Source organism: Vibrio sp. 99-70-13A1, assembly GCF_013114625.1.
Lineage (GTDB): Bacteria > Pseudomonadota > Gammaproteobacteria > Enterobacterales > Vibrionaceae > Vibrio.
Window position 1 is genome coordinate 57,672 of the sequence record NZ_VTXD01000001.1, and the last position, 57,671, is coordinate 115,342.

The 57,671-nt window shown below is 41.5% G+C and carries 53 protein-coding genes and 1 tRNA gene (2 of these 54 cut by a window edge); 13 read left to right on the forward strand and 41 right to left on the reverse strand.

Going from position 1 to position 57,671, the window contains the following annotated elements; translation table 11 throughout:
* On the forward strand, positions 1-1,263 hold the 3' portion of the coding sequence (locus tag F0226_RS00260) for a YgiQ family radical SAM protein (protein WP_171733746.1). 1,155 nt of this gene lie to the left of the window's left edge; the window shows 1,263 of its 2,418 coding nt (coding positions 1,156-2,418); its start codon lies beyond the left edge, outside the window; the stop codon is at positions 1,261-1,263.
* A 112-nt stretch (positions 1,264-1,375) separates the two neighbouring features.
* On the opposite strand, the gene F0226_RS00265 is transcribed toward F0226_RS00260, so the two are convergent.
* From F0226_RS00265 to F0226_RS00325, 13 genes are all read right to left on the reverse strand, one after another.
* Positions 1,376-3,013: a bifunctional diguanylate cyclase/phosphodiesterase gene (locus F0226_RS00265; protein WP_171733747.1), complete on the reverse strand. Its 1,638-nt coding sequence runs from the start codon at positions 3,011-3,013 to the stop codon at positions 1,376-1,378.
* Positions 3,000-4,082, reverse strand: a complete 1,083-nt coding sequence (locus F0226_RS00270; RefSeq protein ID WP_171733748.1) for a chemotaxis response regulator protein-glutamate methylesterase — start codon at positions 4,080-4,082, stop codon at positions 3,000-3,002. Before F0226_RS00270 ends, F0226_RS00265 begins: the two co-directional genes overlap by 14 nt.
* A complete protein-coding gene (locus F0226_RS00275; protein WP_171733749.1) occupies positions 4,079-4,894 on the reverse strand; it encodes a protein-glutamate O-methyltransferase CheR in 816 nt (271 codons plus the stop codon). The genes F0226_RS00270 and F0226_RS00275 overlap by 4 nt, the downstream gene beginning before the upstream one ends.
* Before the next feature lie 290 nt (positions 4,895-5,184).
* Entirely contained in the window at positions 5,185-5,745 is a 561-nt protein-coding gene (locus F0226_RS00280; protein ID WP_345776497.1) for a chemotaxis protein CheW, read from the reverse strand.
* 20 nt (positions 5,746-5,765) lie between these two features.
* The gene (locus F0226_RS00285) at positions 5,766-6,305 is read right to left on the reverse strand and encodes a chemotaxis protein CheW (protein ID WP_171733750.1); all 540 of its coding nucleotides are present in this window, start codon (positions 6,303-6,305) and stop codon (positions 5,766-5,768) included.
* Positions 6,306-6,337: 32 nt separating this feature from the next.
* Positions 6,338-8,362 (reverse strand): methyl-accepting chemotaxis protein, encoded by a 2,025-nt coding sequence (locus F0226_RS00290; RefSeq protein WP_253820707.1) that lies wholly within the window; start codon positions 8,360-8,362, stop codon positions 6,338-6,340.
* 2 nt (positions 8,363-8,364) lie between these two features.
* The gene (locus F0226_RS00295) at positions 8,365-10,659 is read right to left on the reverse strand and encodes a chemotaxis protein CheA (protein WP_171733751.1); all 2,295 of its coding nucleotides are present in this window, start codon (positions 10,657-10,659) and stop codon (positions 8,365-8,367) included.
* Positions 10,652-10,930, reverse strand: coding sequence for an STAS domain-containing protein (locus F0226_RS00300; protein ID WP_171733752.1), 279 nt, complete (start codon positions 10,928-10,930; stop codon positions 10,652-10,654). The genes F0226_RS00295 and F0226_RS00300 overlap by 8 nt, the downstream gene beginning before the upstream one ends.
* 9 nt (positions 10,931-10,939) lie before the next feature.
* Positions 10,940-11,308, reverse strand: a complete 369-nt coding sequence (locus F0226_RS00305) for a response regulator (protein WP_171733753.1) — start codon at positions 11,306-11,308, stop codon at positions 10,940-10,942.
* Between the two features lie 44 nt (positions 11,309-11,352).
* Positions 11,353-11,988, reverse strand: a complete 636-nt coding sequence (locus tag F0226_RS00310) for a hypothetical protein (protein ID WP_171733754.1) — start codon at positions 11,986-11,988, stop codon at positions 11,353-11,355.
* Between the two features lie 127 nt (positions 11,989-12,115).
* Positions 12,116-12,511 (reverse strand): GtrA family protein, encoded by a 396-nt coding sequence (locus tag F0226_RS00315; RefSeq protein ID WP_171733755.1) that lies wholly within the window; start codon positions 12,509-12,511, stop codon positions 12,116-12,118.
* Complete coding sequence (locus F0226_RS00320; RefSeq protein ID WP_171733756.1) at positions 12,501-13,982, reverse strand: glycosyltransferase family 39 protein; 1,482 nt, start codon at positions 13,980-13,982, stop codon at positions 12,501-12,503. The genes F0226_RS00315 and F0226_RS00320 overlap by 11 nt, the downstream gene beginning before the upstream one ends.
* The gene (locus F0226_RS00325; protein ID WP_171733757.1) at positions 13,979-14,998 is read right to left on the reverse strand and encodes a glycosyltransferase family 2 protein; all 1,020 of its coding nucleotides are present in this window, start codon (positions 14,996-14,998) and stop codon (positions 13,979-13,981) included. Before F0226_RS00325 ends, F0226_RS00320 begins: the two co-directional genes overlap by 4 nt.
* A gap of 129 nt (positions 14,999-15,127) precedes the next feature.
* On the opposite strand from F0226_RS00325, the gene F0226_RS00330 reads away from it, so the two are divergent.
* From F0226_RS00330 to F0226_RS00340, 3 genes are all read left to right on the forward strand, one after another.
* Complete coding sequence (locus F0226_RS00330; RefSeq protein WP_171733758.1) at positions 15,128-15,805, forward strand: response regulator transcription factor; 678 nt, start codon at positions 15,128-15,130, stop codon at positions 15,803-15,805.
* Complete coding sequence (locus F0226_RS00335) at positions 15,802-17,067, forward strand: HAMP domain-containing sensor histidine kinase (protein ID WP_171733759.1); 1,266 nt, start codon at positions 15,802-15,804, stop codon at positions 17,065-17,067. The genes F0226_RS00330 and F0226_RS00335 overlap by 4 nt, the downstream gene beginning before the upstream one ends.
* Positions 17,068-17,217: 150 nt before the next feature.
* A complete protein-coding gene (locus F0226_RS00340) occupies positions 17,218-18,138 on the forward strand; it encodes a pyridoxal-phosphate dependent enzyme (RefSeq protein WP_171733760.1) in 921 nt (306 codons plus the stop codon).
* A gap of 119 nt (positions 18,139-18,257) precedes the next feature.
* Here F0226_RS00340 and F0226_RS00345 read toward each other — a convergent pair whose 3' ends face one another.
* From F0226_RS00345 to F0226_RS00375, 7 genes are all read right to left on the reverse strand, one after another.
* Entirely contained in the window at positions 18,258-18,911 is a 654-nt protein-coding gene (locus tag F0226_RS00345; RefSeq protein WP_171733761.1) for a sugar O-acetyltransferase, read from the reverse strand.
* 112 nt (positions 18,912-19,023) lie between these two features.
* Positions 19,024-19,815 (reverse strand): PhzF family phenazine biosynthesis protein, encoded by a 792-nt coding sequence (locus F0226_RS00350; protein ID WP_171733762.1) that lies wholly within the window; start codon positions 19,813-19,815, stop codon positions 19,024-19,026.
* Between the two features lie 93 nt (positions 19,816-19,908).
* Positions 19,909-20,661 (reverse strand): hypothetical protein, encoded by a 753-nt coding sequence (locus tag F0226_RS00355; protein ID WP_171733763.1) that lies wholly within the window; start codon positions 20,659-20,661, stop codon positions 19,909-19,911.
* Between the two features lie 330 nt (positions 20,662-20,991).
* A complete protein-coding gene (locus tag F0226_RS00360) occupies positions 20,992-21,351 on the reverse strand; it encodes a VOC family protein (protein ID WP_171734015.1) in 360 nt (119 codons plus the stop codon).
* A gap of 63 nt (positions 21,352-21,414) precedes the next feature.
* The gene (locus F0226_RS00365) at positions 21,415-22,116 is read right to left on the reverse strand and encodes a YafY family protein (protein WP_171733764.1); all 702 of its coding nucleotides are present in this window, start codon (positions 22,114-22,116) and stop codon (positions 21,415-21,417) included.
* 171 nt (positions 22,117-22,287) lie between these two features.
* The gene (locus F0226_RS00370; RefSeq protein ID WP_171733765.1) at positions 22,288-22,713 is read right to left on the reverse strand and encodes a hypothetical protein; all 426 of its coding nucleotides are present in this window, start codon (positions 22,711-22,713) and stop codon (positions 22,288-22,290) included.
* A gap of 554 nt (positions 22,714-23,267) precedes the next feature.
* Complete coding sequence (locus tag F0226_RS00375) at positions 23,268-24,689, reverse strand: hypothetical protein (protein ID WP_171733766.1); 1,422 nt, start codon at positions 24,687-24,689, stop codon at positions 23,268-23,270.
* Between the two features lie 243 nt (positions 24,690-24,932).
* Here F0226_RS00375 and F0226_RS00380 point away from each other — a divergent pair, with 243 nt between their 5' ends.
* Positions 24,933-25,826, forward strand: a complete 894-nt coding sequence (locus F0226_RS00380) for a DMT family transporter (protein WP_171733767.1) — start codon at positions 24,933-24,935, stop codon at positions 25,824-25,826.
* A 131-nt stretch (positions 25,827-25,957) separates the two neighbouring features.
* Positions 25,958-26,410 (forward strand): DUF302 domain-containing protein, encoded by a 453-nt coding sequence (locus F0226_RS00385; protein ID WP_171733768.1) that lies wholly within the window; start codon positions 25,958-25,960, stop codon positions 26,408-26,410.
* A gap of 267 nt (positions 26,411-26,677) precedes the next feature.
* Here the strand turns inward: F0226_RS00385 and F0226_RS00390 are convergent.
* The 3 genes from F0226_RS00390 to F0226_RS00400 all read right to left on the reverse strand — a co-directional run bounded on the left by F0226_RS00390 (position 26,678) and on the right by F0226_RS00400 (position 30,015).
* Positions 26,678-26,765, reverse strand: a tRNA-Ser gene (locus F0226_RS00390).
* Positions 26,766-26,931: 166 nt separating this feature from the next.
* A complete protein-coding gene (locus tag F0226_RS00395; RefSeq protein ID WP_171733769.1) occupies positions 26,932-27,381 on the reverse strand; it encodes an L-alanine exporter AlaE in 450 nt (149 codons plus the stop codon).
* 246 nt (positions 27,382-27,627) lie between these two features.
* Positions 27,628-30,015 (reverse strand): hybrid sensor histidine kinase/response regulator, encoded by a 2,388-nt coding sequence (locus F0226_RS00400; protein WP_171733770.1) that lies wholly within the window; start codon positions 30,013-30,015, stop codon positions 27,628-27,630.
* A gap of 156 nt (positions 30,016-30,171) precedes the next feature.
* Between F0226_RS00400 and F0226_RS00405 the strand changes: the two genes are divergently transcribed.
* The gene (locus tag F0226_RS00405) at positions 30,172-30,741 is read left to right on the forward strand and encodes a UPF0149 family protein (RefSeq protein WP_171733771.1); all 570 of its coding nucleotides are present in this window, start codon (positions 30,172-30,174) and stop codon (positions 30,739-30,741) included.
* A gap of 132 nt (positions 30,742-30,873) precedes the next feature.
* Here F0226_RS00405 and F0226_RS00410 read toward each other — a convergent pair whose 3' ends face one another.
* The 17 genes from F0226_RS00410 to aspS all read right to left on the reverse strand — a co-directional run bounded on the left by F0226_RS00410 (position 30,874) and on the right by aspS (position 46,828).
* A complete protein-coding gene (locus tag F0226_RS00410; protein WP_171733772.1) occupies positions 30,874-31,917 on the reverse strand; it encodes a potassium channel family protein in 1,044 nt (347 codons plus the stop codon).
* A gap of 180 nt (positions 31,918-32,097) precedes the next feature.
* Positions 32,098-33,159: a quinolinate synthase NadA gene (gene nadA, locus F0226_RS00415; RefSeq protein WP_171733773.1), complete on the reverse strand. Its 1,062-nt coding sequence runs from the start codon at positions 33,157-33,159 to the stop codon at positions 32,098-32,100.
* 127 nt (positions 33,160-33,286) lie between these two features.
* Complete coding sequence (ybgF, locus tag F0226_RS00420; RefSeq protein ID WP_171733774.1) at positions 33,287-34,069, reverse strand: tol-pal system protein YbgF; 783 nt, start codon at positions 34,067-34,069, stop codon at positions 33,287-33,289.
* 33 nt (positions 34,070-34,102) lie between these two features.
* Positions 34,103-34,648 carry a peptidoglycan-associated lipoprotein Pal gene (pal, locus tag F0226_RS00425; protein ID WP_137372503.1) on the reverse strand — a complete coding sequence of 182 codons (546 nt, stop codon included), beginning with the start codon at positions 34,646-34,648 and terminating at the stop codon, positions 34,103-34,105.
* Positions 34,649-34,693: 45 nt separating this feature from the next.
* Positions 34,694-36,046 (reverse strand): Tol-Pal system beta propeller repeat protein TolB, encoded by a 1,353-nt coding sequence (gene tolB / locus F0226_RS00430; protein WP_171733775.1) that lies wholly within the window; start codon positions 36,044-36,046, stop codon positions 34,694-34,696.
* Positions 36,047-36,058: 12 nt separating this feature from the next.
* Complete coding sequence (tolA, locus tag F0226_RS00435) at positions 36,059-37,129, reverse strand: cell envelope integrity protein TolA (protein ID WP_171733776.1); 1,071 nt, start codon at positions 37,127-37,129, stop codon at positions 36,059-36,061.
* 13 nt (positions 37,130-37,142) lie between these two features.
* Positions 37,143-37,586, reverse strand: coding sequence for an ExbD/TolR family protein (locus F0226_RS00440; RefSeq protein WP_171733777.1), 444 nt, complete (start codon positions 37,584-37,586; stop codon positions 37,143-37,145).
* Positions 37,587-37,589: 3 nt separating this feature from the next.
* Entirely contained in the window at positions 37,590-38,273 is a 684-nt protein-coding gene (tolQ, locus tag F0226_RS00445; protein WP_171733778.1) for a protein TolQ, read from the reverse strand.
* Complete coding sequence (gene ybgC, locus F0226_RS00450; RefSeq protein WP_345776499.1) at positions 38,263-38,688, reverse strand: tol-pal system-associated acyl-CoA thioesterase; 426 nt, start codon at positions 38,686-38,688, stop codon at positions 38,263-38,265. The genes tolQ and ybgC overlap by 11 nt, the downstream gene beginning before the upstream one ends.
* Before the next feature lie 149 nt (positions 38,689-38,837).
* Complete coding sequence (ybgE, locus tag F0226_RS00455; protein WP_171734016.1) at positions 38,838-39,140, reverse strand: cyd operon protein YbgE; 303 nt, start codon at positions 39,138-39,140, stop codon at positions 38,838-38,840.
* 13 nt (positions 39,141-39,153) lie between these two features.
* Entirely contained in the window at positions 39,154-39,261 is a 108-nt protein-coding gene (gene cydX, locus F0226_RS00460) for a cytochrome bd-I oxidase subunit CydX (protein ID WP_000270284.1), read from the reverse strand.
* A gap of 32 nt (positions 39,262-39,293) precedes the next feature.
* Entirely contained in the window at positions 39,294-40,430 is a 1,137-nt protein-coding gene (gene cydB, locus F0226_RS00465; RefSeq protein ID WP_171733780.1) for a cytochrome d ubiquinol oxidase subunit II, read from the reverse strand.
* 15 nt (positions 40,431-40,445) lie between these two features.
* The gene (cydA, locus tag F0226_RS00470; protein WP_171733781.1) at positions 40,446-42,032 is read right to left on the reverse strand and encodes a cytochrome ubiquinol oxidase subunit I; all 1,587 of its coding nucleotides are present in this window, start codon (positions 42,030-42,032) and stop codon (positions 40,446-40,448) included.
* Between the two features lie 559 nt (positions 42,033-42,591).
* On the reverse strand, positions 42,592-43,599 hold the full coding sequence (gene ruvB, locus F0226_RS00475; protein ID WP_171733782.1) for a Holliday junction branch migration DNA helicase RuvB: 1,008 nt from the start codon (positions 43,597-43,599) through the stop codon (positions 42,592-42,594).
* 51 nt (positions 43,600-43,650) lie between these two features.
* Positions 43,651-44,265: a Holliday junction branch migration protein RuvA gene (gene ruvA / locus F0226_RS00480; protein ID WP_171733783.1), complete on the reverse strand. Its 615-nt coding sequence runs from the start codon at positions 44,263-44,265 to the stop codon at positions 43,651-43,653.
* A 109-nt stretch (positions 44,266-44,374) separates the two neighbouring features.
* On the reverse strand, positions 44,375-44,896 hold the full coding sequence (ruvC, locus tag F0226_RS00485) for a crossover junction endodeoxyribonuclease RuvC (RefSeq protein ID WP_171733784.1): 522 nt from the start codon (positions 44,894-44,896) through the stop codon (positions 44,375-44,377).
* Between the two features lie 159 nt (positions 44,897-45,055).
* Positions 45,056-46,828, reverse strand: a complete 1,773-nt coding sequence (gene aspS, locus F0226_RS00490; protein ID WP_171733785.1) for an aspartate--tRNA ligase — start codon at positions 46,826-46,828, stop codon at positions 45,056-45,058.
* Between the two features lie 316 nt (positions 46,829-47,144).
* Between aspS and F0226_RS00495 the strand changes: the two genes are divergently transcribed.
* The 6 genes from F0226_RS00495 (at position 47,145) to F0226_RS00520 (ending at position 53,387) form a co-directional block, all read left to right on the forward strand.
* Positions 47,145-48,029 carry a DUF72 domain-containing protein gene (locus F0226_RS00495; protein ID WP_171734017.1) on the forward strand — a complete coding sequence of 295 codons (885 nt, stop codon included), beginning with the start codon at positions 47,145-47,147 and terminating at the stop codon, positions 48,027-48,029.
* Between the two features lie 139 nt (positions 48,030-48,168).
* Positions 48,169-48,897, forward strand: coding sequence for a carboxy-S-adenosyl-L-methionine synthase CmoA (cmoA, locus tag F0226_RS00500; protein WP_017105755.1), 729 nt, complete (start codon positions 48,169-48,171; stop codon positions 48,895-48,897).
* A 113-nt stretch (positions 48,898-49,010) separates the two neighbouring features.
* Entirely contained in the window at positions 49,011-49,982 is a 972-nt protein-coding gene (gene cmoB, locus F0226_RS00505; RefSeq protein WP_171733786.1) for a tRNA 5-methoxyuridine(34)/uridine 5-oxyacetic acid(34) synthase CmoB, read from the forward strand.
* 173 nt (positions 49,983-50,155) lie between these two features.
* Positions 50,156-50,899, forward strand: coding sequence for an ATP-dependent zinc protease (locus F0226_RS00510; RefSeq protein ID WP_171733787.1), 744 nt, complete (start codon positions 50,156-50,158; stop codon positions 50,897-50,899).
* 16 nt (positions 50,900-50,915) lie between these two features.
* A complete protein-coding gene (locus F0226_RS00515; protein ID WP_171733788.1) occupies positions 50,916-52,421 on the forward strand; it encodes an inactive transglutaminase family protein in 1,506 nt (501 codons plus the stop codon).
* A 3-nt stretch (positions 52,422-52,424) separates the two neighbouring features.
* On the forward strand, positions 52,425-53,387 hold the full coding sequence (locus F0226_RS00520) for an alpha-L-glutamate ligase-like protein (RefSeq protein ID WP_171733789.1): 963 nt from the start codon (positions 52,425-52,427) through the stop codon (positions 53,385-53,387).
* Between the two features lie 232 nt (positions 53,388-53,619).
* Here F0226_RS00520 and fdhF read toward each other — a convergent pair whose 3' ends face one another.
* Positions 53,620-57,671 carry the 3' portion of a formate dehydrogenase subunit alpha gene (fdhF, locus tag F0226_RS00525; RefSeq protein ID WP_171733790.1) on the reverse strand. It continues 205 nt past the right edge of the window, so only the last 4,052 of its 4,257 coding nucleotides appear in the window; its start codon lies beyond the right edge, outside the window — the gene reads right to left on this strand; it ends in the stop codon at positions 53,620-53,622.

Here is a 57,671-nt window from a genome sequence, read left to right on the forward strand (position 1 = left end):
TGTTCAATTACCGAGCACGAAGGTCGTATCATTCAGAACCGTTCTAAAGAATCGATCATTGAAGAGTTAGAAGAAATTCGCGACAAAGTTCCTGGATTTACCGGCACAATCTCTGATTTAGGCGGTCCTACTGCGAATATGTATCGCTTAGGATGTTCGGATCCAAAAGCAGAAATTAACTGTCGCCGCCCTTCTTGTGTTTTCCCGAAAATTTGTGAAAAGCTAAACACAGACCACCAGCACACCATCGATTTATATCGTGAAGCTCGTAAAGTGAAAGGCATTAAAAAAGTAATGATCGCTTCTGGTGTTCGTTACGACTTAGCGATTCAATCACCAGAATACGTTCGTGAGCTTGTGACTCACCACGTGGGTGGTTACTTGAAGATTGCACCTGAGCATACTGAAAAAGGTCCTCTCGACCTGATGATGAAACCGGGCATGGGTACTTACGACCGTTTCAAAGAAATGTTTGAAAAGTACAGCGCGGAAGCGGGTAAGAAGCAATACTTGATCCCTTACTTCATCTCAGCTCACCCGGGCACTGAAGATGAAGATATGCTGAACCTTGCGATGTGGTTGAAGAAACATAACTACGAATGTGACCAAGTTCAGAACTTCTACCCATCACCAATGTGTAACGCGACTTCGATGTATTACTCAGAGACAAACCCTCTGAAGCGTGTGAAATATAAGAAGCGTGAAGATGTACCAGTTCCAAAAGGTGATCGTCAGCGTCGTTTACATAAAGCATTATTGCGTTACCACGATCCAGATAACTGGAAGATTATCCGTGAAGCATTAATCAGCATGGGTAAGAAGCATCTCATTGGTGATAAGCCAAACTGCTTAGTTCCGGAAGAAGATTTTGATGCACAAACACCGGCACAGCGTCGTAAGTCTGGTCGTCACGGCTCACAACGTTTTGCGACTAAGCACAGTAAATCTCAGCCAGGTCTAGGTGGCGAGAGCCCACGCAACCATAAGCCAGGTGGTAATAAGCCAAAACCGGGCGGCAAAAAACCAGCGGGTAACCAAGGCAATGCTAACCATGGCGGTGGTAATCAAGGTAACGGCAACCAAAACGCTGGTGGTAGCAATAGTGGTAACAGTCGTAAGCCTGCAAGTGGTTTTATTAAGAAAGGACCTGGTGGTAATCAATCGCAAGGCAATAGTAAGCAAAACCACAACAAAGCGGGGACTGGTCAAGGTGGCAAACCTGCTAGTAACGGAAAGAACCGCCAGCGTGCAGCACAACGCTAAAATAGCGAACCAATTTACTTCGCTATCGTAAAAACACAAAGCGCAGCTATTTAGCTGCGCTTTTTTGTCGCCTATTTTGCATTATTCATGCTCTCGCTTGATGAACTGATCTCTAAATCTGATTACTCATCAAATGCGAAATATAATCATCTTTTTGTAGAGGCTTACTGAAGTAATACCCTTGAATATACTCAATCCCTTTCGCTTGGGCATAAATAAGCTGCTCTAAGGTTTCAACCCCTTCTGCCACAACCGGTTTATTCAAGTTGGTTGCCAAAGACGCAATCGAGTTAAATACAGTCTGTAGCTTATTGTCAGTAACGACATTCGTTACAAACTCACGGTCGATCTTAATTTCATCAAACCTCAATCGGCATAAATAACTTAAACTCGAAAAGCCAGTTCCAAAGTCATCAATTGAGACTCTAAAACCGAGATCCTGCATTTGTTGCAGCACTAGATTAACGTAATTAAAATTATCGATTAAAGCAGATTCAGTCAGCTCAAGTTTTATTTGCTCTGAAGCCAATCCATTTAATTTGATGCACTCTGTAAGCTTATCCACAAAATCTACATCAAGAATCTCAACCACGCTGATGTTAAGCGCGAATAAATACTTCAAAGTATCTATCCCTTTGCTTTCTAAATTTCTGACCATTTCGCCTAATTGGCGAATGTTGAACTGGGTCAGTAAACCTATGTCACCAGTCTTTTCAGCGATAGGAATAAATTCTACAGGTGAAACCATGTTGCCATTCAATACCCAACGAATTAGGCACTCTCCACCTACAACAGAGCTGGTTTTTGAGCAGTGAATAGGTTGAAAAGTCGTATGGAAATGCTTATCTAGATCATCATTAATTGCTGACCTAAATTCCATTTCAAGGTTATTTTGGTGTTCAATTTGTTTAGCTAAATCTTCTTGAAATTCAGCCAACCTAATTCGCTCTGCAGACACATCCAGAATCGCCATTTCAGCTTTATTTAAACTTTGCTCATGTTCATCTGAAGACTTTTCCTGATAGTAGCCAAGTGCGACATTGCTGAAAAAGTGTCGCCCATTAAAATGGAAAGGCTCATTTAATAAAGAGTAGAAATGTTCTATATCTAAGGAGTCTTCATTGGGCACAAACACAATGAAACTGTCTGTTGAATGTTTACTGCAAATTGCATTATTCGTTTCGGTATAAGCGCGCGCTAAAATTTCCATAAACACTAAGTTCGCAACTGCCGCCCCCCAGATTTCATTGATTCTTTGATAATTGCAGATTCGAACGCAACACACGGTACCGTGTCGGTTTTCTTCCTGAATCTTAGTTAAGAAAGCTTCTCGATAAAGTAAACCTGTATGGGGATCTTGTATTGATAGCTGACGATTTAAACGCCTTGCTGCTACTAATTCACCAATATCACTACAATGTAAAACCAGAGAAGATTCACGAGCAACAAGGTGTATTTTAAGCCAAACGACATTACGGTCTGGGTAACTTAACCCACATTCAAATTCATAAGGAGTGAGTGCGCGCTCACTACTCATAGTCTCTATTTTATGATTGATATTATCTAGGAATGCGTAAGGTTGGTAATGTTCATCGAGAAAGTCGATCGGGCAAGCTGACAACATATTGTCGCCGACTTTCATACGAAATAGCTCAGCAGCCTGTTCCGACAAATCACTGATACAACCTTGCTTATCTATAATGATATTGATAAGCCCTAGTGACTCTATTGCTTGGTTAGAATATGTCATGCATTACCCACCATTGTTTTTTAATGTGGTAAGGCAAGTTCTGTAGTGAGCAGATTTTATCAACGCCTCCTTTGGCTATGGCTTCTTTTGGCATTCCAAATACCAAACAGCTATCTTCACTTTGAGCCAACGTATAAGCCCCTACTTTTTTTAACTCAACCATTCCTTGAGCTCCATCGTCCCCCATCCCTGTCATAATTACTCCAATACAATTTTCACCAACATGCTGTGCAGCTGACCGAAATAGAACATCAACTGAAGGTTTATGACGGCTTACAAGAGGACCATCTTTAAGTTCAATAAAGTAGGTTTTTTCTACTCTACTAATCATAGTATGTACGCCACCAGGTGCAATATAGACTGAGCCAGCCACCAGCTTTTGACGATTTTCCGCTTCTACTACTCGGTGACGCAATACGGTATTTAGTCTCTGAGCAAAAGCGTGGGTAAACTTTCCGGGCATGTGCTGCACTATCACGATAGGAGGGCTTCCGATCGGCATACCTGATAAGAATTGTTCAATCGCATCTGTGCCACCAGTTGAAGCACCAACAACAATCACTTCATCTGTTTTGACCGACTGATGGTGCCGTTCCTTTTCAATGATCACATCGGCTGAATAACGCTTCCTAAAGCTCGCTTCCCCTAAGTAACTAACAGGACGAACTTTCATTTTTGCCGCCCGTTTTATTCCGCTTAACAACCCTTTAATTTCTGAAGATTGCAAGTAATGACTCAGGTTACTCGTTGGTTTATTCACGACTTCAACAGCCCCTGATGACAAAGCTTCTAAACACAAATCAGGGTTTGATTCGGTAAGAGCAGAGAGAATAACAACGGGAATTGGATGCTCAGTCATAACTTTTTTGAGAAAGGTAATTCCATCCATTTTGGGCATTTCGATATCAAGTAAGATGACATCTGGCATGTGTTTATTCATTTTACGAATGGCAAGGACAGGATCAGGGGCGACGCCAAGTAAAGTGAGATCAGGGTCGGCATTCACTACTTCCCCTAGCACCTGTCTTATGACCGCCGAATCATCAACAATAAAAACATTAATCGTCATAGCGACACCTTCTTATAAATGCAGTGTTCTACCTGCTCAAGGTCGCAATGGTCTCGAACAATATTCTCACTGTGTCCTAAAAATAGTAGCCCTCCGAAACTGAGCTTATCTATCACTTTATCTACGATTTCTTTTTGTTTGATTGGTGTGAAATAGATGAGCACATTACGAAGAAAAATAACGTCAAACTTGATTGATGTTTCTTGATCGAACTGGAGTAAGTTATGTGAAGTGAACAGACAACGCTGCTTGATATCATCGCAAAGGGTAAACTTGCCTTCGAATTCACCGACTCCCTTCAAGCAGTAGGCATTTCGGTAATGTTTGGGTATTCGCTGAACTTTCTTTATTGGATAAGTGGCAGCCTGAGCCGTTTGAATAGCCACTTCGGAGATATCATTGCCAAAAACATTCCAACCATCACTCCCAAGTGCGGCATGAAACGTCATAGCCAAGCTATAAACTTCTTCCCCACTTGAGCATGCTGCACTCCAAACCGATAAAGTATGTGATGGGGGTTGTTTCTTATACTGAGTAAGATGATCGTCAAGCCAATCAAATTGATCTTTCTCCCTAAAAAAGTAGGTTTCATGTGTTGTGAGTTTATCGATGAAAATTTGAAGCTCTTGCTGGTGAGATGTTTGATTGAGCAGATTCAAATAATCATCAAAGCAGTCAAAGTTAAAATAGGTTAAACGGCCAAATAGCCGGTTCGCGACTGCCATTTTTTTATGGTCAGCCAATTGAATCCCTGTGTATTGCTCAAATAAGCATTGAATCTGTTTGAAGCCAGAATCACTCAGTTCCGTCATAGGTGAATTCGCCTTTATAGAGCTACACCAATCCGTGTATAGCTTTTACTAATCCATGTATCGCTTTAATAATTCATGTATCGCTTTTTCATGCATGTATCGCTTTGTTCATGCATGCATAGCATTAATAATGCATGAGTAGCTTTAATAATGCATGAGCAGCTTTAATAATGCATGAGCAGATTTATTAATACATAAGCAGCATGCCAATTATTTACCGCTTACTAAGGCAAACCTACGTGGTAAGTGCCGTATGCAAGTGTTACTTACTTTAGATAAAACCCGTTTCTTCATCTTAAAATCTGGTTAAAAAGTTGTTTTTGATTCGACAGAATTTCTTGATTAATTGAAGATAAATTCAGTAACGCGGGCATATCTAAGATGATAAATACCTGCTCTTTGATACGCGCCATTGTTGAAACAAATTGAACAGGTATATGCACACCAAAATAAGGTGCATCGGTTAAGGCTTCTTTCGTTAAACTTTCAATCGCTTTCACTCTATTCACCAAAATACCAACCGTGACTGTCATATTGCTGGCTTCATCGTAGCTTTCGTATAGAACAATGCAGCTGTACTTATCGTAAACTTCCTCATGCTTAAGCCCTAAACGTTTCCCAGCATCAATCACTGGCACCACGCTTCCTCTTACGTTAATGACGCCACTCACAATACCGTTGCCATCTTTGCCTGAGCACATAGGTACTTTTGTAATTGATTCAAGTTCAATCACTTCTTTGACACTGCTAATTGAAATACCAAAGGTCTCACCACCAATGTCCACTAATAAGCAGGCACTTATTGGATGGTGTTCTTCCGTATTTTCTTGTTCAAAATTAGCTTGGTTCACACATCACTCCCTAATGTTTGTCATTGCGCCAAGTGTTGTTCATCACTGAACTGGGATTCCTTTAACCAAGCCAATTGAGCATAAGTCATTAATTTATCAACATTAAGTATAGACAATAAGCGGTTATCTAACTTTGCAACACCGACCAGCACACGATGATCCAATTGACCTGCAAGATCGGGGGCTTGATCGATCTGCCCCGTTTCAATATCCATAACACGAGTCACAATGTCGACTTTATTCCCTATCTTGTAAACGGTGCCTTGGTAATCCACATCAGAAATAACCACACACGTTTTTGCCGTCACAGGGTTTGATTCACGGTTCAAGCAAATCGCTAGGTCGATAATTGGAATGACGTTACCTCTTAGGTTTATCGCCCCTAAAAGAAACTCTGGCGACAAAGGGATAGATTCAATTTCCGGAAACTCCATAATTTCAGCGACCTTATTAATATTATAAGCGAACAGCTTTCCATCCACTTTAAACTCTAAGTATTTCTCGCTTTCAACCACTGTGCTTTTATCAGTTGGTTCTATTCTTAAGCCACTAAGTTTCATTGGGACCTCACTTGATTCTCTTGCTCTGATTCTTAGTCATCAAATGGAATAAAACCATCAACATGTTTGTTGTTTTTATTCTCAATAGGGTTAATAAATTCACTCGGCCTATTCTCATAATTCAGGGGTCTAGGCTGGTTATGCCTGCTCTGAGTATACGGGTCGGATTTTTTTAGTTTGAAGAAATTCACTGTCTTACGAATTTCACCAGTTTGCTCTTGCACCATGATGGCAGTTGACGCTAGCTCTTCAGACGCAGAAGCATTTTGCTGAGCAATATCATCAAGTTGAGAAACAGTTCGGTTAATTTCTGCAACACTGGTGCTTTGCTCTGTTGAGGCAGCAGTGATTTCTTGAACTAGATCTGCCGTTTTCTGTATGTTCGGCACCATTCTGTTCAACATATCCCCTGCATGCTGTGCCACTTTCACGCTGTTATCCGCTAATGTACTGATTTCCTGAGCGGCAATTTGGCTTCTCTCGGCAAGCTTTCTTACTTCATCTGCCACTACCGCAAAGCCTTTACCATGCTCTCCAGCCCTGGCTGCCTCTATTGCTGCATTCAGCGCTAACAGGTTAGTTTTGTAGGCAATGTCTTCAATGATTCCTATTTTCTGTGCGATTTCTGTCATGGCGTTGACCGTGTCATTCACCGCTTGCCCACCGTCATGAGCCTCTGCACTTGATTGGGTAGCAATCCCATTGGTGACTTTGGAGTTATCCGTATTCATTGAAATTGAAGAACTCATTTGATCAAGCGAAGCACTGGTTTCTTCTACACTGGTCGCCAATTGATTAGAGGTAGAACTCAACATTTTAGAAGTAGTACTCACTTCATTGGTACTATGAGCAATGGCTTCAACCGATGCTTGAATGTCTAACAAAATATTCTGTAAACGTTCGATAAATCCATTGAAACTTTTGGCTGTTTCACCAATTTCATCTTGCCCAAAATCAGGAATTCGTCTTGTTAAGTCCCCTTCGCCAGAACGTAAATCTTCCGCGGCTTCCGCCAGGGCTTTAATTGGCATCACTATGCCTCTAATCAAAAATAAAGCGGTAGCCACAGCCAGTAATACTGCTGCCACTAATAGCCCCCACACCAAAGAAATACTGTCACGAGCCGCCGTAATAAGTTCATCTAATGATTGGTTACTTTGGTTACTCGCGTTGGTGTTGATACTCTCTAAGATATCTTCCAATTTATTGAAAACTTCATGCTCCAATTTATCAATTTCTATTGCAGCATTAATTTTATCTCTTGGGTTGTAAGTCGCGAAAATATCACGGCCACCGCTGTACAGCTCTTCATACATTCTCTCCACTTCAGCGAGGCTTTGAATTTCTTCTGGTCGGCGCTCCAAAGGTTTAATTTCTTTAAGGAAATCAGCAAAATTTCTCGCTTCACGCTCAAATTGATTAACCGCACCACTTTCTCCTCTCATGTAGGCATTTAACGCCGACATCATGTCACCTTGTTCATCGATTAACTCAAGGTAATACCTTACCCCTTGCAAATCATCTTTCACGACTTCCTCAAAACTGCCAGAGCTACCAGCATCAGCCACTTCCTCTTCTTTCAATGTATCGAGCAGACGTTCCAATGGAATCGCAAACTCTTCAATAAGGTAGTCATACTTATCTGCCGCTTGCTGTTCTCGGGTAGGATCAAACACATTAAAAACCAGCGATTGTGCATCGGTAAAATAACGGTCTGAAAGCTCTTCAAGTTGTCTCATGGATACAGCATCGACGGTTTGAAGCTGTTTAAGTTCTTCGAAGAAAGTAATGAGTTCGGTATGGTTCGCTCTAAAATCTTCTTTTTCTTCTGATTCTCCAGTAATGAACTCTAATACATTTGAGTTCATATCACCCAGCTCATCAAGCATAGCTAAAGACAAGATTGCCTCTGGAATATCGTAACTCCCTACGCTAATTGCATACCCCTCAATGGCTCTGTTTTTCACTTGAACCGAAATGGCAATAATTAGAAATAAAGCCCCCATAGTAAGCATGGCGAGAATTATTTTATTCTTGATGGATAATTTATTTAGCATTGCTATGCTCCTTGCTCGTCGCTATCCATATTCTTTTCAATACAATCCAGTTCTTGTCGGTTAACCGCTGATTGAATGAGAGAAAATACATCTAAAATAATGGCAACGATGCCATTACCTAAAATTGTGGCGCCGCTGACGCCTTTCAGACCTTCAAACAACCGGCCTAATGGTTTTATCACCGTTTGAAATTCACCCAGCAATGAGTCAACAACTAACCCAGCCCTAAGAGTTCCAAATTGAACAATGACTAGAGACTCCTGAGAATCATTGATCGCCTCTTCAGCACCAAACCATTCCCTAAGCCGTAAAAAAGGCAGCACTTCCCCGCGAAGATCTATGAAACTTCGACCTTCAAGCGTCTCAAAAGGCGCTATTTCATGAAGCTCTAAACATTCCACAACGTTATCAAGAGGGATGACATAACTCGTCCCTGCAATTTCAAACAAGAATCCATCAATAATCGACAGTGTCAGAGGTAAATGAATTGTGACTTGAGTACCTACATTTGGCTCAGTGCTCACTTCAACATTGCCACGTAATTGCTCGATGTTTCGCTTCACCACATCCATTCCGACACCACGACCAGATAAGTTAGTCACTTGCTCTGAAGTCGAGAAACCTGGTTCAAAAATTAGAGCAAATATATCTCTCTCATTGAGGTGATTAGCACTGGTGATCAACTCTTGCTCAATAGCTTGGGCTATGACGCGTTCTTTATCTAAGCCTCTGCCATCATCCAGCACTTCAATAACAATAGAGCCTGATTCATGGTAAGCATTTAAAGAAATAGTCCCGACTTCAGGCTTACCCATTATTATTCTTTGTTCTGGTGGTTCTATGCCATGGTCAATAGCATTGCGAATGATATGAGTGAGTGGATCACTGAGTTTTTCAACAAAGGTTTTATCCAGCTCAGTCTCGGCACCATTGATCTGCAAAGTCACTTGTTTTCCAACAGATAAAGCAATATCACGCACGATCCGTTTAAATTTATTAAACGTGTCACCGACTTGAACCATCCTTAGTTGCAAAGAGCTGTCTCTAATATTTTCAACTAACCGCTCCAATTGAACGATGGTTTCAATTAATGCTTCATTGCCAGTTTCATGAGCTAATAAGGTGGTTCTTGCACCGGTAATCACAATTTCGCCCACTTGATCAATCAGCTTGTCCAACTTGTCGGCTTCTACCCTTAACGTTTTATTGCTATGAATTCTTTGGTGTTGCTTGGATATTGCTGCTTGAGCAACTGCAACTGGCATCGCTTGATGGTTCAAGTCCCCAGTATTTGAATAAGGTGAATGACTGTCTTTAGCTACCCCTAACTCATTGTGGATTACTGATTCCTGAGAGTTTTCTTGCTCTGCTTGTCCTTGTCCTTGCAGAAGATCATGAGGTGTAATAGCTCCACACTGAACCAGTATTTCGCCTAACCTTTGATTCGATTCAGGAAGTTGATTCATCAACTCTATAAAAGCATTTATGCGGCTATTTGGTGGGATAATATGAATATCAGCATCTTGTCGTATGAACTCAAACACATCTTCAATGTCTTGCTTACTCGCTGATGTACTTAATTGAATTTCAAATCCTAAGTAGCAAATCTCTGGGTCAAGTTCTTCTGGTTGAAATCGATCGAGTGAAGAGAGGCTATTCTCAGCATCACCATGTACAGAACATGGGAACAACCCATCATCAACCACGACTATTGATTTAATAGTACCCAACTGACTCAAGTATCGGACAAAGGCTTTCGGATCGAGACCATCCTGAAATACTTTAGGGTGAGGCCTAAATGAAACATGCCAGGTTTGAGCAAATTCAGATGCCCCTTCAAGCTCACTTAGCCGTTTTTTTTGACTCGCATCCTCAAGAGTTTTCTTGGTATCAACAGCCACTTGAGGGCAATGCTTATCCAATTCAGCATACAAGCTTAAATATCGGTGTTGAATGTCGCCTTCTATTGGTTTTCCAATGAAGTTAATCAGCTCAGTTAACACATCGCAGACTTTCAAACCTAAATCGATAAGCGCTTGAGTTAAAGTGCGGTTTTGATCTCTTACCTGTTCTAAAATCGTTTCATATCGATGGCTAATTTCAACTATTTCATCCAAACCAAATAAACCTGCGCTCCCCTTAATCGTATGAATAGAGCGAAACATCGAGTTAATTTTATCTGACTTAGGCTCTTGCCCAAGCCCATCAATTTCCAATAATAATTGTTCTAAATCCACCAACAATTCTCGGGCTTCATTAACAAAGGTACTGAGTGCCGCTTGCAGTTCATTAGTCATAATTTCGCGTACTCATTGACTCAAGACCAAGCAATGAAAATGCACTTCTCAATCGATCACTTGGATCAACAAGTGAGACATGATGCAGGCTTTTATCATGAAGAAATTTACACAAAATTTGTATGCCTGCTGTATCGACTTCTTCTACTCGCGAGCCATCTATCTGGCAATGCCCATGAGTATTCAAATGGTCACAAATATCGCCATAAACTTCTGAAGCCTCGTAAATGGTGAATTCATCGGGCAGAAAGTACGCATGTTTTTTTGGCATTTCCCCTCCCTACGACTCTAAAATTTTCGATACAGCTTGTAGCATTTGATCGGGTCGAAAAGGCTTCGCTAACCAAGCTTTCGCACCCGCTTTACGGCTTTCCTCCATCAAGTAAGGCTGACTTTCTGTGGTGAGCATAATAATGGGTGTGAATTTATACTTAGCGAGCTCTTTCACCGCTTTTACAAAATCAATACCATTCATATTGGGCATATTGACATCACTAATGATTAAATGAACTTTAGTACCATCTAACTTCGCTAAACCATCCAGTCCATCTTTTGCTTCGATCACTGTGTAACCCGCACCAACTAAAGCGATATTGACGACTTGCCTCAGTGATTCTGAATCATCAACAATCAATATTGTTTTGTTCATCCTTTAACTCCTGTTCTCCAATTTCATGACTGTATGTTTCCATTTTAAAAATAAGTCACGTCATCACTATTCTTGTCTTCCTGATTATTTGTTCTTGATTCAATTTTATTAATCGCTTCCAGCAATCGGTCTTCATCAAAATATGTCGTTGTTTTATTCGGGTCGTTCAATACCGCCTCAACTTGATTGCTAATTAAATGCAAAGCCTCTAAAATACCAGATTGCATTTGCTGAGTCCTGTCTCCAAATTGCAGCAGTAAGATGATTTGGTTATGAATTTTTTTGACTTTTTCAGTCGCGCGCTGACATTGTTCTGCGGTTAATTCTTTTGATGATAAAAGCCCACAGATCTTGTTTGATTGTTCTGATAATTGTTTAAAGAGAGAGGCTAACTGGTCCACAGAATTGGACGAATCTTGGCAAGAATAATCAAGCTGGCGAACGAGCTTAGGGAGAAGAATGTTATTGAGAGAAAAGAGGACTTGGTATAGTTCTTCAGACGGTAACTTTCTTGGTTTCATTTGAAAATATGACACGAGAAAGCCACCTAAAACCGCAATGGTTAGGCTTGCAAATAAAACTTGTGGTACAGCCCCAAAAAACAAAAATAGCGCTACAAAAGAAACAATGCCCAATACGCAAATAGATCTCAATAATATGGGCAGTGAGGTGTTATTCATCAACTAACCTACTTGGCTTTACTATTGTCCTTTTTATAGATTAGTTCATATTCAGCAAGTTGATGATTAATTTGAAAGTTTATTACTTGGCGCACAAAATCGGCACCAAGTAATTAGAAATGATGATCTACCGAGCAAAAACCCAATATTGGCTAAGTAAATAGTTACTCACCATTCCTACTAATACCCCGATAGCCATCGCGATAAACATAGCTCCTGTAAAAGCAGGTAATAGCTCACTGACCACTTTAAAACATACTAGATTGGGTACCGCAGAAAAAGACGCTGACAGCATGAACTTTTGCCATTGTTTTACGTTCTCTTTCCAAGAGCCATTTCCTTTGTATTCGAAGGTCAACACTCGATTGCCAAACCAAGTGCTGGTTGCTGCAACAATAAATGCGCCACCTCTTGCCCACATTAACGGTAAACCTATCCAGTAATGCAGTATGGCAAAAGCAGTGCAATCGACGACAAAGCCACCAGCACCAACAAGGGCAAACTTAACGACTTTACTGTTCATTCAAAGCCATGGTTGTATCTTTATTTAACTGAGTCACTAATTCATCTTGCACACCAGTATTCGTACAGGTGAACAATACTCGCTTTGCTTCAGGTGTTGGCTCTAAAACACAAGTCAGTGCATTCTCACGAATACCAGCTTCAACTTCCGCTTTCTTACCTATTAAATAGTATTTTGAAACATCATTTAGCTGATTCTTATCCGTCAATTTCTTTGCTTGACCTTGGCTATAAAACTGCCCAGAAAATGGACGAGAGCCAATATAGAAGCTTGGTGCATCATCTAAAATATGTTCGAAGATAACGCGATCACTTTTCTCATTAGCTTTACCTAAATTGAGCAGTAACATGGCGATCATTAACATCACAGGCAAAACAAGAGCAACACTAGAGAACCACTTCTTATCTTTTTCCACCACCAGCATTGCTATCAATAAGCCTAAAGCTGGAATACCAGGTAAAACATAAGCGGGTAAGATATTCCCAGCCATAGTGAACAAAATAAGAGGTGAGATTAACCAACAAATCAAGAATGAGAAGAGCCCCTTTTGCTCAGAGTTCACCTGCTTTACTTTATCTCTGCGTATAAACGCTAAAATAGGCAATACGATAGACCAAGGCGCTGCAGACTGAATCCAGAAGACCCAAATCATTCCTCTTGTTTCATTATGGGCTGAACCATATAAGTCCCCTTCCCAACCACTGACAACAAAGCGCTTGAAGTGTTCGCCCACAATAAAATAGTCGATAAAACCTGGTGTTGCCGCTTCAGCCATAATGTACCAAGGCAATGCGATAACCAGCATTATGATGATGCCTGACACAATAGGGAAACGCTTCCACAACTGAACAAATGCACCAATAAACCCATGCTGCAAAACTAACCACGGAAAAACAGCAATGCCCATAATAACGATAGCGACAGGACCTTTTGCTAATAAGCCACATGCCAAGCCAACAAACCCAAGGTAACCCCACAGCTTATTAATTTTATCGCTGCCATCGCCTTTCCAACAGAAATAAAAGCCCACCATCGCCATAGTCATTGCGAGTGTCAGTGCCATGTCTGTCATCACAGCGCCTGCCGCAATCGAGAAAATACCGCACGTTGCTAATACCACACAGGCAACCAAAGCACTTTGGCCTGTTTTCTTGGCCATAAAGGCAATAATGCCGATGGTCATCACACCCGCTAGCCAGTGCGGAGCACGAACAGCAAATTCATTTAGCCCAAACAATTCAATGCCTACAGCACTCATCCAAGTAAACAATGGCGGCTTGCCCCAAAAAGGGATGCCGTAATCAAATTGTGGTGTCAGCCAATTACCTGTTTCAACCATTAACCGAGCCATTTCACCATAGCGAGCTTCAGTGGTATCCATTAACGGGTAGGTGGCTAATGAAATCAACCTAAGTAGAAGAGCAAAAGCGAGTAAGCTCCATAAATGAGTTCTATTTAAGCTGAAGCTCATGCTGATTCCTCAAGTGCTAAACTATTTTTTAATGCAGGTGTATCGGCTACGGATTGGATTAAATACAAAGGACGACCTTTAGTTTCAATGAAGATGCGCCCAATGTATTCACCTAAAAGCCCGATGCTTAACAGCTGAATGCCACCTAACGCAAGTTGGACAACCATCATTGAAGGGTAACCAGAAATGGCTTCACCAAACATCATGGTTTTAAAAACGATAAACATGCCGTAAACAAAGGCACTCAAAGCAACTAAGCCACCAATCACAGAGGCAATTCGCAGTGGTCGAATAGAGAAAGATGTGATGCCATCCATCGCCAAACCAATCAACTTCAAATAGTTCCATTTGGTTTCGCCACAAAAACGAGCGTCTCGATTAAATTGAATGGTGGTTTGTCTAAATCCAGGCCAGGAGAAAATACCTTTCATATAGCGGTTACGTTCTGGAAGTTGGTTAATGTGATCGACAACTTCACGGCTTAATAAACGGAAATCACCCACATTCTCAGGCACGTCAATTTTGACTAGCATGTTCATTACGCGATAAAAGCTTGCCGCTGAAAACTTTTTAAACCAAGTTTCTCCGTTGCGCTCTTTACGCTGCATATTGACAACATCAAAGCCTTCACGCCATTTAGCCATCATCTCTGGAATCAATTCTGGTGGATCTTGAAGATCCGCATCTAATAAAATGATCGCTTGCCCACGACAATGTTCAAGACCTGCACTCATCGCCGCTTCTTTACCAAAGTTACGGCTCAAGCCAATCACAGATATAGCACTGTTGACTGATTTGAATGCTTCAACCATTGCTAAGCTTTTATCTGTGCTTCCATCGTCGATATAAATAATTTCGCAGTTCTCTTCTAAGCCATCAAGCACAGAAGTTAAACGTGAATGGAACTCACCTAATACTTCTTCTTCATTATAAAATGGCACAATAATAGAAAGTGAAATCGCAGGTTTTATATGCTCTTTATGGCTGGCTGGTCGTCTAATATTTAACTTCGGCATGAGACTATCTTCTATATCTATTTAAACTGAGGACACAATAACTACCCCATCATGAAAGTTATGTGGTTGACATATTTTTCACACTCGATCAGGATGATAGCTAAGGTCAATTACGAGTATGAGATAGACATGAAAAGAGTTCTGCTAGTTGAAGATAACCGCGAGATTGCTGGTGTACTATTTGATTATTTTGAATGCATTGGTATGGAGTTAGATTACGCAGATAATGGTGAGCTAGGATTACAACTTGCCATAGATAACTCTTTTGACATCATTATATTAGATCTCATGCTGCCAAGAATGGATGGCTTAACGGTATGTAATAAATTGCGCGATGCGGGCAATACTACACCCATTCTAATGCTCACCGCTTTAGACAGCCGAGAAGATATGCTGAAAGGCTTTGATCATGGCGCAGACGACTACCTCACGAAACCATTTGATTTGGATATTCTTGAAGCAAGAATGAAGGCATTGGTTCGCCGTTACCGTGGAAATGTTGCATCAACTAAGCTTCAATTTAGCGAATTGACTATTGACCAAAAAACTCGAAAAGCTTACCGACAAGATAAATTACTCGCACTCAACCCGACGACTTACACGATTCTAGAAATGCTATGCCAAGCTGCCCCACAAGTAGTGACAAGAGAAGAGATTTCGTACAAATTATGGGAAGAAGACGAACCAAATAATGATGTGCTTCGCAGCCATATTTATCAGCTTCGTAATCAGTTAGATAAACCATTCTCAAAACAAATGTTGATCACTGTGCCTAAAGTCGGATTCCGCTTGGAGCAACCCAATTGATTCTTAACCTAGTATCAAGCACCAAAACTCTAACAGGGCGACTCGCCATATTTTTTGCATTGATGTCTGTGATTATCGCAGGCTTCATTTATGTCATTTTCAATGCTGCTTTATACATTTCTGAAGATAGAGTGGGTGAAAGAAGAATCTTAATTGATAGAAGTGCTGCTATTGAAGCTTTTCAATCCAGTACTCAACGAGTCATTCAAATAGACTCTTTAACGGTTGCTTATAATGACCTTTCGATTATCCCCGAGGCATATAACCAATACATTGATGGTATCGACAGCTTCATCGGAGAAGTGGGTGACGATCCTCACTCTAGAATGCTTTATATTGGTGAGTATTCAGACAAAGGTGAAACTCATCCACTGGTGCTACTCTCTGAAATTGACCGGGTGGAGTTCTCCGTCAATGAGTTAATTTATTCGAGTATATTAGTCCTCACCCTCTTCGCCATTTTATCATTCAGTTTTGGGGCTTTGTTATATCGCTTGTCTAAACGCCTTATTGAACCTTTCAACTCATTAGCAGGACAGCTTGAAATGAATACCCAAGATCTCAACGAAGAGTTTTCCGTGAATGATGGAGCCGCTGTTGAGTTTAGGAAGTTAACCGAACAATTGAATGAATATCGCAGAGAAATTAATTCACTAGTGAAGCGCGAACAAGCTTTTGCACGCTATTCCAGCCATGAACTACGCACGCCGTTAACCGTGGTGAGAGGTGCAAATAAGCTATTACAGCGCAGTGAAATGACCGATTTCCAAAGCCGCCAAGTGGAGCGAATCGACGATGCAATTATCCAAATGTCGACTATGGTTGATGCCTTACTTGGCTTAGTGCGCTATGAAAGAAACAGCGATGACTCGCCCATCCGCTTATTTAATAAGGATGAACTGAACGCCATCATCGAACAAAATTCTGCACAAGCGAATGAAAAAGAGATAGCCCTACTCACTCATATTGAAAGTGAGCCTCACATTCATGCAACTGCCGCTATTATGAATATGTTGATCGGTAACTTGATAAGGAATGCTATTGCAGCCACATCTTCTAATGGTGAAGTTCACATCACTTTACATGAATTTCAAATCACTATTGAAGATGAAGGCGAAGGACTCCAGGAGCAATATAACCCAAATGGCCATGGGCTAGGTTTGCTGGTGGTTGAAGATCTGTGTAATCGTTTCGAGTGGGGTTTTGAATTAAAAAATCGACCTACTGGTGGCTGCATTGCTCAAATCATTTTCAAGCCTTAGTTCGTTAGTCTCTTAGTCTCTTATTAAATGCAGTAGATGCAGTAAATGCAGCGCCATCACGCTGCATTTATCACTAAAGGTTGATGCTATTCATTTACAGATCAAGCTCCCTGCTAGATAATTCTAAAATCTACTCTAGCCAGCCTGATTATGAAGTTAACTAACAGCCCTATCACCCAGCACCAAATCAACGACCGAACTTTCTTCTTAAAACGAGACGACCAACTCCATTCACACTTTTCTGGCAATAAAGCCCGAAAGTTCATGAAACTATTAGAAGATAGTCACCCAAACACAACGACTTTGATCAGTTACGGCTCTGCGCAAGCGAATTCATTTTATTCATTGGCAGCGTTAGCAAGAATCCGTGGTTGGAAGTTTGAATTCTATGTCGACCATATTCCTAAATGGCTCATTGAACGTCCTTTAGGTAACTATCGTGGCGCTTTAGATTTAGGTGCTCAGATCATTGAAGTAGGGAAAACTGAAACTGGGCTTCATCCTGCTGATTATATTACTCAAGTAAGACAACCAGATTCTCACTGTATCTTTTTACCTGAAGGTGGGCGTTCCACTTTATCTGAATACGGTATTAAGCAGCTAGCGATGGAAGTACTGAGTTGGACTCGTTTTGAGCCTAGTCATGACTTTGTTGTCGCACTCCCATCCGGAACTGGATGCACTGCACTTTATCTCCATAAGTACCTAAAAACACATAATATCCCAGTGTTAACCTGCCCTTGCGTGGGGGGAAGTGAGTATTTAACGGCTCAATTCAATGAACTGAATGAAAGTGATCATCCACAGATATTATCGCTCGATTACAAACACCATTTTGGAAAGCTATACGCTGAAGATTATCAAACTTGGTTAGATCTAGAATATCAAACCGATGTTGAGTTTGACCTGCTTTACGACCCTCTTATGTGGCAATGCTTAGAAAAGTGGCAAGAAGATAACCCGACCAAAACTATCTTGTATATTCACCAAGGTGGTATTTTAGGTAATGAGTCAATGTTGCCTAGATACCAAAGAAAATTCCCTGACATGCAAGCTCAGAATTCAGGCTAAGGGCTATGTTAATAAGATCTATGTAATAAAGGCTATGTAAATAAGAGCGTGAATACGAACTGTATAATTAAGACCTATATACATAAGACTGAGAATTCCATTAATCCCCCAAGGTAACCTTACTCTGCATCATTTGGGGCTAGATTAATTCTTCGGTCTTTATAATAGAATTCTTTATCTCGCTCATTAATAGAACGCATGACACGGCAAGGGTTGCCCACAGCGACGACTCCACTTGGAATGTCTTTGGTCACCACACTCCCAGCTCCAATAACGGAGTTTTCGCCTATCGTGACACCCGGTAAAACAACTGAGTTAGCCCCAATCCAAACGTTATCTTTAATATGGATAGGAATATTAAATTGAGCGACTTTTCTACGTAGTTCGGGATCAATAGGGTGACCTGCCGTAGCAATCGTCACATTAGGACCGATCATTACCGAGTTGCCAATATAAATGTGAGTATCATCCACTAGGGTTAGGTTAAAATTTGCATACACATTATTACCTAAATGAGTATGTTTGCCCCAATTGGCTCTTAAGGGTGCTTCGATGTAGCAATCTTGACCGACTTCAGCAAACAAGGAATGTAAGATATCACCACGCTTTTTCATCTCACTTGGCCGAGTCTGATTAAAGTCATATAGAATATCTAAACACTGCATTTGTTGATGCACTAGCGATTCGTCATCACAAAAGTACACATCCCCACGGTGTAACTTGTCTTGGCTATCTAACTGATTTTCACTGCCTAGCTTTGATTTGGTTTCCATCATTCTCACCTTAAATATGACCGCTGTATTAGGTAACTGATATATTCAAGGTGATAGTATGAAAGGCATTAAATGCTAGCAACTTTATGCGTATGCATTTACTCAAACCGTATTAAATATTAATACTGCCTCGCAGATATAAAACACCATATCCAGAGACTAATACGCGATCTTTCTCAAGCGAGCAGTACAATACTCCGCCTCGTTTTGAAGCCTGAAATGCAACAAGCTCAGTTTTACCCAACTGCTCACTCCAATATGGTGCTAGTCCAGCATGAATAGAGCCAGTGACAGGATCTTCTAAGCCGCCGTTATCTGGCCAAAAGTATCGAGATACAAAGTCGTATTCACTTCCTTTAGCAGTTACCACTACATCTAAAGGAGATAACTTTTTCAAAAGCTCAGTGTTGTATTCGACTTCTCTTACTTTTTCTTCCGACTCGAGAACGGCAATGTAAGCCTGGCGATTTTTAAGCACTTGAACAGGCTTGATTGTTAGCCCATCCAATAGATTCTGAGGAATCTCGCTAACGGTTTCTGGCTTCTGATTTGGAAAACTCATCACAATGCGCGAATCAGCTTCTTGAGTTACCGTTAACACGCCCACTTCGAGGGTTTCAAACTGAATTTCTGTTTGAACATTCAAGTAATTAAATAGAACAAAGGAAGAAGCTAATGTGGCATGACCGCAGAAGTCAATCTCGGTTAGTGGTGAAAACCAACGGATGAAAAATCGGTTGCCGTCTAATGGTTTGACAAAAGCCGTTTCCGATAGATTATTCTCAGCCGCTATCGACTGCATAGCCGCCTCTTCTAGCCAATCATCTACTACAATCACAGCGGCGGAATTACCACCGAAGCGCTTTTTTGAAAATGCATCTACAACAAATATTTCTAATTCCATTTCATACCCTTAATGTTTCTACTTAACCCTGACGCCTTTTCCAATATATCAAACAATAGTGACATGTGTTTTGAATCGGAAAATATAAAAACGCTAACGTTTCGGCACTAGTGAGAACAAAATTAGAATGCCCCACCAAAGTAACGAAGAGATAAATACAAGGCTCAACATAGTCACACTTATAGACCAAACTGCAAAAATAACATTGCTCGCAGTCTGAAAATTCAGAACGTCTAAAACCAACAGCAACAAGCTAATTACAGCAAGAACAATAAAGGAACCTTTCAGTGCATGGTTGAAATCGGTGCGACTTGGAATACAGTGGAAGCTAATCAATGACATCACAATCAACCAAACAAAAGCATGCCACTGACTCAGTGCAGAGTGAATCAACACCGTCATATTGGAGTAAATCACACTAACCAAGTCTACGATGTTGGTAGCCTGAGAAGCATAATGAAAACCATCGATTGGGATATTAAAAGAATACCGACTCAGCACTATCACTAATCCCGCACCAAATAGCGGAGCAATGGCAATAAAGAACAGACCGATAACTTGATATAGAGAACGAGTATTCCAGCGATGCTGAACATACCCTAGCCGCCCACTGTTCTCTCGCTGAAACAAGCACATTTTGTCTATTTTATGCCTGAACAAAACAGCAAAGAAAGCGTGTGACAGCTCATGAATTGGCACGCCAATGAAAGCAGACATGAAGTAAAGCGATCGGCTCGCTCGTGACCGCATAACCCTTGGAATAACTAAGTGAGCAATTAAGTTATGCACACCAATGACGAAGGTTATAGGGAGAATCAAGCAAGCAAAAATCAGCAGTATATTCATTAGTGGGTAATCTAAACACGAAGGTAAACAGTATCATTAAGGGCAATATGATACTTGCCGATCAATTCAACAAGCTTTTAATTCCTTTAATTCGATAATGAAGGAACTAAGCAGCCATATCTATAAGTTTGGTGGACACTAAAATATAGGGTGAGCTGAAATGCCCATTGGCTTTATGTCGAGAGTACGGTTTCTGCTCAATGCTCAATGCTCAATGCTCAATGCTCAATGCTCAATGCTCAATGCTCAATGCTCAAAAATAATAGCTGCCACTCTAGATACAAAATAAGCCAGTATTTATAACTGCCTTATTGAACTACAAGGAGTGATTTAGGAGAAGACTCGAATTCGGTGACCATCTGGGTCTAAAGCAACAAAGTTAATACCATATACAGACTCTTCACGCTCTTGAGCAAACTCAACCCCTTGTTGCTTCCACCTTTCGAACAAAGCATCTAATGCTTCTCTGTCCGTTGCTGGAATTGAAAGCTCAGTTCCACCGCCTTTAACGGTGCTAGCCGGTGTTAATACGTCAGCCTGCTTCAATGTAATTTTCACATTGCTTGCAAAATCAAGAGCGGCAAACGTTGGCGAAAGAAGCTTAGGCTCGCAGTTAAAAGATTTTGCATAAAACGCCATGCTACGTTGAATATCGTCAACATAAAGGACAATTGAATCAAGGCTAAACATCATAAATTCTTCACTTTAATTGAATGGAAACATGAGTGTAATAGATAGAAGTGACAGTTTTTGTCAGTAGCGATAGATTTTCTTACTAATCTTTTCTAGTGCTTCCCACTCTGAAAGCAGTTCATGGCGAGAACGTGGATATTTGAGATCTTCTTTATGCCAGCCTTGAATCCTATCGAGTCTAAAGTTACGGAAACCTTGTCTTGTTTCACACCAAGCAACTAACACATGATACTGCTCAAATAGACCAATGAGCATAGGCCAAACTACTCTTTTACTCTCGCGTTGTTTCGCATCGATATAAGTAATGTCTGCCTTACATTCGTTTTTTATAGCTTGTTTAATCTCTGAGAGTTCAACGATTACTTTGGGGATATTAATAATAGAAGCAACACGAACAATGTCTTCACTGTGTTTGGCTTTATGTCCTGCTGGTAATACTGCCGAAATCTTAGCGAGCGCATTGATGACCGCTTCACTAAATTCGCCATTTGCTTGCTTTGCTACCCACTCAGCCCCGAGCCTTAGCGCTTCAAGCTCTTCCATCGTGAACATCATTGGCGGAAGATCGAAGCTTGGCTTTAATATATAACCAAGCCCTGCCTCACCTTCAATTTCAGCGCCTTGAGCTTGCAGTGTGGCAACGTCGCGGTAGATGGTTCTAGTACTCACACCTAACTTGCTTGCCAACTCTTCAGCCGACACTGGGAACTTGTAACAGCGAAGTAGCTGAAGTAAATCAAAGAGACGTTGACTGCGAGACATACTGATACCTGAAAATGATAATGATAAAGCGCTTAAGCGGACAGAACTAAGGATGAGCTTGTTGAAAATTGGCATATTTCCCTTCATAGCACTGAGCAAGCAACACTACACATGCTAGAGAAACAAGCCTATATTAGTTAGGCAAGACAGCATACATTAACCGCATCTAGATTACACACTCACAGGTTTTTGCTTGAAGCCAGTTGTGACTTGTTCCATTATTTTTTCTAAACCCATAATCAGGAAAATAATGCCGAAAAAGGCAACTAAACCACCAAAATAACCACTTAGAACAACAGAGCCACCAAACAATGCTGAAGTAATACCCATGGTTACAAACTTACCGCCAACCAGTGAAATATAAGAAGTAATGCCGCGTCCTATTTTGTATTTCTTAGCTTCGCCCTTTGCTTTCCATTTATCAGCAGTGAAACCCTCAAGCCAGATGAAGAAGCTTAAACATACTTGTAAAAGTAAACCAACAAACACGACGTTCATTGCGCCGTTAATTTCGACCCAAGACCAATATGAGTTGGCAATAGCCACAGAAACAATACCAACACTCGCTTTCTCAATTGCATTCAAATTACTTTTCATCGTTTACCTGCTTATTCGTTAAATGGTGAATTATGGGTACATGGCTCTTACTTTTTACTTCTTACTTCTTACTTCAGCTCGCTCAATTTCATGCTCTTAAGCGGATGCACCCACTGGTTGCCTCGAATAAAACTATAAACAATACCTATGACCCAGATTTACCATTACACGCCACTCTTAATTCTATATAAGATAAAAATAATGGTATCTACACATGGTTAATTGAAAGAAAGCACAGCATATAAATCGACAATTGAATCATAAGGCAGATTCTATTCAGTACTTTATGATATGACTCGTTACTTTTACGCGTCGGATTTCCTCTTTATGCATGCTCCACCGCAAGTATGCGTGCGTTCGAATATTGCCTTGCTTATCTAGGTGAAAATTAAAAAGCCCAACTACAAAAATGTAGTTGGGCTTTTGACGATAAATCGTTTTACTTGAAAAGCATAAAACCAAGATTTGGTTCTAATCTCATTTCAGCACAGCTCTACCTGTAGCGATTCTATTTAGACATATTCAACTTAATGACAAATGTAAACGTTGAGCGTCTATTTAGAGCAGTTTTCTTCAGACAAATCAGCTTCTGACGTTCCACACTCTTTTTTATGAGTACCATTTTTGTAGTATGTTGAGCGTTGCCATTCTCCATCACTAGTATGGCTAGTCATAATTTGACTTGGGTCTTCGCCAGACTCATTCATCACTCGTGACCAAAAGTCCGCGCCATGTCCTTCTTCGCTATAGAAATCAGTATTGATAGCACTTCGAACCGGTGTCAGATCGGATTCAGTGATGGTATCTGTTACTCCAATTAAATGGGTAAAACCACTATCATTGCCTTCATCATAAGAGTGCTCTGTATAACTGATTAACTCATGACCTTGGAAGTCTTTAGTAACGAGAGCTTGAACAATGAATTTATCGTTAACTATGCCTTTATCGCAATCGCTCCAATCTCCTGCTAACCCATATACTGTATTTCGAACCCCTGATGATTTCTGTGAAATGGTTTCAAGCCATTCGCTCAAAGAGCAGTGGTAGCCAGTATTAGCAGGTTCTAGAGAAACCGTTTTCTCAATGTTTACACCATCTCGAACGGTGGTTTCCATTACATTCTTATCGTGAAGAAGAACCTTAGTATTTAGGTCGTCAGACATCTCATAAGTTTCTGATTCGAAGTTACCATTGGATGCTTGTACAAACTGATATCGGTACCACGCGTCATCATAATTGCTATTTGAGCTATCCCATTTCCCTAAGAAGTATTCAACCCATGCTAAATCTGCTTGTGGGTATTGAGCGATCAATTCACGCGTATCAGCATAAGATTTCTGTAGACCAGGAACGATGTCTTGAGCGATTTGGTGTACTTGGTCATTGCCTGACTCAATATAATCACCATAAAGATCATCTACAGTAATGTTGTATCGGTTCGCAACTCGTAATTCTTGCTCTTCAAGACGCTGAGCAATATCTTCTCTTAATTCTTGTTCTTTAAGCATTGAATCACAAGAAAGCTCTTGAGACGTATTTTCGAAAAGCTCTTTTTCTACTTCACTCCAAACAACAGAAGTGAGTGGTGTTAGATTGTATAAATCTTCATCTGTACTTAATGCGTATTGTGGCGGGATCACCATTTTATAAGCATCTTCAATCGGTGTATCAGGAAAGTCAGTATCAATTGCACCTTCGGGAACATCCACTACGATAGGGACGTACTGCGCACATTCGCGATAAGTTGATGGGATAGTTAAATCAAATTCACCTTGCTCTTGGGTGATAACATTTGGCTCATTCGCATCTAACTGGTTATTGAAGTTTAAATCTAGATAAACTGTCGCTCCGATAATATAGCCATCAATCACCTTCCCTGTAACTGAAACGCTACTGGAGTCACCGCCACTACTGCTTCCACCACATCCAGCCAGACTAGCAGCAAGACCACAAAGTACCACTTGTTTCATTGTCATTGTAAAAACCAATTAATAATTAAAAATATTCTTCTTAGGAATGAATCACGACTCATTCGGCAGGTAAGTATATAGATGAGACTCTTTACAGCATTTGATCTCGCCCATATTGTAAGTGCTACAACTCATCATTCCCGCAATTAAAAGGCACAAGGTACCTAAAACTTAGTTCTTACTTATTTTCAAATCTCCTGTATTATGTGCGCCCATAATTGTATGACAAATATATAGACCCATTTAAGTATGACTAAAGTCACCAACCACGCCATTTTACTTTTAGTGCTAGCTAACCTTCTTGCATCCTTTTCAGATGTTTCACTCAAAGTCTTAAATGGTGAAGTTCCCACATTCCAGTATGTATTCATTCGCCAGCTATTGAGTGTAATGCTCCTGCTTCCTTTTTGGCTAAAACTACCTAAAGAGACGCGTATGCAAGGAGGTTGTCGTATCAACTTCTTACGCGCTCAATTTATTTTAGTGGGTAGTGGCTGTGCCATGATTGCTATCACACACCTTACCTTGGCTACTGCCAACGCAATGTTCTATGTGGGACCAATACTCATGCTTCCCTTGTCCATCGTGTTATTGAAAGAAAAGCCAACATCATCCAAAGTGGTGGCAACTTTGATTGGCTTTATAGGCGTATTGATCGTCTTACGACCAGAGCAATTTCATTGGGCTGCTATTGCTGGTTTGGGGAGTGCACTTGCGATGGGAGTTGGAAATATTTTGATAAAGCGTCTTAATGCAGAACAACATATTATCTCTACGCTGTTTTGGACCAGCATTATGACTCTACCGCTTGCATTAGCCCTTGCTCTACCTTCATGGGCTGCAATTGAATGGCGTCATGTTGGATGGATTATGGCAATCAATCTATTCGTGCTTGGGTACCACGCCCTAGTGGTGATTGCGTATAAAAAAGCACCAGCCAGCCAAATTGCACTCGCAGAATATTCAGGACTGGTGTTTGTCACTCTATTTGGCGTGATGTGGTTTGACGAGATCCCAGACTTTTTGACGCTTGTTGGTATTAGTCTCATCGTTATTCCGATGATGCCAATAAAATGGAAGAAGCTTTTCAACTGGTTTAACAAGCCAAACCTAGATATTGATGAAAACCCGACTAAATATTAATAAGTTGTCGATTTAGTAACTGTACAAAGGCTTACCACTATACTTATGGTGATGAAGCATTAGCACCTCACTATTTAGACGCTACAAAACAACAAACAATATTAAATCAGTTAACCTCAAAGGACATGATAATGGAAAAGTTTATATCATTAGGACTAGTTCTAATTTTCGCATCGTTCTCTGCTGTTGCTTCTAACGGCTTAGTCAAATATGAAAGTAATTATTCAGTAAAAGAAACCGCGGACCGCTTTGAAGAACTAGCAAAAAGTAAAGGCTTAACCCTATTCGCTAGAGTAGATCACCAGAAAAACGCTCAAAGCGTCGACTTAGAGTTACGCCCGACAGAAGTCATTATTTTCGGTAACCCAAAGGTAGGTACGCCTTTAATGCAATGTGCCCAGAACGTTGCTATCGACTTACCTCAAAAGGTTTTAGTCAGCCAAGACGTAAATAATAAAGTTTGGCTATCTTATAACAACCCTAGTTACTTAATGAAACGTCATGACATTGAAGGCTGTGATGCTGTAATCAATAATATTTCAGGGGTTCTAAGTGGTTTAGCAAAAGCATCGGTAGCCAAATAAATACCACGACCTACCTATAAGACTTCAAGAACTTTCTTTCAGGATATTAAGTGTGCGTTAGGTTCAAGGATCTAACGCCTCTATATCAGATGGTTGCCGAGCGAGTTCAAAAATTACTTTAAAACAGCTATATAAACTAAATTTAATTTTGAATAAGACCACTGAAGTATGTGCGAGTTGGGTTAAGACTAGAGATTTTGTCTATGCTGGGGAAATATAAGCTTCAGATACGAAAAAAGACGCCCTAAGACGTCTTTTTTCTAAATATGGCGGTGAGGGAGGGATTCGAACCCTCGATACGTTGCCGTATACACGCTTTCCAGGCGTGCTCCTTCAGCCACTCGGACACCTCACCATATTGTTTGTTAAGCTTGCTGCTCAACGGGGTGCTAATTTAATGTCTATCGGTCTTGCGGTCAAGTGACTTCACTAAAAAAACCATTTAATTATGTTTGTTTGATTACAAAATAACTCATTAGATCAAAAACAAACCAATTCAGATAGATATAGAACACTAAGCCTTAAGCTTGTTGGTAATAACCTGGTACTTTAAACCACTTACGGCACATATCAAGGAAGTAGCCATAAAGAACGCCCATACCACATGAAATCACAGCATTACTCGTGACAGCAGTAACGATTTGATCCGTCGAAGCCCCAACAGCAAACAAGATACCTGCATATACCGGCGATTGGAAAAGCACATAAGCGGCTAAATCAGAAACATTCTTCATCAATGAAGTGCTTGACAGCTTCGCTCCATTACGTAAAACCCAATCACGAAATACACCATATGGCCACGCAATAGCAATATTGACTGGTATCGATAACATACGAGAAGCAAGTGACTGCTCAAATGACATGCCTGATATAAAAATCTCAACAATCATTCCTGAGATAAAACAGAAAACGACCATAGCAAATGTATCCGCTGCTGCGTTGCGAAGACAAAATGGACCACGAGATTTCATTGCACTACCACCAAAATATACAACTGCCAAAGAAGCAATTTAGTAACATATAAAAAGGCTACAGATAAGTAACCCAGAGAATATCGCTATTAAATCACAATATTTGTAGTGTTACATTCCAAAGATAAAACCAAGAGGTAAATTAACAACCAAAAAATCGTATAGAACTAGATGGAATCACCAAAAAAGTGACCCCTGTCTAGTTTTTATTCATTTTGAAATTAAATTACTGAAAGTTTAATACAACTAAATATCTGAAAACTTCACAGTAATCAGATTAATTTTTTCTTTATTTGGGAATGAAGAATTGGTTAGTGCTTGAATTGAATCGTTAATTGTATCAATTAGCAGGTCATCTTTTTTCGCTAAGGCAAGGGGTTTTAATTTGGTAAGCACCAAGCTAGCGGCATCAGCATTTTGATCTTCCATTGCTACATACAACGCGACAAGAAGATCTTCAGAACTTTCATCAAACTGTTCCGATGGCTGTTTTTCTGGACAGTATTGATACAACTTTTTTAAATGGCGATAAAGGGCGTCATCCAACTCACGCTCATCGATTGGTTTCGCGATAATGTAGTCCACTCCCGCCCCTAACATGCGTTCTCTCGTTTCTTTGAATACATCTGCTGTACAGCCAAAAATAAGAACTGAACGGCCATCGCCCACTAAAGCCCTGATCCCAAGTGTTGCCTCTACACCATCCATAACAGGCATGTGGTTATCCATTAAGATTAAATCAAAAGATTCGGCAGCTACAGCCTGTATTGCCAGCTCTCCGTTCTCAACACTCTTGCATTCAAATCCTTTATTTTTCATAAAAGTTTCAATGATGATGGTATTAGTTCGGTTATCTTCAACGATGAGAACTTTCATTCCCGAGAAGTCGAGATTTCTATGAATTAGGTTTTCAACTGACCCTGGTTTACACGGTTGAATTTTTAATCGAACATCAAAACTTGTTCCTATACCCTGCTCGCTAGTGACAGAAATATCCCCTTCCATTAATTGAGTGATTTTCTTAACAATAGCTAAACCGAGGCCAGTACCGCCATAACGACGTGTGGTAGAAGATTCCGCTTGCTCAAATGGTTTAAATATTTTGTCTTGGGCTTCTTTTGCGATACCAATGCCTGTATCTCGAACATTGATTGATAAGTAAGTGTGACTCCCTTCATGGACTTCTTTTAAGTAAACTTCAACAAAACCACGCGAAGTAAACTTCACAGCATTATTCAATAGGTTAAACAATATTTGCCTTAAACGCGCTTTATCAGAGTAATACCATCTTTCTGTTGGTACTTCTGAATAGACCTTGAACTGCAGACCTTTCTCCGTCGATAAGGTGTGATAAACACTATTGATACTGCCGATAATGGAATCTAGAGGGAAACTGGTTTTATCCAAATCAAGATGACCTTGCTCTATCTTTGAAAAGTCTAGAATTTCATTTAATAGCGTCATCATATGATCACCAGAATCATATAGGCTCTTAAGATGTTTTTTCTGGTCTTCATTCAGTTCTGTTTTCAGTAAGATCTGAGCAGTACCTAGAACCCCATTCATCGGAGTCCGTATTTCATGTGAGAGAGTGGCAAGAAAAGCGGTTTTTGCGTTGGTTGAGGCCTGCGCTTTGACCTTCTCGGCTTCTAAATAAATGGTCTTATCATTGAATGTATTGATTAGGTGAGCAATTTCATCCTGACTCGTGTAAGTAAGATCAATAATGCCACCAGTCTTGGAATCATCTAGCTTCTTCGCAATATTGGTAATTGGGCTTATCAAGTAACGATTAAGCAAGTAATAACCAGCCATCACACAAAGTAATAGGAATGGAACGATACCGCTTTCAACGCTCATTACTTGGTGAAACACTTCATCAGCGACTAAACGCTTAGAGTTAACGACATCGACGGTCCATTCAAACTGACCAAACTGATGCTGACTTATATATATGCCTTCAACGAGATTAAAATCATGTGTGACAAGTACCTGGTCATGTTGATCTTTTAAAGTAATACCTAATTCATATTCTTCAGCGTGATTTTTAATAAAGATAAGCAGTTCATCTAATGATAAATCTACGGTCGCTACACCTGAAAACTCCCCTTTAAGGTAGTAAGGCATAGATGCGGTGATCATTTGAATATGAGTATAAGGATCAATATACACATCCGACCAGAAGACTAATCCCGGAGCTTGATTTACTACCGAGGTATACCAACTTTCTTGATGGTAAGGGAGAGCTTGAGGATTATTATAGGACAAAATCTGATCAACCTGACCACCGGGCGCCTTGTTGAAAAATTGGCTATCAAGTGCTTTATCTGGACTAAGAGCATAAGGTTCGGGCCAAATACCAGCACTGACAATAATGTCATCACTTGTTGAAAGAAAGGAAGTAAATAAAAGGGCTAACTCAGGAGTGGCTTGTTTTGTTTGGGCTAATCCAACAATGCTATTTAAAAAGCCTTGAGAGCTATTGAGTGGCTCTGTAATAAAAGAAGAGAGTAATTGAGTTCTAAGGTCTAGATTTTGCTGCAATTTGGCTCGCACGGGCGATTCGACAACGAAGTAAGTCACGCTACCAATGATGGCAATAAAAAACGCGAGGTACAAACCAAGCGCTATCATACTTTTTTTCTTTAAAGACGACCGTATATGCATAATTCTTCGTAGTTTTCTTTTTAGTTTAAACTATCGAGAATAATCTGCTACTTCAAGCTTTTTAGTTCCTTCTACGATTGTTATCATAAACGCAATATCCTCTTTTCTTTACGGTATCTAACTTTGACTCTACAAGACATTCTTGCGCTTCCTGAACTTCAAGGAAAGCTTCTAACAGAAAGTAAAACTCTTGGCTTTGTCACTTCAATGGCGTCAGCTCCTAATGTGTTAACTCCGCATGAGTGGCTACCTTTTTTATGGGGCGGCGAAGAAGTTGCACCTTTCAGTGATGGTGAACAACTTGAGTCTTACATCGAGGTAATTATCGAACTTTGGAACAGTACTCGTCCTGCATTAATTGAAGGCACTTGGACTTGGCCTGAAGCTTGCAAACTTGATGAAGAAGAAGTTGTGAATAGCGAAGCTCGTGATTTTTGTGAAGGTTTTCTGCAAGGCTGGCAAGTGTCTCGTGATGACTGGGAAACATTAATGCCTGAAGATAGCGAAGATAATGCTTTGCTTGGCGGTGTATTACTCTCATTAAGCATGCTATTTGACCCTGATACTTCTATTGCAACATTAGCAGAACAAGGCATCGAAGGTTTGGAGCAATTTGAAGAGATCTTCAACGCTGTACCAGTAATGCTATGCGGAATCACTCAACGTGGTATTGCGCTTGCTGAAGAGCAATAATACTAGGAGAATATGTGACTGAAACAGATCAGTTACCGCCTTCTCCAGTGCAAAACTAAAAAGGTCTCAGTATTTCTGAGACCTTTTATTTTACGATGCCATCAACGCAAAATTAACGCTGTGTGACTAAATTTATTTCTCAACGTTTAATGACTTCCAATCAAAGTTATCAATTCTTTCATCAGCAATATAAAACAGCTTAGTACCTGCAGCTATAGCTGTGCTGAGGTCTGGATTCAGCTCTATTCCGTTACCTACATCAATAGCAATTAAAGTCGCTTGATAATCAGTTTTAAACATCGAAAAGATAGGTGAAACCGTGATTGTTGGCGAACCTTCTGGGTAGTACGTTGAGTATTGAGTCATTCCCCTAGTGGAACTAAGTAACTCTTGATGCAAAGCACTTGAGCCTGGGTCAACCGCGGCTTTTGCTAACATTTCAGCACCCACAGCCGGAATACATTCTGAATTAGGACAATGCTGATGAAGAAGGTCACTCAACGCTTCATCTTTAAAGTAAACCAGCAAGTGTGCTTTGGGGTTTCGATTAGCACAGTATAGAGCGGCAGAAAGTGTAATATCATCTTCAGGGTTATCGATAAGAATACAGCTCGCACTCTCTATCCCTGTTTTTTCCATTTCTTTACCATCAGTATAGCTATTGACCTTAACGAAACTGATTTCTCCAGGTAACGGGTTTTCGATATCTGAACGAGTACACAAAACAATAGGTCTTCTACCTGTTTCTTCATGTTGCAGCATACGAATAAGGTGTATGGTTCTTTGCTCATTCCACCCTAGCATCAAGATATGATTTTCCACCCGTACTCTCCTTTTTCCTAATAAACCAGCTCGCCAATAATGGATGCCTTCAGTGGCTAATTTGCCAAGTATCCCCGCAAATAGACTTAAGCCTCCAGGTATTACAAATAAAATCACAATCCAACGTCCTAAGTCGGTCGTTGGTGACATATCACCATAACCAACAGTAGAACCCGTTACTACAAGGTAATAGATAAAAGTTGTGAACGACTCTGTTAACGCTATTTCATTTGCAGCCACTAGGAGTAACCATGATAAAACGGAGTACCCTAGAAAACTTAGAAATAAATTTTTCCCATTCAGTACAAAAACATTTGCCTGTACCCAACGTTTTAATTGTAGCCAAATCATCATGTTAAATTACTTTTCGACCTCTTATGGCTTACTTTATGGTTCATAATGCTTCACCGCTATGCCAATTTCAACTTCAACTTCAACTTCAACTTCAACTTCAATAAGCGAAACATATAAATAATGAAGCAGATACAAAAAAACCAGCCAATGCTGGTTTTTGTTGATATGGCTTAATGGCGCTTAAGCATTACCTTTCACCTGAAGATTAAGCTGTTCTGCAAAGTCCAACATTCGATTCAATGGGATCAAAGACTTTACTCTTAACTCTTCAGAAACGAAGATTTCATGCTGTTCACCACCGTTTTCAAGTGCATTTTCGATCGCTTGTAAGCCGTTCATTGCCATCCATGGGCAATGAGCACAGCTACGACAAGTTGCACCAGCGCCTGCAGTAGGAGCTTCAATCAATTCTTTTTCAGGTACCAACTGCTGCATTTTGAAGAAAATGCCTTTATCAGTCGCCACTATCATTTGCTTATGAGGCAGCTCTTTTGCTTTCTTAATCAACTGGCTTGTTGAGCCAACAGCATCTGCAAGTTCAACCACACTAGCTGGTGATTCAGGGTGCACAAGAATTGCGGCTTCAGGGTAAACTGATTTCATTTTCTTCAGAGCATCTGCAGAGAATTCATCATGGACAATACATTCACCTTGCCAAAGCAGCATGTCTGCACCTGTTTGGTTGGCAATGTATGAGCCTAAATGGCGGTCTGGTCCCCAAATAATTGGCTTACCTTCAGCATCTAAGCTTTCTACAATCTCTAGAGCAATACTTGACGTGACTACCCAGTCAGCACGAGCCTTCACTGCTGCTGAAGTATTGGCATAAACAACAACGGTATGGTCAGGGTGAGCATCACAAAACTCAGAGAATTTATCAGCGGGACAGCCTAGATCTAATGAGCATTCCGCTTCTAATGTTGGCATTAAGATACGTTTTTCAGGAGTCAGAATTTTTGCAGATTCGCCCATGAAACGTACCCCAGCAATGATCAAAGTACTTGCTGAATGACGGTTACCGAATTTAGCCATCTCTAAAGAGTCACCGACAAAACCACCGGTTTCTTCAGCTAACGCTTGAATTTCAGGATCTGTGTAATAGTGTGCAATTAAAACAGCGTCTTTTTCTTTTAATAGCTGCTTAATGTTTGCAAGATGCGCCAATTTTTGAGCATCACTAAGTGGTACTGGCTTTGGCGGAAAAGGGTAAACGGTTTCAATTTTGTCTAGTATGTGGCTCATTGCTCTTGCTCTATGCAACTTCCTATAATACGAGCATTCTACACCTGAGAGGCATAAGGATCAAAAAGGATTATGGATAGGGATAAAATGAAAAAAGAGGCGCTAAATGCACCTCTTCTTTTATTCACTATAAGTGAGTCTTAGCGACTTTAGCTGAAGCACTATTTGGGTACTCAGCGACCACTTGTTGATAATACTTTTTAGCCTGTTCTTGATTATTATTTCTAGCTGAAATATCACCAAGTTTAACTAAAGCATCTGCTCGTTTATTCGAATCAGAGTAAGCAACTACAGCGGCGAAACTTTTTACTGCCTCTTTGTCTTGCTTCTTAGCAAAATAAAGCTGCCCTAACCAGTAATGCGAGTTAGGCGTAAACGTCGAATCAGGAAAGTCTTTTTGGAACTGCTGAAATGCAGCAATCGCACCAGTATAGTCGCGTTGCTTTAAAATCATATCTACAGCATTTTGATAAGCAGTTTGCTCATCAACATCCGTACTAAAAGTACCGGTAGAATCACCAGGTTCAGCTGCGTTATCAACTGAAACAACCGCGTTACCTGAGGTTTTCACTTCATTGCGTACACGATCTAATTCGATAAACAATTGACGTTGGCGTTCCAACATTTGCTGCATATCATAGCTATTTCGTTCTAGCTGACCACGCAGTTCACTGATTTCAAGAGACATCTCATCAATTTGCTGTTGCATCTGCAACTGAACTCGATTTCGGTTCTGCAATAATCTTTCAAGACGTTGAATATCAGATTCGCTAGTGGCGGGACTAGAAGAAGTTGTAGAGGTTGCGGTAGAGTTATTGATTTCTGATACTGGAGCTGGTGCAGCGAACACTAAGTTCGCTGCACTTGCCAGTAACGTAAGCATAACTGCTCGCTTAGTGTTACTGAACATGAGGCAATTCCTAAATTAGATAATTTACTAAGATTAGTAAACTAGTACTGCACGACGGTTTTTAGCGTACACATCTTCAGATTGACCTAGAAGAAGCGGCTTCTCTTCACCGTAGCTTACGATAGAGATTTGGTCTGCTTGAACACCTAGAGCTTGCAGGTATTTTGCAACAGCTTCAGCACGGCGCTCGCCTAGTGCGATGTTGTACTCTGGAGTACCACGCTCATCAGCGTGACCTTCAATAGTTACGCTCATGTTCACGTTTTTGCTTAGGTAAGCAGCGTGAGCAGAAAGCATAGCTTCGTAGTCACCAGCGATAGTTGAGTTATCAAAAGCGAAGTAAATAGTTTGAGTTTCGCGTAGTGCTTGCTCTTTTAGCTCTTGCTCTGAAAGTTGACCATTAGCGTCAATTGGAGTTACAACAGTTGTATCTACAGTGTTGTTGCCTTCTGAACCAGTCGTTTGGTTAGTTTCAGTACCAGAAGTTGAAGAAGTTGCGTCATCACTTGAGCTACATGCTGTTACTGCCATTACTGGTAGTGCAATCATCAAGCCTTTAAGAACTTTATTAAGTTGCATCTTATTTTTCCTTACGTTATCAAACTTAGTTTTTAACTATTTACGCTATAAAAACGGAGACCATGCAGGCGCTCTTACACGCCCATTTGTTGCCGGTAATCTAGCTTTAAATCGTCCATCAATAGAAACCATTGAAAGCACGTTTGTCTTGTTATAAATGGAGCTATAAATAACCATACCACCATTTGGTGCAATGCTTGGAGACTCATCCAGTAATGTTTTAGTCAACACTTGAACAGCCCCAGTTTCCAAATCTTGTTTAGCCAGATTAAACCCTGAATTACTGCGATTCACCATAATAAGGAATCGACCATCAGGCGTTATTTGACCACCTAAGTTTTGGCTGCCTTGCCAAGTAAGACGAGTTGTCGAGTTGTCTGTCAAATTTACCCTATAAATCTGAGGTTTACCACCGCGATCAGAGGTAAATACTAACGACTTCCCATCTGGATACCAGAATGGTTCAGTGTTGTTAGAGCGCCCGCGAGTTATCTGAGTTAGTTTTTTACTTTGGAGATTCAGAGTATAAACTTGCAAACTGCCAGTCTTAGAAAGTACCAAAGCTAATTCTTTTCCATCAGGAGAGAATCGTGGCGCACCATTGTGACGAGGATATGACGTTACTTTTTCTCGCTCACCTGTATAGATATTCATTATAAATATCTCGGCTTGACCATTTTGGAAACTAACATAAGCAAGCTTCTGACCATTAGGCGACCATGCTGGTGACATTAAAGGCTGTTTTGAACGTAAAACTAAACGCTCATTAAAACCATCATAGTCAGCTACTCGTAATTGATACGGGTACTTATCTTTATCATTGACGACTACATAAGCGATACGAGTTAAAAAGGCACCCTTTTCTCCAGTCAGTTCTTGATAAACTAAATCTGAAATTCGATGCGCATATTCTCTGAGTCGTTCACCTGTAATCGTGGCACGTTTATTAAATAGGACGTGGTCCTTAGATAAAACTAACTGCCCTTCATCGCTTAACGCTCTGCTTTGCCCATTTGTCAGTTGACCGCGCACAATATCAATAAGTTGATAGTTAATGACGTATTCACCCGCAGCATTCTGGCTAATTGAGCCAGTTAGCAGCGAATCTACACCAAGCGTTGTCCACGCATCAAAGTTCACATCAGCTTCACTGTAAGGAGTCTGAGGCATTTTGCTGGTTGCAACAGGGCTGAATTTACCACTTCGTTGTAAATCAGAAGCGATAACAGCAGAGACATCATGAGGAAGAGGCTTAGCTCCTTCCCATTTGAACGGAACAATTGCAATTGGTCGAGCTGAGTTTATACCATCTGTAATGACCAGCTCTAAAGCAGCTTGTGCATACTGACTGCTCGTTGCTATTACAAATGCAAAACTTAGTAATAGTTTCTTAAACACGGGTTCATCCTTTTACTCTGGTAAAACAGTTAAGTTTATGTTTTTAATTGAATTTACAACATCTGGGTCTTTCGGTAATGGATAAGACTTTACTTGTGCGACAGCTCGTTTTGTTGCTGCGCATAATCGACTATCTCCATCTAAGATGGAAAGGTTACCTAAAATTGCAGTGGTTCCCGTTGGTATTAGTTTCAAGTTAACTTTGCAAGACTTGCCTCGAAAGCTGTCTTCAACCAATAAATTTTGCTTAATTAACTGTGTATAAATAACTCCGTAACGATCCGCCTCGGAGCTTACAAATTGTTGTCTTGCTGATGTATTCTGAGATGACTCAGTTTCAAGACCAGCAAAAATATCATTTAAAGCGGCTTCTTGAAGTTTGCGCTCTTTTTCAGCTTTATCTGCAGCCTCTTTTGCTTTACGGGCCTTTTCCTCTGCAGCCTTTGCTTCTTTCTCTTTTGCTATGCGCTGTTTCTCAGCAAGTTCCGCCGCTTCTTTTTCTTTGCGTGCTTTCTCTGCCGACGCTTTTGCAGCTTCTTCTTTCGCTATACGTTCTTTTTCTGCTTTTGCAATTGCAGCCTCTTTGGCAACTCGCTGCTCTTCAGCTTTACGAACTGCGGCTTCTTTCTTCTTTCGTTCTGCTTCAGCTTTCGCCGCTTTTTTCTTCTCACTTTGCAAACGAACTTCTTCAGCTTTTCGTTGTTTTTCTTTCTCTACGCGGATTTTCTCAGCTTCTCTTGCTGCTTTAGCTTCTTTAACCTGCTTTTCTTTTAGCTTGCGTATATTTTCTTCTTCAGCTTTTCGATTACGTTCTAATCTTTCAGTTTCTCTGCGCAGCTTATCTAAACGTTCCTGTTCTTTCTTGCTCGCCTCTTCTCTTTGCTGACGAATTTGATTCGCTTGCTGACGCACTAATTGAGGATCAATAACTACCGCCTGAACCATTTGACCACTAGGTTTTGGTTCAGATGAATTAAAATCAGCTCCGAATATTAAAGCTGCGACTAGCACTGAGTGTAAACTCAACGAGACCACTAACGGCTTGCTATAGCTGCTCGCTTTATTTTTATTATTAACTTTCATGAATGCTACGGAGCTATTTCCCTATATCCGTTAGAAGACCCACTTTTGGGACACCTGCACGGCTTAGTTCATCAAGAAGAAGGACGACCTCGCCATAAGGTGTTGAAATATCGCCACCCACTGCAACTGGAGAGTTGGGATTAATGGTTAACTCGGCTTTTACTCGAACAATGACATCTTCAAGTGATAAACCACGTTGAACATCTTCATTATTAACACTAAGACCTAATAGCCCTTCGCTATCCACCTCAACAATAATAAAGCTGGAATTATCCTCACCCAGTAATTCAGGAGCAGACTTAGCCGTTGAAGCATCAGGAAGTTCAACATCCACTCCCTGAGTAACGAATGGCGAGGTCACCATAAAAATGATAAGCAAAACGAGCATAACGTCGATGTAAGGCACGACGTTAATTTCAGCTGTCATTTTGCGTTTTTTTGGTTGGTATCCCGCCATTATTTATTCCCTACCAGCCATTGCTTGGCGGTGAAGAATACTATGAAACTCTTCAGAAAAAGTGGCGTAGTTGTGTTCGAGCTTGCCTACTCGGCTGCTGAATCGGTTATAAGCCATTACAGCTGGAATAGCGGCAAATAAGCCCATCGCGGTTGCAATCAAAGCTTCTGCGATACCAGGTGCAACCATAGCTAACGTCGCTTGCTTTACTTGTCCAAGAGCAATAAAGGAATGCATGATCCCCCAAACAGTACCAAATAAACCAATATAAGGACTAATTGAACCAACGGTTGCTAAAAATGGTAAGTTTGTTTCCAATTCATCGACTTCACGCGCGACAGCTACGCGCATTGCGCGCCCAGTTCCTTCCATAATGAAGTCCGGCGAAGCCGCGTTTGACTTACGAAGGCGAGCAAATTCCGTAAATCCCGCATAGAAAATTTCTTCTGTGCCAGACAACTCATCTTTTCGTTTATTACTTTCTTGGTATAACTTCGCTAGATCGACACCAGACCAAAATTTATCTTCAAACACATCAGTTTGTTTCGTTGCTTGGGATAAAACCTTGCTTCTTTTGATGATCATTGCCCATGACGCAACTGACATTCCCATAAGGGTAAGCATAACGAGCTTAACCAATAAGCTTGCATCAAGGATAAGATCTAAAATTGAAATATCAGCTGTCACTGTTGTTTAACTCCGAAAGAATAAAGGTTGGTATAGCTTTGGGTTTCATTTTTTGATTGTCGATACATGCTACCTTAACCATTGCTTTACACAATACTTTGCCACCAGGATTTACGATTTCCTGACAGAATGTAAGCGAAGCTCGCTTCTGTTCAGCAATAGTTGTTGTCACTTTTAATGAATCATCAAGACGCGCACCTTGGATAAAATCAATATCCATGTGTCGGACAACAAAACCTATACTTTGTTCTAATAAAACTTGCTGATGCACACCAATAGATCGCAGTAGCTCAGTTCGAGCTCTTTCAAAGAACTTAAGATAATTTGAATGATAAACCACTCCACCAGCATCGGTGTCTTCGTAATAAATAGTGATTGGCCACGTGAAAGGTTTGGATAAGCCCTGCAAATTTATACCATGCTATAGAAACTAATAAAGGTATCACTATAACTCAAGTCGTTGGCTTTGCTAGTTCAGCGGAAGTAATTTTTTGATTTGCGTGGTAAAAAAAAGGTCATCTGAATTAGATGACCTTTTTTTGAACAAAAACTAAACTGTTAAATTTATGACATTCTTTGTACTGTTAGGTAAAGCAATATTGCAAGCGAGAAGTATGGGCTAAACCAAACTTGCCAGAACCATGCTCTTGGCTTAAAGCCGATACCATAAACCATGCTCGAGCATACAGCCCAAATAAACAAAGGGCCAATTACAGCATTAAAGCCACCAATGCTATTAGCATAAGCCTCAGGTTCCCACATGACTAAACCTACATGTAAAAAGCCAAGCACCAAGGACAAAACTCTTAATAAGGTTTTATCCATAGGCTTATGTAGCTTATTTACTATGCCGTTAAGCTTAGTCACTTGCCCAGTGTTGCTACTCACTGTCTTTATCCATCATTTCTGAATGCTCTAACCAAAGAGCATTAATGATGCCGAATGCACATGCTAGAAGTACACCCAAAATCCATGCGAAATACCACATAAACGTTCTCCTAAGTAATTTAAACTTTCGGCTTAGTAAGCTGAAACGTCGTTATCTTCGATGTGTTTCTTATCTAAGCGACCAAACATCTTGTAGTATGTCCATGTCGTATAGCCCAAGATCACTGGAACCATTACGAAAGCGACAGCTGTCATCAAGTTCAAGCTTAATTCACTTGCTGTTGAATCCCACATAGTCAAACTATGATTTGGGTTCAAACTTGAAGGCATTACAAATGGGAACATTGCAAAACCAGCCGTTAAAATAACACCTGCGTTTGTAAGACTTGAGAATAAGAATGCAAATCCACCACGATCAAAACGTGAAGCTATTGCAGCCAGCACAGGCATCGCAACACCTAGGATTGGAGCTGCCCATAGCGCTGGGTAAGCTTCAAAATTTGCCATCCAAGCACCCACTTCACGTGCAACTTCTTTGTTTAGTGGGTTAGAAGCAGCCATCGTATCGATAGTACTTGTAATCACATAACCTTCAATGGATTGAACCCAAACACCACCAACGGCAAACAATGCAGCAATAATAATGCCTGCAACTTGTGCGATAGTACGAGAGCGTGCTTTGACATCGTCAGTCGTTTTCATTTGCAGCCAAGTTGCACCTTGCAGAATAAACAGCGTTAAACTTAGAACACCACAAAGCAGAGCAAACGGGTTGAGCAAACCAAAGAATGAACCATGGTATTTAGACATCAGTAAATCATTCAGATCAAATGGTACACCTTGTAATAGGTTACCAAATGCGACACCAAAAATGATTGGTGGTACTGCACCACTGAAGCAGATTGCTCCATCCCATAAGCTACGCCATTTTGGATCTTCGATTTTCGAGCGGTAATCAAGACCAAGTGGTCGAAGCCAAAGGGCAGCAAGAGCAACATACATAGCTAAATAGAAGCCAGAGAAAGACGTTGCATAGACCAATGGCCACGCAGCAAATAGCGCACCACCAGCTGTAATTAACCAAACTTGGTTGCCGTCCCAGTGTGGAGCGATCGTATTGATCATTACACGACGTTCAGTATCATTTTTTCCGATAACAGGAACAAGCGCGCCTACGCCCATGTCAAAGCCATCAGTTACAGCGAAACCAACCAGTAATACACCGATCAGAACCCACCAAATAAGTCGTAAGATTTCGTAATCAAACATTTGTTATTCCCTCACTTATACTTCGACTTGACGGCTTACTTTGTCTTCGACAGAGCTTGCTTCTTGTTCAAAGTGGTAACGGCCTGTTTTTAAACTACTTGGACCTTTACGTGCGAATTTAAGCATTAGATAAACTTCAGCAATTAGGAACACTGTGTACAGTGCAAGAATTGCAAATAAAGATGTCCACAGCTGTTCAATCGTTAGCGCTGACGCTGCCACATTGACCGGTAGAATTTCACCTACTGCCCATGGTTGACGACCAAACTCTGCAACGAACCAACCCGCTTCAATCGCAATCCAAGGAAGTGGGATTGAGAATAGTGCTGCTTTCAGTACCCATTTCTTTTGTTCGATTTTCTGACGGCACGTTTGAATAAACGCAGCACCAAATACAAACAACATGATGAAACCACAAGCAACCATTAGACGGAATGACCAGAATAACGGCCATACAGTCGGGATTGAATCATCCGCGGCCATTTGAATTTGTTCTTCAGTTGCATCAACAACTTCTTCTGTATAACGCTTCAGAAGTAAGCCGTAACCAAGATCACCTTTAACTTCATCAAACGCGGCTTTGTTCTCTTCAGAACGGTCGCCTGCACGTAGTTTTTCAAGAAGTTCATATGCGTACATACCGGTACGGATACGATCAACGTGATCGTCACGTAGATCACGTAAACCAGTCACTTCTGTATCAAAAGAACGAGTAGCGATAATACCCATTACATAAGGGATTTTTAGTGCGTAATCAGTATGCATTGTCTCTTGGTTTGGAATACCAAACACAGTAAATGCAGCAGGTGCTTCTTCTGTGTGCCATTCAGCTTCAATCGCTGCTAGCTTCACTTTCTGAACTTCACCAAGCTCGTAACCAGATTCATCACCCAATACGATAACTGACAATATAGCAGCCATACCGAACGAAGCGGCAATCGCAAATGAGCGACGAGCAAAAGCAAGGTCACGACCTTTAAGAATGTAGTATGAGCTGATACCAAGAATGAACATCGCACCTGTTGTATAACCTGATGCAACAGTGTGAACGAACTTCACTTGCGCTACTGGGTTAAGAACAACTTCAGCAAAGCTTACCATTTCCATACGCATGGTTTCGAAGTTGAACTCGGCACCGACAGGGTTTTGCATCCAGCCGTTTGCGACAAGAATCCATAACGCTGAAAAGTTAGAGCCAAGCGCTACCAACCAAGTTACCGCTAAGTGCTGACGCTTTGACAATCTTTCCCAACCAAAAAAGAAAAGACCAACAAAGGTAGATTCAAGGAAGAATGCAACAAGCGCTTCAATCGCCAGCGGGGCACCAAAGATGTCGCCAACATAGTGAGAGTAGTAAGACCAGTTAGTACCAAACTGAAACTCCATAGTCAGGCCTGTAGCCACACCTAGAGCGAAGTTAATACCAAACAATTTACCCCAGAACTTCGTCATGTCCTTGTAAATTTGTTTGCCAGTCATTACATAGATAGACTCCATGATGGCTAGTAAGAACGCCATACCTAAAGTCAATGGAACGAATAAGAAGTGATACATCGCTGTAAATGCAAACTGCAATCGCGATAGATCAACAACATCAATCATGGTAGCTCCTTTGTGTCGGCTGATTGACACTTTTGTGATTCTTTACTGCAAAACGTCCCTGTTAACCAACAAGATCACTTGTTATTAACACTGAGCAATTTGTAGCAAAAATGTACCGTTATAGTTAGATTATTGTTAAGCACTAGCTAATATAGCTATGGCTAATATTACTGGTAAAATCAGTATGTTTCAAAAGATTTATAGGGGTTTCTTGCGTTGATTTGAGTCAAGTTTCCAGTCGCAAGTTAGAGGTATTTTTGTACAATTATGATAAAAATCACAGCAATGCTAACTTTATTAATATTAACCGACAATACACGTGACAAAATTACGTCACCCCAGCAACACGAACATTACTTATACCTCCAAAGTGTTAACATGGCTTGTTATCTTTTGTTTCAATTTAATGACCTATACAAAAATAAGAAATCTATGTTCTCATTAATGATCACTTACCTTCCTTAGCTCATTGTCTCAACTTTTCACTGGCGACATAAAAAAAGCCTAGCTGATAATCAACTAGGCTAATAAAACTTTATGCACATTGAATCTAGGCAGGTTAATCCTTTTCAATTCCAAAATGAAGGTAGGCTCGATCTGTGGCAATTCGCCCCCGAGGAGTTCGTTGTAAATACCCCTGCTGAATTAAATAAGGCTCTAACACATCTTCAATCGTATCTTTCTCTTCACCTATCGCCGCAGCCATGTTGTCTAAACCAACAGGACCACCACCGAATTTTTCCATGATCGCTAGCAATAATTTTCTATCCATGTAGTCGAAGCCTTTAGCATCGACATCAAGCATATTTAGCGCCTTATCTGCCACGTCAGGGCAAATATGACCATCACCTTTTACTTCCGCATAATCGCGTACGCGCCTTAGTAGTCGGTTAGCAATTCGCGGCGTACCACGCGCTCTTCTTGCTATTTCTAAGGCACCTTCCGACTCCATTGATAAATTCAAGCAATCAGCGCTGCGCTGAACAATATGCTGTAGATCAGGAATTTTGTAATACTCTAAACGCTGTGTGATCCCGAATCGGTCTCGTAATGGTGAGGTTAGAGAACCCGCGCGAGTTGTTGCACCAATTAAGGTAAAGGGTGGTAAATCAATCTTGATTGAGCGTGCTGCAGGGCCTTCACCAATCATGATATCTAACTGGTAATCTTCCATTGCTGGGTAAAGCACTTCTTCAACAACTGGGCTTAGACGATGAATCTCATCAATAAACAGTACATCGTTTTCTTCAAGGTTAGTTAACAGCGCAGCTAAATCACCAGCCTTCTCTAAGACTGGACCAGAAGTAGTGCGGATATTCACATCCATCTCATTGGCGACAATGTTAGCTAAAGTCGTTTTACCCAAGCCTGGAGGACCAAAAATCAGTAAGTGGTCTAATGCTTCACTACGCAATTGTGCCGCTTTGATAAAGATCTCCATTTGGTTACGCACATGATCTTGACCTCGGTAATCAGCAAGTGCTTTTGGTCTGATCGCACGATCAATAACGTCTTCATCTTTAAAAACTGGATTATCAGGGGCGATTAGGCGATCTGCTTCAATCATAATTGTTTGGAACCTTACATTCGTTTATCAGTGGTATTAGCGGTCTAATCACTAAACCATTGACTTAAGCGCGTCTCGAATCAACTGCTCACTTGTCATGCCTTCTTTAGCAATCTGTGAGATAACTTTTGAAGCAATCGCTGGTTTATAACCTAACGCCAACAGTGCACTCACCGCTTCATCTTCAGCATTATGAGCAACGCTAGCCACTGAATCAATTGGAGCTGCATCTGTTGCAGGCGTAAATAAATCACCAGCACCCCAGCCTTTCAGGCGATCTTTCATTTCAACAACCAAACGCTCGGCAGTCTTCTTACCGACACCCGGCAGTTTAACCAGCGTAGAGATATCTTCACGCTCAACACTTTGTACGAACTGGCTAGCAGTCATACCTGATAAAATGCCCAAACCAAGTTTAGGACCAACCCCATTGGCTTTGATAACTTCACGAAATAGTGCTCGTTCTTTTACAGTATTAAAGCCGTAGAGTAACTGCGCATCTTCACGAACCACAAAATGAGTATAGATAATCGCTTCTTCACCAACTTCAGGCAGTTCGTAAAAACAACTCATCGGCATTTGGACTTCATAGCCAACGCCACTTACCTCAATCAATAGTTCAGGAGGTTGTTTTTCAATAAGAGTTCCGCGAAGACGTCCAATCACAGGGTGTTCCTTTGGAGAGATAAATTATGAGATTTCTGATGATAATAAATAACTGGATGGATAGCCAGTTAAAGCAGAAATCTTAGGAGGTTTAAGTATATCTTTCTGATTATTTGTATCGCCCTTTTCGAGCGCCTGTTGCCTTACCAGCCAATGCGATTAAGGTTTTGTTGGTATTAGCATGAGTAATGGCAACACCGAGAGCATCGGCAGCATCGGCTTGTGGTCTCGCAGGGAGTTTAAGCATGCTCATCACCATGTTTTGAACCATTAACTTATCTGCACCGCCGCTTCCTGTTACCGCTTGCTTGATTAACCTTGCCGCATATTCATGGACGGGTAAATCTGCATTCACCGCTGCTACAATCGCACTACCACGAGCTTGGCCAAGTTTAAGTGCTGAATCGGCATTCTTCGCCATGAACACTTGTTCGATCGCGAATACGTCAGGCTGAAACTGAGTAATGATCTCACTCACGCCCGCATAGATTTGCTTTAAGCGACCTGGCAGTTCTTTTTCGGAGGTGCGAATACAACCGCTACCTAAGTAATATAGATGGCGACCATTTTGACGGATCACGCCATAGCCGGTAATACGAGAGCCAGGGTCAATCCCTAAGATAATAGACATAACTTCAAATACTGATTATTTATACATGCTTTATGAGCTTAGTATATCGAACGCAAAAAAAAATGCCCGTCAAATTAACGGGCATTTCGTTGTTCTGCGAAAGAAAAAGTTCTATCAAAAACTCGTTGCTTGATTAGAAAGTTGAGCTTAATCGTTTGATTAGTCTTCTTTCTTCGCTAAGTTAACAGCGATTGCTAGCTCTTCCAGTGATGCTGGGTTTGCTAGGCTTGGCGCGTCTGTTAATAAACATGCTGCAGCTGTTGTTTTCGGGAATGCGATAACGTCACGGATGTTCTCTGTACCACAAAGAAGCATTGCTAAACGGTCAAGACCGAAAGCTAGACCTGCGTGCGGTGGCGTACCGTACTTAAGCGCTTCAAGTAGGAAACCGAACTTCTCTTGCTGTTCTTTAGCTTCGATACCTAGGATACCGAATACAGCCGTTTGCATTTCTGCGCTGTGGATACGTACAGAACCGCCGCCTACTTCGTAGCCGTTGATTACCATATCGTATGCATCAGAGTTAGCTGCAGCTGGGTTTGCTTTTAGCTCTTCCGCGTTCACACCAAGTGGTGATGTGAATGGGTGGTGCATTGCGTGAAGGTTGCCTTCGCCATCTTCTTCGAACATTGGGAAATCAATAACCCAAAGAGGAGCCCACGCTTTCTTGTCTGTTAGCTCTAAGTCATCACCTAGCTTGATACGAAGTGCGCCCATTGCTTCAGCAACGATGTTCGCTTTATCTGCACCAAATAGGATGATATCGCCAGATTCAGCTTGAGTGCGCTCAAGAAGACCGTTGATTACGTCTTCGTTTAGGAACTTAGCAACTGGAGATTGGATACCTTCCATGCCAGCAGCACGGTCGTTAACCTTCATCCAAGCTAGACCTTTCGCGCCGTAGATACCTACGTGCTCTGCGTAACCGTCGATTTGCTTACGAGTCAGCTTAGCGCCACCCGGTACACGGATTACTGCTACGCGACCTTTTTCGTCGTTTGCAGGGCCAGAGAATACTTTGAACTCAACATCTTTCAGTAAGTCAGCAACGTCTACTAATTCTAGTGGGTTACGTAGATCTGGCTTATCAGAACCGAAACGACGAATCGCTTCAGAGAATGGCATTACTGGGAATTGACCCAGTTCAACATCCAGAAGCTCTTTCCACATATCGTGAACGAGCTTTTCAGTGATGTTACGTACTTCTTGAGAAGACAGGAATGATGTTTCGATATCGATCTGAGTAAATTCAGGCTGACGGTCAGCACGTAAATCTTCATCACGGAAACATTTAACGATTTGGTAGTAACGGTCAAAACCAGACATCATCAGCAGTTGCTTGAACAGCTGAGGAGATTGAGGAAGTGCGTAGAAGCTACCTTTATGAACACGGCTTGGTACTAGGTAGTCACGAGCGCCTTCAGGTGTCGCTTTCGTTAGTACTGGTGTTTCGATGTCTAGGAATAGGTTCTCGTCTAGGAAACGACGAACGAAGCTAGAAGCACGTGCACGAAGCTTAATACGATCACTCATTTCTGGACGACGAAGATCGATGTAACGGTACTTTAGACGCTGTTCTTCAGAGTTCGTTTGGTTGAAATCCAGTGGAAGCGCTTCTGAACGGTTGATGATCTCAAGGCCAGTTGCGTAAAGCTCAACTTCACCCGTCGCCATATCTTTATTTACTTGGCTGTCAGGACGAACACGTACTTCACCAGTAAATTTGATACAGAATTCATTACGCAGTTGGTTAGCGATCGGGAAGATATCTTTCATATCTGGATCGACAACAACCTGAACGACGCCTTCACGATCTCGCATATCGATAAAGATAAGACCGCCTAAATCACGGCGACGGTTTACCCAGCCGCACAATTCTACAGTTTGTCCCGCCAGGGACTTGTTCAGGTTACCACAGTAATGGGTACGCATAATGAATTTCCCAATCTCTTAATTATTTACTAGTTTCCAAGCTGTCAGTGGTCATTCCACACAACAGAGCAAAGGAACATTTATACGCGGAAACTCGCTTAAAATCGACCTTCCACATTCGAATTTATTGTGTTTTATCTGGCTTTGCTGCTTTTTAGCCCATCAAGTGCGCAAAGATTCATCAAAACCGAAAAAATTGCGTTAATTATATCTCGAAAGTACCTTAATCAGCAAAAGTCTCGTACAGTAGTTTTTCGTTTCAACTTCAAAACGTTTTGTAATGACTAATGGCGTGAAAACTAACGGTGTAATGACGATGGAAACTTTACCTTTAAGACTTGGATTAACAATGTGGTCTCATTCTGAGTGGCAAAGTCAGTTCTATGGTAAAGGCACAAAACCTGCTGAGCGCTTAGAAAAATACACCCAAGTTTTTCATACCGTCGAAGGCAACACGACTTTCTATGCGACTCCCAGCGTCTCAACGGTCAATAACTGGAAAGCCGCGAGTCACGATGATTTTAAGTTTACTTTTAAGCTGCCTAAGTTCATCACCCACCAGCAGCACTTAAAACATTGCCAAGCCGAACTCAAAGAATTTCTGCTCACCATGTCGCCCCTACATAGGCGCATTGGTCAGTGGACCATTCAATTGCCTCATAGTTTCGAACCCAGCATGCTCCCTGCCCTTCAAAAATTTTGTACCTTGTTTCCAAAAGACATGCAGCTTGGCGTTGAAGTTCGTCACCTTGGTTTCTTTGATAAAGGCGATGCCGAAAAACGTTTCAATCATTGGTTAATAGAAGAAGGGATCAATCGCATCATTATGGATAGTCGCCCTGTTTTCTCCGCACCACCAACCACAGAAGCGGTGATCGACGCACATCAAAAGAAACCACGCGTTCCGGTTCATGCCATTGCGACGGCAAACAATCCAATGGTTCGCTTTATTGGACATCCAGACCAGGAACCCAATCTCGCTTTCTTTAAACCTTGGTTCGCGAAATTACCAACTTGGTTAAATGAAGGTAAACAGCCTTATTTAATGATTCACACACCAGACAACAATCACGCACCTGAGCTTGCGATTGCTATCTATAAGCAGTTACAGACGCAAGTTGCTGAACAAACACAAATAACCTTGCCTAATTTAGCGGAGTTTCCTGCTCAAAAAGGTGACCATCAAATCTCGATGTTTTGATAGTAAACAACCACTAACACGCGTTCACTTTCATCAATCTCAGTTTTCGTGACACAAGCGATTTTTTTACGTAAAATACGTCCCCTTTTATTTGGTACGAACTCTGTGCCAATTACGCTGACTGTCGAGAGAGAATGCAATGAGCAACAAAGACAATATCTTTTCCGCTCCCATTGATAAAATTGGTGATTTCACCTTTGATGCAAGGGTTGCTGAAGTATTTCCAGATATGATTCAACGCTCGGTTCCTGGATATAGCAATATCATCTCTGCTATTGGCATGTTGGCTGAACGCTTCGTAAAACCGCACTCAAACATCTACGATTTGGGTTGCTCTCTTGGCGCCGCTACATTGTCGATGCGCCGCCACATCCAGCAAGAAGGCTGTACGATTTTTGCTGTCGACAATTCGGAAGCCATGGTTGAACGCTGTAAGCTGCATGTAAACGCCTACCGAAGCGATACGCCAGTCGAAGTCATCGAAGCTGATATCCGTGAAATCGAGATTAAAGACGCTTCAGTTGTTGTGTTGAACTTCACCTTACAGTTCTTATCACCAGACGACCGCTACGCTCTGCTTGAAAAGATCCATGCTGGATTGCGTCCGGGCGGTATTTTGATTCTGTCTGAAAAGTTTGTGTTTGAAGATGAAAGTTCAAATGAGCTGCTTATCGATCTGCACCATGATTTCAAGCGTGCAAACGGATACAGCGAGCTTGAAGTAAGCCAGAAACGCAGTGCTATCGAAAATGTCATGCGTCCAGACTCGATTCCCGTTCATAAGCAGCGTTTTGAAAAGATTGGTTTCTCAAGTAGCGAAGTGTGGTTCCAATGCTTCAACTTCGGTTCGATGTTCGCGATTAAATAGCGCTCGACCACAATTGGCTAAAGTCTGAAGCTCTCATACTTTAGCCCTTAATTTCCTGTGTTATGGCGATAAGGCTGTGCACATTATGAATTCCACAACGGTTATTATTATTCATGTTTAATTTTGCTAACTTTTATCAACTCATTGCCCAAGACACTCGCCTACAGCCGTGGCTCAATGTTCTTCCTCAACAGCTGACGGATTGGCAAAATGCAGAGCACGGTGACTTTGACCGTTGGTTACGTGCACTGAATAAGATCCCGCAGGGCGTGCCTGATCAAGTTGATTTAAAGAACTCTGTGACTATCGGCAGCAGCACACCATTTCAAACGGGTGAACATAAAAAGCTAGAGAGCCTATTAAAGACATTCCACCCTTGGCGCAAAGGTCCTTATACCGTTCATGACATTCATATCGATACAGAATGGCGCAGCGACTGGAAATGGGACCGTGTACTTCCGCATATCTCACCGCTTAAAAACCGTTCGGTACTCGATGTAGGTTGCGGTAATGGCTACCACATGTGGCGTATGTTAGGCGAAGGTGCTCGTTTGACCGTCGGTATCGACCCGTCTCATCTTTTCCTTGTTCAGTTTGAAGCTATCCGTAAGCTAATGGGCGATGACCAACGCGCTCACCTTTTACCTTTAGGTATTGAACAGCTGCCAAAACTGGAAGCTTACGACACTGTATTCAGCATGGGTGTGCTTTACCACCGCCGTTCACCGCTTGATCATTTGATCCAATTGAAAGACCAATTGGTATCTGGTGGAGAACTGGTACTTGAAACGTTAGTGATTGAAGGTGACGAGAACGCTGTTCTTGTGCCTGTTGACCGCTACGCGCAAATGAGAAACGTGTACTTCTTCCCATCTGCTCGCGCACTGAAACGCTGGCTTGAACAAGTTGGTTTTGAAGACGTCCGCATCGTTGATGAAAATGTTACGACGGTTGGCGAACAACGCACAACAGAATGGATGACCCATAACTCACTTCCAGATTACTTAGACCCGAATGATCCAAGTAAAACAGTTGAAGGTCACCCAGCGCCGAGACGTGCTGTTCTTGTGGCAACAAAACCTTAATTTTGTGACAGAAATTTCAGTTGATTATAGGTAAATGAACCATAATTTGCCTGAAATTTACTCCAACAGTCCAATATGACAGGACGCTAACATAAGGATGCTTCACGCATCCTTTTTTGTCAGCTAAACTCTTGGATAGTCACAACTATTTTTATTATCACAAAGGTTTTTATATGTATAAGCGATTGTCGCCAGTTTTGGTGATTGGCCTGCTCTCAGGGTGCTCTCTCACAAACGGGGCTCAATACCACCAACAAACCATGGAAGCAATTCAGCAATCTGAAACGAATATCGCAACAAAAGTCAAAAACCTTGAGCTTCAAATCAGTAACCAGAGCGACTACATCGAAAGCTTAGAAACTGAAGTTTTGTATTTAGCGACTCAGATGGACAGCCATTTATCTTCTGTTGAAAAAGAAGCGGTAGAAGTGATTGAAGAAGAGCCTGTTCCTGCTGCCGCACCTCCAGCGGTTGTTTTTACAACGACACAGCCAACTATCCTAGGCGCCATAGAAAAAATCTCTATCGACTCCATCAACCAAGAATTTGATGCGCGTGTCGATACAGGGGCAACGACCTCATCTCTAAATGCCGTAGACATTGAAGAATTTGAGAGAAATGGAAAAGATTGGGTGAAGTTCCACCTCTCCGATTCATCCCTTCCAAAAGCTGAACAGAAATGGATACAGGCTCCTGTTGTTAGATACGTAAAAATACGCCAATCCACCAGTGATCAAACAGAACGTAGAGCTGTGATCGAATTATGGGTTAAAGTTGGAAAAATCCATGAAAAAGCGCAATTTACATTGGCAGATCGCTCTCAAATGAGTCACCCTGTACTACTAGGGCGCGAATTTATCAAAGACATAGCGCTTGTTGATGTAAGTAAAAAGTACGTTCAAATGGAAGATAAATAAAACAATAGGATTAGTTATGACGTCAAGAATTCCTTTTTATATCTCGATCGTCCTGCTATTGGTAGCAGGTATCGCATTGAGTATCTTTAGACACACTACTTATGGTGTGCCTTGGACTCCTGGAGAAACCCGACAAGTTTGGGACGTTGAAGCAAGAGTCGAATTTAATGCTATTGGTAAAGAAGCTAAGGTATCTTTAGCTGCACCTCATACTCAAACAAATTACACCTTGATTGGTGAATCAGCATCTTCTCCTGGTTACGGTATTTCTTATGTTAATACTGATTCAGGTCGACGTGCTGAATGGTCTATTCGTCATGCTGACGGTCCTCAAACAATCTATTACAAAACACAATTTCTTGTAGATGACCAAGCAAAAATTACAGCCATTGCACCTGAAGGCGAAATCACACCACCATCATTTAATGGTCCAGAAGAAGCTGCTGCAATTGCTTTGATTGACCGTGCAACCCAGCGCTCTGCTGACAACTTCACCTTTACTCGTGAATTAATCAAAACTCTTAATGATCCTGACAGCCAGAATGCTGCTCTACTACTAAATAATATGAGTAAGGTAAATGCGACTCATAAGTTGCTGTCTTACGCTAACGTACACAACAAGCTTGTTGGTGTTATAGAGTTGGAAGATGGACGCCGACGTCAGTCTATACAACATATGATTCAAATCTGGGACAAAGAGCAATGGATCTTATTTTCACCAGAATCTAGCCAGCACCAGACACAGCCAAACTTACTGATTTGGGATGAATCCAATGTATCTCTACTTGATGTTGTCGGTGGACAAAACAGTAAAGTACATTTCTCTATGATTGCTCAGGAGATTTCTCCTTCAGCAGCAACCAACAGTAAAGTATCGGCGGATCAACTGCTCAACCTTTCTATCCATAGCTTGCCTCTTGAAGAGCAAGCTATGTTTAAAACCATCATGCTTATCCCGATTGGCGCATTCATCGTTGTATTCTTACGCGTGATCATCGGGCTAAAAACGTCTGGTACCTTCATGCCAGTACTGATTGCGGTTGCCTTTGTTCAAACACAGCTGATTACCGGTATTGTTGGTTTCTTACTGATTGTTGGTACGGGACTGATCATTCGAAGCTATCTGTCTAAGCTCAACCTTCTTTTAGTCGCCCGAATATCGGCGGTGATAATTACCGTCATAATGATCATTTCAGTATTCACTGTAGTCGCATTCAAAATCGGACTCACAGAAGGGCTATCCATCACGTTCTTCCCTATGATTATCCTATCTTGGACAGTTGAACGTATGTCTATCCTTTGGGAAGAAGAAGGTGCGAAAGAAGTAATGCTGCAAGGTGGTGGTTCTCTATTCACGGCCATATTGGTTTACTTAGGTATGACTAACCCGTTCATTCAACACCTAACGTTTAACTTCATCGGTCTACAACTTGTTATTCTTGCCACTATTTTACTACTTGGTAACTACACAGGCTACCGTTTGACGGAGCTTCGTCGCTTTAAGCCACTAGCGGAGGATTAAGGTATGTTTAATCAACTGACCTCTCCATTCAAGCTCAGTGATAAAGGCATCATGGGCATGAATAAGCGGAATCATAGCTATATCGGTCGTTATAATGATCGTTCAAAATACCCATTAGTGGATGATAAGCTGAAAACAAAAATTATTGCTGAGCAAGCTGGGGCAACAGTGCCTAAGCTTATCGGCGTAATTAGCCATCAAGCTGAAGTTAAAAAGATTCATAAGATGGTAAAAGACTGGCCAGGGTTTGTTATCAAGCCAGCTCAAGGAAGTGGCGGTAAAGGCATCCTTGTTGTGGTTTCTCACAAAGACGGTGTTTATACAAAACCTTCTGGTTCTACGATCAATGAAGAAGACGTTGAGCGCCACATTAGTAATGCGTTGGCAGGGCTTTTCTCACTGGGTGGTAAAAACGATGTAGCCGTAGTTGAAAACTTAATAAAGTTTGACAGCTGTTTCGAAGGCTTCAGCTTTGAAGGTGTTCCTGATGTTCGCATCATTGTCTTCAAAGGCTACCCCGTTATGGCTATGATGCGCCTATCAACTGCCGCTTCAGATGGTAAAGCGAATTTACACCAAGGTGCTGTTGGTGTTGGTATTGATATCGCCACAGGTAAAGCGGTACGAGCAGTACAGTTTGATCAACCGATAACTCAACACCCAGATACTGGGAAAGAGCTGATGGAACTACAGGTTCCTCATTGGGAAAAGCTGCTGGTGTTAGCTTCTAGCGCGTGGGAGATGACCGGGCTTGGTTATATGGGGACCGACATGGTACTTGACCAAGAAGAAGGACCTATGGTGCTTGAACTTAACGCTCGTCCAGGTCTTGCCATTCAGATAGCTAATGGCGCGGGTTTACTACCAAGGCTTCATCATATTGAAGGTCTTGGAATGCCAGCTGAATACCCAAAACCTGCAGAGCGTGTTGCATACGCAGCTAAACAGTTCGGGGCTCATAACTAGTTAGATCTCGTGGCTTGTAGCTTGTAGCTAATCGAATCACCTAGCTAATCGAACCGCATAGCTCGTCAAAAAGTAGCTAGGTTAGCTAAAATATAAATAAGCCGCATATCACTTCGAACTAGAAATAGTCAGATAGATATGCGGTTTAATTTTATCTATCAAAGTAGTAAAACCGCCATCAAGTGAATAACCAAGCTACTTGATGCTTTGCCCTTGGATACTTAAACTTTAACTACAGAACCTGAGGCTCCGTCAGTAATGCCTCCACCCTAACCGCTGCCACTTTAAACTCTGGAATCTTTGCATGTGGATCCGTTGCGGTTGTTGTCAGCCTGTTTACAGGTGATTCAACAAAATGGAACGGAATAAAAATTACTCCTTTCTGCATTCGCTTCGTTATAAACGCTGCAATTTCAATTTGTCCGCGCCTAGTTGATACCTTAACCATCTGACCATTTGATAACCCTAACCTTTCAGCATCAGATACACTGATCATTGCTTTAGGTCCCGCTAAGTTATCTAACCCCTTAGTTTTACGCGTCATAGTTCCCGTATGGAATTGTTCTAACACGCGCCCAGTCGTCAAAATAAGTGGATATTCTTCATCAGGTAACTCTGCAGCATAGCGGAAAGGTATCGCCTCCATTTGCCCTCTCCCACGAGTAAATTGGGTTTGGTGCATAATACGAGTGCCGTCAGGGTTGTTCTTATTACTTGGCCACTGAGCGCCATTAATTGTGATATTTTCCCACCTTAAGCCTGCATATTGTGGCGTTACTCTAGCTATTTCGTTAGTTATATCCGCCACACTCGAATATGACCAATCTCCTCCCATAGCATTAGCGATAGATTGAATGATAACCCAATCTTCTTTTGCTTCACCGGGTGGATTTACAGCAGGGTTAATACGCTGCACTCGGCGTTCGGTATTAGTGAAGTGACCTGATTTTTCTGCAAAGGAACAAGAAGGCAACACAACATCTGCATACTGCGCGGTTTCTGTTAAAAAGATATCTTGTACCACTAAGAAGTCGAGCGCTTCCAAACCTTCAATAACATGTGCTTGGTTAGGATCACTCAATACCGGGTTTTCCCCCATGACATACAGTGCTTTCACTTTTCGTTCGCAAGCGGCATCTATAATCTCGGTAAGCGTTAACCCAGATTCAGCAGGTAACGAGGTAACTCCCCATTCCATTTCAAATTTTTTGCGTACTAATGGGTTATAAACCTTTTGATACCCAGGAAGATTATTCGGTAATGCGCCCATGTCACACGCACCTTGAACATTGGATTGACCTCTAAGTGGGTTAATCCCCCCACCTTCAATTCCGATGTTTCCACACAGTAATTGTAAGTTAGCGATTGAACGAACATTGTCATGACCCGTTGTATGCTGAGTTATCCCCATTGAATAGTAAACAGCAGTACGTTTTGCGGTTCCTATTAAACGTGCCATAGCGAATACATCGTCAGCTTTTACACCGGTAACCAATTCAACTTTGTCTAAGGCGTAATTCGGAGACATCACTTCTTGCAGTAAAGTATCAAAACCATCAACGCGTTCATCAATATATTCCTGATCATACCAACCATGTTTGATGATCTGCTGCATCACACCATTAATTAGCATCACATCTGTACCTGGTCGATGCGCCATATATAGCTCAGCGTGATCGGCGATATCAATGCGTTTCGGGTCAGCTACAATCAACCGAGCTCCATGATGACGAACTGCCTGTTTGATATGAGAGCCAATGATAGGGTGTGCTGCTGTGGTATCTGAACCTATGATAAAGATGACATCTGAATGTTTGATACTTGGAATATCATTGGTCATTGCCCCACTGCCTAATGACGCTTCAAGCCCCGTAACTGTGGATGCATGACAAAGACGTGCGCAGTGATCAACATTGTTTGTCCCTAATTCGCGGCGGATAAATTTTTGAAATGCGTAGTTGTCTTCATTGGTTGTTTTTGCGGAAGAAAAACCAGCAAGTGATTGGCTACCAAACCCTTCTTTGATTGCCGTAAATTTACTAGCAATAAGGGCGATTGCTTCATCCCAAGATGCTGGTTGTAGCCAACCATCTTTGCGAATTAATGGTGACGTTAAACGCGCATCACTGTTAACAAAATCAAATCCGAACCGTCCTTTCACGCATAGCATGCCTTCATTGACAGGAGAGTCTCCACCGCGAATATATTGAATTCTGTTTGTCTTCTCATCCACATGCATAGTGAGTTTACAGCCAACACCACAATAAGTGCAGATGGTATCTACCGCTTTCAGATCATCAGTTCGACCTTGTGCTTTATCGCGAGCATCTGTCATTGCCCCTGTAGGACAAACCTGGATGCAAGAACCGCATTGAACACAATTCGAGTCTCCCATCAAGGTCGTATTCGCACCAAAGTTAGGTCGGCATTCTGGCTTATTTGCTGGTTTTCCGTTTGCTTGCTCCATGAAGCTTAAAACGCCATGTACAGCTTGTTCACGGCATGCTTGGATACATTGCCCGCAACTAATGCATCGGTTTGCATCAAACACGATGAACTCTGAGCTGTTATCTACTGGAAATTTTTGAACCAATGCCTCTGATGAGAGTGATTCTGATGAGTGAACTGAAGGTATAGACTTAACTCTGTGGTTACGGGTTGATTGCCAAGCATCATCAGTTTGAATATCAATATTGAATGCTGGGTATTCCTGAACAGCTTCATATTCTGTGGCGTAATCTCTTAGATCACACCCTGTATTAGCTTGGCACCCACACTCTAAACATCGTGCAGCTTCTGCGACTGCATCTGCGTTTTCAAACCCCGTTTCCACTTCATCAAAACTTTGGGCTCTTTGCTCTGGAGTAAGTTCAGGCGTGATAAGGCGGGCTTGTTTTTGAATAGCCTGATATTGCTTAGGGTCGACTTTCTTAAGTTGGTTTTGCTTACGGGAGTTAAATGGTTTAACAGGAATGTTATCCATATCTCCATCGAAAAATCGGTCAATAGCACCCGCTACTAAACGACCGTCTCCCACAGCTTCAACAGCCGTTGCAGGTCCACGACGAAAGTCACCAATGCTGAATATATTACCCGTACCAGTGTGCAGAGTTTGCGGATCAACATCAGCGGTATTCCAGCGGGTTAATGGAATATCGATGGCTTCATTATCCATAAAACTCAGGTCTGGTTTTTGTGAGACTGCGGCGATCACCGTATCAAAAGCCTCAACAAAGAACTCACCTGTAGGTTTAGGGCTTCGACGACCTGAGGCATCCGCAGGGCCAAGCTCCATTCGCTCTAAACGAACCTCACAAACTCGACCATCTGCATCAGGTAAGTTTTCTGCCGGGTTCGTTAAAAAATGAAATTTCACACCTTCATGCTCGGCTTCTTCAATCTCATAATCTTCTGCAGGCATTTCATCTCTTGTTCTACGATAAATTAACGTCGTATCCGCACCATCTCGAACCGCAGTACGTGCGCAATCTATCGCGGTGTTACCGCCTCCAATCACCGCGACTTTTTTACCCGTGACATATTGTTTTTCTGTCACGTAATCTTTTAGATAATCGACACCAAGATAGCAACCTGCCAAGTTACTTCCTTGGTATTGCATGTCTACCGCTTGTGAAGCACCCACAGCCAAACAAACCGCATCAAAATCTTGCGTTAAACTTGATAATGTAAAATCAGCACCTAGCTTTTTATTACACTCTATCGACATGCCATTTCGGCACATCAACTCAATTTCTTTGTCCAAAATAGATTTAGGTAAGCGGTACTCTGGAATGCCGTAACGCAACCAGCCACCAGCTTGCGGCATTGATTCAAAGATTTGAGCATCATACCCTTCATTTGAAAGGTAATAGCCCGCCGTTAGCCCACCAGGTCCACTACCAACAATGGCTACTGTTTTACCTTTCGATGCTTTTTTCAATGGTTGGTAGCTTTCTTGGGCTGCAAGGTCAATATCTGCGGCATGGCGCTTCAATTGTCTAATCGCTATGGAATCATCCACTAAATTTCTTCTACATTCCGTTTCACAAAATGCGGGGCAAACACGCCCTATAGAAAGAGGCATCGGAAGCGTTTGTTTGATGACTTCTATGGCTTTTAAGTGATCATTCTGAGCAATATGATAAAGGTATGATTGAATATCAACCCCTGCAGGGCAGGCTGTCTGGCAAGGCGCTTCACAGTCTGCATAATGATCAGACATGATTCGATTCAAAGCGATTTGGCGGCGGGCTGTTAACCGGCTAGATTGAGTGATGACATTAA

Coding starts and splice junctions, on each gene's coding strand:
- F0226_RS00265 (WP_171733747.1), bottom strand. CDS start 3,013: ATGACATATTCTAACCAAGCAATAGAGTCACTAGGGCTTATCAATATC.
- F0226_RS00270 (WP_171733748.1), bottom strand. CDS start 4,082: ATGACGATTAATGTTTTTATTGTTGATGATTCGGCGGTCATAAGACAG.
- F0226_RS00275 (WP_171733749.1), bottom strand. CDS start 4,894: ATGACGGAACTGAGTGATTCTGGCTTCAAACAGATTCAATGCTTATTT.
- F0226_RS00285 (WP_171733750.1), bottom strand. CDS start 6,305: ATGAAACTTAGTGGCTTAAGAATAGAACCAACTGATAAAAGCACAGTG.
- F0226_RS00290 (WP_253820707.1), bottom strand. CDS start 8,362: ATGCTAAATAAATTATCCATCAAGAATAAAATAATTCTCGCCATGCTT.
- F0226_RS00295 (WP_171733751.1), bottom strand. CDS start 10,659: ATGACTAATGAACTGCAAGCGGCACTCAGTACCTTTGTTAATGAAGCC.
- F0226_RS00300 (WP_171733752.1), bottom strand. CDS start 10,930: ATGCCAAAAAAACATGCGTACTTTCTGCCCGATGAATTCACCATTTAC.
- F0226_RS00305 (WP_171733753.1), bottom strand. CDS start 11,308: ATGAACAAAACAATATTGATTGTTGATGATTCAGAATCACTGAGGCAA.
- F0226_RS00310 (WP_171733754.1), bottom strand. CDS start 11,988: ATGAATAACACCTCACTGCCCATATTATTGAGATCTATTTGCGTATTG.
- F0226_RS00315 (WP_171733755.1), bottom strand. CDS start 12,511: ATGAACAGTAAAGTCGTTAAGTTTGCCCTTGTTGGTGCTGGTGGCTTT.
- F0226_RS00320 (WP_171733756.1), bottom strand. CDS start 13,982: ATGAGCTTCAGCTTAAATAGAACTCATTTATGGAGCTTACTCGCTTTT.
- F0226_RS00325 (WP_171733757.1), bottom strand. CDS start 14,998: ATGCCGAAGTTAAATATTAGACGACCAGCCAGCCATAAAGAGCATATA.
- F0226_RS00330 (WP_171733758.1), top strand. CDS start 15,128: ATGAAAAGAGTTCTGCTAGTTGAAGATAACCGCGAGATTGCTGGTGTA.
- F0226_RS00340 (WP_171733760.1), top strand. CDS start 17,218: ATGAAGTTAACTAACAGCCCTATCACCCAGCACCAAATCAACGACCGA.
- F0226_RS00345 (WP_171733761.1), bottom strand. CDS start 18,911: ATGGAAACCAAATCAAAGCTAGGCAGTGAAAATCAGTTAGATAGCCAA.
- F0226_RS00350 (WP_171733762.1), bottom strand. CDS start 19,815: ATGGAATTAGAAATATTTGTTGTAGATGCATTTTCAAAAAAGCGCTTC.
- F0226_RS00355 (WP_171733763.1), bottom strand. CDS start 20,661: ATGAATATACTGCTGATTTTTGCTTGCTTGATTCTCCCTATAACCTTC.
- F0226_RS00360 (WP_171734015.1), bottom strand. CDS start 21,351: ATGTTTAGCCTTGATTCAATTGTCCTTTATGTTGACGATATTCAACGT.
- F0226_RS00365 (WP_171733764.1), bottom strand. CDS start 22,116: ATGTCTCGCAGTCAACGTCTCTTTGATTTACTTCAGCTACTTCGCTGT.
- F0226_RS00370 (WP_171733765.1), bottom strand. CDS start 22,713: ATGAAAAGTAATTTGAATGCAATTGAGAAAGCGAGTGTTGGTATTGTT.
- F0226_RS00375 (WP_171733766.1), bottom strand. CDS start 24,689: ATGACAATGAAACAAGTGGTACTTTGTGGTCTTGCTGCTAGTCTGGCT.
- F0226_RS00380 (WP_171733767.1), top strand. CDS start 24,933: ATGACTAAAGTCACCAACCACGCCATTTTACTTTTAGTGCTAGCTAAC.
- F0226_RS00385 (WP_171733768.1), top strand. CDS start 25,958: ATGGAAAAGTTTATATCATTAGGACTAGTTCTAATTTTCGCATCGTTC.
- F0226_RS00395 (WP_171733769.1), bottom strand. CDS start 27,381: ATGAAATCTCGTGGTCCATTTTGTCTTCGCAACGCAGCAGCGGATACA.
- F0226_RS00400 (WP_171733770.1), bottom strand. CDS start 30,015: ATGATAGCGCTTGGTTTGTACCTCGCGTTTTTTATTGCCATCATTGGT.
- F0226_RS00410 (WP_171733772.1), bottom strand. CDS start 31,917: ATGATGATTTGGCTACAATTAAAACGTTGGGTACAGGCAAATGTTTTT.
- nadA (WP_171733773.1), bottom strand. CDS start 33,159: ATGAGCCACATACTAGACAAAATTGAAACCGTTTACCCTTTTCCGCCA.
- ybgF (WP_171733774.1), bottom strand. CDS start 34,069: ATGTTCAGTAACACTAAGCGAGCAGTTATGCTTACGTTACTGGCAAGT.
- pal (WP_137372503.1), bottom strand. CDS start 34,648: ATGCAACTTAATAAAGTTCTTAAAGGCTTGATGATTGCACTACCAGTA.
- tolA (WP_171733776.1), bottom strand. CDS start 37,129: ATGAAAGTTAATAATAAAAATAAAGCGAGCAGCTATAGCAAGCCGTTA.
- F0226_RS00440 (WP_171733777.1), bottom strand. CDS start 37,586: ATGGCGGGATACCAACCAAAAAAACGCAAAATGACAGCTGAAATTAAC.
- cydX (WP_000270284.1), bottom strand. CDS start 39,261: ATGTGGTATTTCGCATGGATTTTGGGTGTACTTCTAGCATGTGCATTC.
- cydB (WP_171733780.1), bottom strand. CDS start 40,430: ATGTTTGATTACGAAATCTTACGACTTATTTGGTGGGTTCTGATCGGT.
- cydA (WP_171733781.1), bottom strand. CDS start 42,032: ATGATTGATGTTGTTGATCTATCGCGATTGCAGTTTGCATTTACAGCG.
- ruvB (WP_171733782.1), bottom strand. CDS start 43,599: ATGATTGAAGCAGATCGCCTAATCGCCCCTGATAATCCAGTTTTTAAA.
- ruvC (WP_171733784.1), bottom strand. CDS start 44,896: ATGTCTATTATCTTAGGGATTGACCCTGGCTCTCGTATTACCGGCTAT.
- aspS (WP_171733785.1), bottom strand. CDS start 46,828: ATGCGTACCCATTACTGTGGTAACCTGAACAAGTCCCTGGCGGGACAA.
- F0226_RS00495 (WP_171734017.1), top strand. CDS start 47,145: ATGGAAACTTTACCTTTAAGACTTGGATTAACAATGTGGTCTCATTCT.
- cmoA (WP_017105755.1), top strand. CDS start 48,169: ATGAGCAACAAAGACAATATCTTTTCCGCTCCCATTGATAAAATTGGT.
- cmoB (WP_171733786.1), top strand. CDS start 49,011: ATGTTTAATTTTGCTAACTTTTATCAACTCATTGCCCAAGACACTCGC.
- F0226_RS00510 (WP_171733787.1), top strand. CDS start 50,156: ATGTATAAGCGATTGTCGCCAGTTTTGGTGATTGGCCTGCTCTCAGGG.
- F0226_RS00515 (WP_171733788.1), top strand. CDS start 50,916: ATGACGTCAAGAATTCCTTTTTATATCTCGATCGTCCTGCTATTGGTA.
- F0226_RS00520 (WP_171733789.1), top strand. CDS start 52,425: ATGTTTAATCAACTGACCTCTCCATTCAAGCTCAGTGATAAAGGCATC.